At 69.7% G+C, this 57,550-nt stretch carries 48 protein-coding genes and 2 pseudogenes; 43 read left to right on the top strand and 7 right to left on the bottom strand.

The window, feature by feature from the left end; genetic code table 11:
* Positions 1-343: 343 nt before the first annotated feature.
* The 3 genes and pseudogenes from NFW30_RS08175 to NFW30_RS08165 form a co-directional block, all read right to left on the bottom strand.
* Positions 344-982, bottom strand: a complete 639-nt coding sequence (locus tag NFW30_RS08175; RefSeq protein WP_295355053.1) for a sn-glycerol-3-phosphate transporter — start codon at positions 980-982, stop codon at positions 344-346.
* Positions 983-1,067: 85 nt separating this feature from the next.
* A pseudogene (locus NFW30_RS08170) lies at positions 1,068-1,802 on the bottom strand (IS66 family transposase); the annotation flags it as partial.
* 7 nt (positions 1,803-1,809) lie between these two features.
* Positions 1,810-2,671, bottom strand: a pseudogene (locus NFW30_RS08165) (ISAs1 family transposase); the annotation flags it as partial.
* Between the two features lie 914 nt (positions 2,672-3,585).
* Between NFW30_RS08165 and NFW30_RS08160 the strand changes: the two are divergent.
* From NFW30_RS08160 to NFW30_RS08140, 5 genes are all read left to right on the top strand, one after another.
* Positions 3,586-5,106 (top strand): class I adenylate-forming enzyme family protein, encoded by a 1,521-nt coding sequence (locus tag NFW30_RS08160; protein ID WP_295355051.1) that lies wholly within the window; start codon positions 3,586-3,588, stop codon positions 5,104-5,106.
* Complete coding sequence (locus NFW30_RS08155) at positions 5,103-5,363, top strand: phosphopantetheine-binding protein (protein WP_287463987.1); 261 nt, start codon at positions 5,103-5,105, stop codon at positions 5,361-5,363. The genes NFW30_RS08160 and NFW30_RS08155 overlap by 4 nt, the downstream gene beginning before the upstream one ends.
* A gap of 41 nt (positions 5,364-5,404) precedes the next feature.
* Positions 5,405-6,220: an isocitrate lyase/PEP mutase family protein gene (locus NFW30_RS08150; protein ID WP_295355170.1), complete on the top strand. Its 816-nt coding sequence runs from the start codon at positions 5,405-5,407 to the stop codon at positions 6,218-6,220.
* 401 nt (positions 6,221-6,621) lie between these two features.
* Positions 6,622-7,932: a hypothetical protein gene (locus tag NFW30_RS08145; RefSeq protein ID WP_295355045.1), complete on the top strand. Its 1,311-nt coding sequence runs from the start codon at positions 6,622-6,624 to the stop codon at positions 7,930-7,932.
* A gap of 50 nt (positions 7,933-7,982) precedes the next feature.
* On the top strand, positions 7,983-8,372 hold the full coding sequence (locus NFW30_RS08140) for a MarR family winged helix-turn-helix transcriptional regulator (RefSeq protein ID WP_295355042.1): 390 nt from the start codon (positions 7,983-7,985) through the stop codon (positions 8,370-8,372).
* Here NFW30_RS08140 and NFW30_RS08135 read toward each other — a convergent pair.
* Together NFW30_RS08135 and NFW30_RS08130 are read right to left on the bottom strand one after the other, a co-directional pair.
* Positions 8,364-8,870: an AAA family ATPase gene (locus tag NFW30_RS08135; RefSeq protein WP_295355040.1), complete on the bottom strand. Its 507-nt coding sequence runs from the start codon at positions 8,868-8,870 to the stop codon at positions 8,364-8,366. The genes NFW30_RS08140 and NFW30_RS08135 overlap by 9 nt on opposite strands.
* Positions 8,863-9,021: a hypothetical protein gene (locus tag NFW30_RS08130; protein ID WP_295355037.1), complete on the bottom strand. Its 159-nt coding sequence runs from the start codon at positions 9,019-9,021 to the stop codon at positions 8,863-8,865. The genes NFW30_RS08135 and NFW30_RS08130 overlap by 8 nt, the downstream gene beginning before the upstream one ends.
* Before the next feature lie 493 nt (positions 9,022-9,514).
* Between NFW30_RS08130 and NFW30_RS08125 the strand changes: the two genes are divergently transcribed.
* The 13 genes from NFW30_RS08125 to NFW30_RS08065 all read left to right on the top strand — a co-directional run bounded on the left by NFW30_RS08125 (position 9,515) and on the right by NFW30_RS08065 (position 19,613).
* Positions 9,515-10,417 carry a 4Fe-4S dicluster domain-containing protein gene (locus tag NFW30_RS08125; RefSeq protein ID WP_295355034.1) on the top strand — a complete coding sequence of 301 codons (903 nt, stop codon included), beginning with the start codon at positions 9,515-9,517 and terminating at the stop codon, positions 10,415-10,417.
* Positions 10,417-11,379, top strand: coding sequence for a NapH/MauN family ferredoxin-type protein (locus NFW30_RS08120; protein ID WP_295355031.1), 963 nt, complete (start codon positions 10,417-10,419; stop codon positions 11,377-11,379). Before NFW30_RS08125 ends, NFW30_RS08120 begins: the two co-directional genes overlap by 1 nt.
* A gap of 12 nt (positions 11,380-11,391) precedes the next feature.
* Positions 11,392-12,264 (top strand): ABC transporter ATP-binding protein, encoded by an 873-nt coding sequence (locus NFW30_RS08115; protein ID WP_295355030.1) that lies wholly within the window; start codon positions 11,392-11,394, stop codon positions 12,262-12,264.
* Positions 12,261-12,734, top strand: coding sequence for a nitrous oxide reductase accessory protein NosL (locus NFW30_RS08110; protein ID WP_295355028.1), 474 nt, complete (start codon positions 12,261-12,263; stop codon positions 12,732-12,734). The genes NFW30_RS08115 and NFW30_RS08110 overlap by 4 nt, the downstream gene beginning before the upstream one ends.
* Before the next feature lie 10 nt (positions 12,735-12,744).
* Positions 12,745-13,572 (top strand): ABC transporter permease subunit, encoded by an 828-nt coding sequence (locus NFW30_RS08105; RefSeq protein WP_295355026.1) that lies wholly within the window; start codon positions 12,745-12,747, stop codon positions 13,570-13,572.
* Positions 13,559-14,101 carry a TlpA disulfide reductase family protein gene (locus tag NFW30_RS08100; RefSeq protein WP_295355025.1) on the top strand — a complete coding sequence of 181 codons (543 nt, stop codon included), beginning with the start codon at positions 13,559-13,561 and terminating at the stop codon, positions 14,099-14,101. The genes NFW30_RS08105 and NFW30_RS08100 overlap by 14 nt, the downstream gene beginning before the upstream one ends.
* 140 nt (positions 14,102-14,241) lie before the next feature.
* Complete coding sequence (locus NFW30_RS08095; RefSeq protein ID WP_295355023.1) at positions 14,242-15,405, top strand: cytochrome D1 domain-containing protein; 1,164 nt, start codon at positions 14,242-14,244, stop codon at positions 15,403-15,405.
* A gap of 5 nt (positions 15,406-15,410) precedes the next feature.
* Positions 15,411-16,394, top strand: coding sequence for an Lrp/AsnC family transcriptional regulator (locus NFW30_RS08090; protein WP_295355020.1), 984 nt, complete (start codon positions 15,411-15,413; stop codon positions 16,392-16,394).
* A complete protein-coding gene (locus tag NFW30_RS08085; protein WP_295355017.1) occupies positions 16,387-16,866 on the top strand; it encodes an Lrp/AsnC family transcriptional regulator in 480 nt (159 codons plus the stop codon). The genes NFW30_RS08090 and NFW30_RS08085 overlap by 8 nt, the downstream gene beginning before the upstream one ends.
* Positions 16,863-17,348 carry an AsnC family transcriptional regulator gene (locus tag NFW30_RS08080; protein WP_295355014.1) on the top strand — a complete coding sequence of 162 codons (486 nt, stop codon included), beginning with the start codon at positions 16,863-16,865 and terminating at the stop codon, positions 17,346-17,348. Before NFW30_RS08085 ends, NFW30_RS08080 begins: the two co-directional genes overlap by 4 nt.
* Positions 17,349-17,398: 50 nt before the next feature.
* Positions 17,399-17,848, top strand: a complete 450-nt coding sequence (locus NFW30_RS08075) for a PilZ domain-containing protein (RefSeq protein WP_295355012.1) — start codon at positions 17,399-17,401, stop codon at positions 17,846-17,848.
* Between the two features lie 24 nt (positions 17,849-17,872).
* On the top strand, positions 17,873-18,355 hold the full coding sequence (locus tag NFW30_RS08070; protein ID WP_295355009.1) for an aminoacyl-tRNA deacylase: 483 nt from the start codon (positions 17,873-17,875) through the stop codon (positions 18,353-18,355).
* A gap of 445 nt (positions 18,356-18,800) precedes the next feature.
* Positions 18,801-19,613, top strand: a complete 813-nt coding sequence (locus NFW30_RS08065) for a fibro-slime domain-containing protein (RefSeq protein ID WP_295355006.1) — start codon at positions 18,801-18,803, stop codon at positions 19,611-19,613.
* A 232-nt stretch (positions 19,614-19,845) separates the two neighbouring features.
* On the opposite strand, the gene NFW30_RS08060 is transcribed toward NFW30_RS08065, so the two are convergent.
* Positions 19,846-22,185, bottom strand: coding sequence for a mechanosensitive ion channel domain-containing protein (locus tag NFW30_RS08060; protein ID WP_295355003.1), 2,340 nt, complete (start codon positions 22,183-22,185; stop codon positions 19,846-19,848).
* 344 nt (positions 22,186-22,529) lie between these two features.
* Between NFW30_RS08060 and NFW30_RS08055 the strand changes: the two genes are divergently transcribed.
* The 3 genes from NFW30_RS08055 to NFW30_RS08045 all read left to right on the top strand — a co-directional run bounded on the left by NFW30_RS08055 (position 22,530) and on the right by NFW30_RS08045 (position 25,519).
* Positions 22,530-22,754 carry an AbrB/MazE/SpoVT family DNA-binding domain-containing protein gene (locus NFW30_RS08055; RefSeq protein WP_295355000.1) on the top strand — a complete coding sequence of 75 codons (225 nt, stop codon included), beginning with the start codon at positions 22,530-22,532 and terminating at the stop codon, positions 22,752-22,754.
* Entirely contained in the window at positions 22,751-23,158 is a 408-nt protein-coding gene (locus NFW30_RS08050; RefSeq protein ID WP_295354997.1) for a PIN domain-containing protein, read from the top strand. The genes NFW30_RS08055 and NFW30_RS08050 overlap by 4 nt, the downstream gene beginning before the upstream one ends.
* 429 nt (positions 23,159-23,587) lie before the next feature.
* On the top strand, positions 23,588-25,519 hold the full coding sequence (locus tag NFW30_RS08045) for a methyl-accepting chemotaxis protein (protein WP_295354994.1): 1,932 nt from the start codon (positions 23,588-23,590) through the stop codon (positions 25,517-25,519).
* A 39-nt stretch (positions 25,520-25,558) separates the two neighbouring features.
* Here the strand turns inward: NFW30_RS08045 and NFW30_RS08040 are convergent, their stop codons facing one another.
* Positions 25,559-26,650: a hypothetical protein gene (locus NFW30_RS08040; protein ID WP_295354992.1), complete on the bottom strand. Its 1,092-nt coding sequence runs from the start codon at positions 26,648-26,650 to the stop codon at positions 25,559-25,561.
* Between the two features lie 838 nt (positions 26,651-27,488).
* Here NFW30_RS08040 and NFW30_RS08035 point away from each other — a divergent pair.
* From NFW30_RS08035 to NFW30_RS07930, 22 genes are all read left to right on the top strand, one after another.
* On the top strand, positions 27,489-28,076 hold the full coding sequence (locus NFW30_RS08035; RefSeq protein WP_295354989.1) for a DUF4255 domain-containing protein: 588 nt from the start codon (positions 27,489-27,491) through the stop codon (positions 28,074-28,076).
* A complete protein-coding gene (locus NFW30_RS08030) occupies positions 28,073-28,876 on the top strand; it encodes a hypothetical protein (protein WP_295354986.1) in 804 nt (267 codons plus the stop codon). Before NFW30_RS08035 ends, NFW30_RS08030 begins: the two co-directional genes overlap by 4 nt.
* Positions 28,877-28,937: 61 nt before the next feature.
* The gene (locus tag NFW30_RS08025; RefSeq protein WP_295354983.1) at positions 28,938-30,695 is read left to right on the top strand and encodes a phage tail sheath subtilisin-like domain-containing protein; all 1,758 of its coding nucleotides are present in this window, start codon (positions 28,938-28,940) and stop codon (positions 30,693-30,695) included.
* 17 nt (positions 30,696-30,712) lie between these two features.
* Positions 30,713-31,156 (top strand): phage tail protein, encoded by a 444-nt coding sequence (locus NFW30_RS08020; protein WP_295354980.1) that lies wholly within the window; start codon positions 30,713-30,715, stop codon positions 31,154-31,156.
* Positions 31,157-31,179: 23 nt separating this feature from the next.
* Entirely contained in the window at positions 31,180-32,742 is a 1,563-nt protein-coding gene (locus NFW30_RS08015; protein ID WP_295354977.1) for a phage tail protein, read from the top strand.
* Positions 32,742-33,206 (top strand): phage tail protein, encoded by a 465-nt coding sequence (locus tag NFW30_RS08010; protein ID WP_295354974.1) that lies wholly within the window; start codon positions 32,742-32,744, stop codon positions 33,204-33,206. The genes NFW30_RS08015 and NFW30_RS08010 overlap by 1 nt, the downstream gene beginning before the upstream one ends.
* A gap of 8 nt (positions 33,207-33,214) precedes the next feature.
* On the top strand, positions 33,215-34,366 hold the full coding sequence (locus NFW30_RS08005; RefSeq protein WP_295354971.1) for a hypothetical protein: 1,152 nt from the start codon (positions 33,215-33,217) through the stop codon (positions 34,364-34,366).
* A 14-nt stretch (positions 34,367-34,380) separates the two neighbouring features.
* On the top strand, positions 34,381-34,554 hold the full coding sequence (locus tag NFW30_RS08000) for a hypothetical protein (protein ID WP_295354968.1): 174 nt from the start codon (positions 34,381-34,383) through the stop codon (positions 34,552-34,554).
* Between the two features lie 12 nt (positions 34,555-34,566).
* A complete protein-coding gene (locus NFW30_RS07995; protein WP_295354965.1) occupies positions 34,567-35,658 on the top strand; it encodes a contractile injection system protein, VgrG/Pvc8 family in 1,092 nt (363 codons plus the stop codon).
* Positions 35,658-36,344, top strand: coding sequence for a phage baseplate assembly protein V (locus tag NFW30_RS07990; RefSeq protein ID WP_295354962.1), 687 nt, complete (start codon positions 35,658-35,660; stop codon positions 36,342-36,344). Before NFW30_RS07995 ends, NFW30_RS07990 begins: the two co-directional genes overlap by 1 nt.
* Positions 36,338-38,119: a hypothetical protein gene (locus NFW30_RS07985; protein WP_295371983.1), complete on the top strand. Its 1,782-nt coding sequence runs from the start codon at positions 36,338-36,340 to the stop codon at positions 38,117-38,119. The genes NFW30_RS07990 and NFW30_RS07985 overlap by 7 nt, the downstream gene beginning before the upstream one ends.
* The gene (locus tag NFW30_RS07980) at positions 38,119-38,520 is read left to right on the top strand and encodes a GPW/gp25 family protein (RefSeq protein WP_295354956.1); all 402 of its coding nucleotides are present in this window, start codon (positions 38,119-38,121) and stop codon (positions 38,518-38,520) included. Before NFW30_RS07985 ends, NFW30_RS07980 begins: the two co-directional genes overlap by 1 nt.
* Positions 38,520-40,826, top strand: a complete 2,307-nt coding sequence (locus NFW30_RS07975; RefSeq protein ID WP_295354953.1) for a putative baseplate assembly protein — start codon at positions 38,520-38,522, stop codon at positions 40,824-40,826. Before NFW30_RS07980 ends, NFW30_RS07975 begins: the two co-directional genes overlap by 1 nt.
* A complete protein-coding gene (locus NFW30_RS07970) occupies positions 40,826-43,522 on the top strand; it encodes a phage tail protein (protein WP_295354950.1) in 2,697 nt (898 codons plus the stop codon). The genes NFW30_RS07975 and NFW30_RS07970 overlap by 1 nt, the downstream gene beginning before the upstream one ends.
* A 43-nt stretch (positions 43,523-43,565) precedes the next feature.
* Positions 43,566-43,877, top strand: coding sequence for a hypothetical protein (locus tag NFW30_RS07965; protein WP_295354947.1), 312 nt, complete (start codon positions 43,566-43,568; stop codon positions 43,875-43,877).
* A 22-nt stretch (positions 43,878-43,899) separates the two neighbouring features.
* Complete coding sequence (locus NFW30_RS07960; RefSeq protein WP_295354944.1) at positions 43,900-44,208, top strand: hypothetical protein; 309 nt, start codon at positions 43,900-43,902, stop codon at positions 44,206-44,208.
* Complete coding sequence (locus NFW30_RS07955; RefSeq protein ID WP_295354942.1) at positions 44,205-45,182, top strand: hypothetical protein; 978 nt, start codon at positions 44,205-44,207, stop codon at positions 45,180-45,182. Before NFW30_RS07960 ends, NFW30_RS07955 begins: the two co-directional genes overlap by 4 nt.
* Positions 45,183-45,228: 46 nt before the next feature.
* Positions 45,229-47,157 (top strand): hypothetical protein, encoded by a 1,929-nt coding sequence (locus tag NFW30_RS07950; protein ID WP_295371978.1) that lies wholly within the window; start codon positions 45,229-45,231, stop codon positions 47,155-47,157.
* Positions 47,158-47,173: 16 nt separating this feature from the next.
* Positions 47,174-52,231 carry a hypothetical protein gene (locus tag NFW30_RS07945; protein ID WP_295353066.1) on the top strand — a complete coding sequence of 1,686 codons (5,058 nt, stop codon included), beginning with the start codon at positions 47,174-47,176 and terminating at the stop codon, positions 52,229-52,231.
* A 4-nt stretch (positions 52,232-52,235) separates the two neighbouring features.
* Positions 52,236-53,891 carry a hypothetical protein gene (locus NFW30_RS07940; protein WP_295353062.1) on the top strand — a complete coding sequence of 552 codons (1,656 nt, stop codon included), beginning with the start codon at positions 52,236-52,238 and terminating at the stop codon, positions 53,889-53,891.
* Complete coding sequence (locus tag NFW30_RS07935) at positions 53,888-55,846, top strand: ATP-binding protein (RefSeq protein WP_295353059.1); 1,959 nt, start codon at positions 53,888-53,890, stop codon at positions 55,844-55,846. The genes NFW30_RS07940 and NFW30_RS07935 overlap by 4 nt, the downstream gene beginning before the upstream one ends.
* The coding region (locus tag NFW30_RS07930) for a DUF4157 domain-containing protein (RefSeq protein ID WP_295371975.1) at positions 55,843-57,550 on the top strand (1,708 nt) is incomplete at its 3' end. The genes NFW30_RS07935 and NFW30_RS07930, both read left to right, overlap by 4 nt.

The raw sequence follows: 57,550 nt of genomic DNA, 5'->3' as shown, positions 1-57,550 counted from the left end.
CCGGTCACCTACCGGTCGCCGAAAACGCCGCTGGCCGGTGCCATGCCGACGCTTCTCTGCCGGCCCCGAACGGCAGAGGGCGAATTGGCTCTCCCGGTGCGCGCGGTCACGACGTGGCTCTTCCCCGAGGACGCGCAGCGACCGCGCCGAGCGGCTTCAGCTCGGGGACGAGATCAGCGGGTGGTGATCCTGCGCTGCGAACTCCCGGGTACCGCCTGCGCATCATCGCCGGTACCTGCTCCAATTGGCACACCCACGGGTCGCTCACCCGCATCGCAGCCGATCGCAGAACTCGTCGGGCCAGCGCCACAACCAGAAGCCAAAGCAGACGGCAGCTTCGCCGTCATGGCAGGGTCACCCCGAGCGTCAACATGGCTCCCGCGGCGCCGATCAGCACGAGCTCGCTGCACAGCCGCTGGTAGCAATAGCCAACCGCCGGAATGATGGCCGGCGCGTAGCCGGAACCGTTGAAGGGAATCTTGTCCTGATACTCCCCTTTGTAGCCGTGCACGACACCCGCGGCAACCTTGAGGTAAAGTTGCTGCAGCGAGTCGATGGGTCGCCAGAGCAGGCCGGCAAAGACGAACTGGGATGACTGATTGAAAGAATTGTCGAAGTATGACCCGCCGACAAAGATTTGCCCCTCCAGCCACCTCTGCGGCAACCGCCATTCCGCATAGAGCAGCTTCTGCGAGTCGTTGTGCTCGTCGTCGGGATGAAAATGCGCCGTGTATAGACTCGTCTGGAAATAGAAGCGATCACTCGCCCTAGATTCCGGCGCGCCCCCGCCGGGAGTGTCAGTGACGCCAGCGGCGGCAACTGGCGCATCGGCAGCATCCGCCGCCAGTGCCGGCATCGCCAGCAGAAGACACGCGCCGGCGAGTAGCCCGCGAGCCACCTCCTGCCTGTGGTTTCTTTGCCAGCGGCGGCCAGCGTCGCCGAACTTCGCCGGCATGTGTACAACGACTGCGGTGAGCACCATGACCCCTCCGGTGGGACGACGAGGTGACATCTCCTCGGAAGGCGCATTATAGGTGTAACCGGTAGCCCTGCGGCGTTCGCCGCGCCTATGGAGCCTGGCGGTACAAGGGAGAGCGCAGCGGGTTGGCGGCGAAGAGTACCTTCCAGCAGCGGGGCGTGCGTTCGTGGACGCGGTCGGCCGGGTGCTGTCCGACGCGTTGCAGGACATCGACCAGATAGTCATACGGGTTGATGTCGTGCAGCCGACAGGTGACGATCAGGCTTTGCAGGATGCCGACGTGCCGGGCACCGAGTTCGGTCCAGCAGAACATCCAGTTGCGGCGACCCATCGGAATCACGCGCAGGGCCCGCTCGAGATGATTCGTATCGATCGGCACGTCCGGGTCGGTAAGAAACACTTCCAGTCCAAAGCGGCGGTCGCGGGCATAGGCCAGCGCCTTGGTCAGCGGATTGCTCGACAGCAGACCCTGCGCCGCGAACCGTTCATCGATCCAGGCGAAGAAGCGCTCGACGACCGGCTTGGCATGCGCCAGCCGATGATCCTTCCTGCACTCGCCACCCAGCCCGGCCTGGCGGATGTCTTCCTCGACCTGATACAACTCGCCGATCAGCGCCAGCGCCTCGGCTCCGGCTGCCGGTTCGGCGGCCTGCGCCTCGAAGAAGCCACGACGGGTATCCGCCCAGCATTGGGCATGGGTGATCCCGGTCTTCGCCGCGTAGTGGGCATAGGCGTGGTAGCCATCCGACAGCAGCACCGCTCGCTCGGCCGGCGTCAGCCCCAGCGCCGCCTCGACGTGCTTGATCTCGCGACTCTCGAAGAAGGGGGCAGTGGCTTCGGACGGACGCAGCCTGTTGCTCGGCGGTCAGTTCGCCAGAGCTGATGCAGTGGCGCCGCTCGAAGCTGGATTCGTTGTTGCCGACCTGGCGCAGGGAGTCGACCAAGCCGATCGTCCGGCACTTGGGCCAATCAGTCAGATCAACGATACCGTGCGCCGGCAGAACCGAGGCAACGTGTCCGACGATTCGACCACGGGACTTGCAGGCGAGCCCGTGATGTTCCACTGTGTCGCAACCAGACTGGTCAATGAAATCGGTATCGAGTCCTCATGCAGCGTCGGCTGGTTGCCTTTGACCGGCAGCAGGTAGTCCCCCCTTGATCCGTGGTCTGGCGGGCAATGCTCTTCGGGCGTCCCATGGCATCGATGGAGACCAGCAACCCGTTGAGATACAGCGCCTTGAGCAGTTCCGGGATCGCCGTGATCTGATTGCTCTTGCTGGCCACCTTTTCCTGCCCCAGCACGATGCCCAACTCGGTCGCGAAGGCACTGACCATGTAAATCGCCGTCTCACCGCCGCTGCCCGAACCGCGCACCGTCTTGCCGTCGACCGCAACACCGCCTCTCAGAGCGCCAACGACCCCGACCACCCAGCGGCGGAATGCGACCGCGAACTGCTTTGGGTTCAGCGCTCGGAAGATCCGCAGAAGCGTCTCCTCGGAGGGGATGCCGTTGTTCAGCACCAGGGACTTGCGCAACCTCGGCTCCTTCGTTCGTCCCCAGTCCGCGATGTCTTCAATGGTGTCACAATCGGACGGCGCCGTTGCCATCGCGTTCACCAGCATCTCTGCGAAGTCATTCAGCGTTCGGTGGCTCGGTTTGCGTGGATCCTCCACTTCCTTCAAGCAGCACATCAGGCTTGCCCCCTTCGTCACCATCATTTCGGTCGCCCACGAGACGAGAGTAGACGGATTCGACAAGGGTTTACAAGCCATCTGCATTCCGCGTCAGCGTCGGCTTGCGGACGACTCCTCGCCGTGTGGGATGGCGGACGCCCTCGACGGCGGCGGCGAACGTCGCGGCAAGGCGCGGCGCAAAGCGGGCCAGCAGTTGTTTCAGTTCCCGGAACCGGGAACGGATCGCTACCATGGACGCTTCACTCCACGAACGAATGGGCTCCTGCCAGCCTGGCTGGCGGTACGGCGATGGGTCACTCCGTCGTGGCCTGCGAAGGGAAAGGCAGGCGCGGACAAGCCGGCATTATGGAAGCAACCGCGCCAATTCTCCAGCGGGCCGCACGCTGCCGGCGCCCCTTGTTCCTGGCAGGCTCACTCGGTGGAGGCAGGAGACGACGACCTCCGCTCCGCATGTCGATCATGCCCGGAAGAACTGCCCATCAAAAGCAACTGGCCAGACGGAAAGCCAGGCGGCTTGACGCAGCGCCATGACCCCGTGACCGCGGAGGTCCTCTCGTCCAGCGGCCGAATCACGGCATTGGCCTGGTGCGTGGCGAGCCGGCGAGATCAGCGGGCCTCCTGCTGACGATTGCGGCAAGACCGTGGAAACGCTACCATACGCCATGCGCATCAAGGGAACGACACTGAATGGAGGGGCACCGAGACGTTGCACGTCGCCGCCGGTCATCCCTCTGGAGTGCCTTGTACGGCCCGGCCAGCTGCCTGTCGCGGATGGCCTGGCATCTGCTGCCATCCTTGCCTCGCTTTGTCCGCAGACAGTGGTGGCGCACCGCAGTCCCGACGCAGGCGGGACGACTCTCCGTTTGTCCTGACGGTAACGATCGCCGCATTGGCGCGAAGGAGCGAGCGAAATGTTCTTGGATCTGGGTGTGGGAAACCTGGCGGAGCCAGTCAGTGGGCGGGCATGGAGCCAGTCCGAGATTGCTCGCCAAGTGGCGCGACGGGTTGCCCGCTTCACACGCTGTGGATTGTCCCGAGGAGACCGGGTCTTCCTGCCATTCGGGAATAGCCTCGAGTTTTTTGCCGAGTTGCTGGCAATCTGGAAGTTGGGGGCCTGCGCGGTACCGATCGACTCGCGCCTGACGGCATTCGAGATCCGGACCCTGGTTTCGGCGGCACTTCCCAGATTGGCTGTCGTCGATCACCTGACCGAAGCGGCTGTCGCCGAGGCGCTGGCTGACGCGGGCGTGCCTGTTGTGGAGACGACACAGGCAGGTGACGAGGAGGCGACCGCCGGCTTCAGCCAGCTCGACGATGACGCGCTGATTCTGTTCACCTCCGGCTCGACGGGAGCACCGAAGGGGGTCGTCCACACCCATCGCTCGTTGCGCGCGCGCTGGATGGGGCTGCGCGACCACCTCGGCGTTGCCCCTTTCGCCCGCACGCTCTGCCTGCTGCCGACGCACTTTGGCCACGGCCTGATCTGCAATTGCCTGTTCCCGTGGCTTTCCGGCATGGATCTGTTCGTCACCCCGCCCTTCCGCCCGGAGATCATCATCCGGCTCGGTCAGATGATCGATGACCACCGGATCACCTTTCTGTCGTCGGTGCCTGCGGTCTGGAAGCTGGCGACCAGACTGTCCAAGCCGCCGCAGGCAGGGACCCTGCAACGTGTCCATTGTGGCTCGGCCCCGCTGTCGGCACACGCATGGGAGGAAATCCGTGCCTGGACGGGTACGCGCCAGGTCTGCAATTCCTACGGGATCACCGAGACCGGCAGTTGGGTCGCGGGCCTTGGCAATGCCGATTGCGCTGCCGAAGACGGTCTGATCGGCGCAGGTTGGGGCGCGATCATCAAGGTGCTGCACACCGCCGACACGACGCGGCCGCTCGTTCCGGAAGACGAATGCCTGCCCGGGGAATCGGGTTTTGTCTGGCTCAATACTCCGGCACTGATGAAAGGCTACTTCCAGCGTGACGACCTGACAGCCCTGGCCGTTCGCGACGGCTGGTTCCTGACTGGCGACATCGGCTTTCTCGATGAACACGGCAGGCTGGTGTTGCGAGGCCGTGAGCGGGACGAGATCAACAGGGGCGGAATGAAGATCTACCCCTCTGACGTGGATACGGTCGTCGAACGTTTCGAAGGGGCGAGCGATGTCTGCACCTTCGCACTGGATGACGAGGTCTACGGGCAGGCAGTCGGGATGGCGGTCGTCCTGACCAATTCGGAAAGCGCGACGATCCAGGCCCTGCACAGTTGGATGAGGTCGCAACTCGCCGAGCACAAGATGCCGATGCGCTGGTGGCTTGTGGACGAAATCCCCCGCACCTCCCGCGGCAAGATCAATCGCGACGCCGTCAAGGCGGCCTGCGCCGGGCTGACGCCGCTCGATCTGGCGCATGTCCTTGCCGGGGAGATGAGCGGATGAGCGGCGATAGCGAGCAGCGTCTGCAGGATCTCATCGTTTACCTGCGCACGATCCAGAAGCCCAACAAACCGATCGAGAGCGTCGGCGTCCATGACAACCTGTTCGCCTCCGGCCTGCTCGATTCGCTGGCAATCGTGCAGATCGTCCTCTATCTCGAGAAGACATACGGAATCGACATTTCCGCCGGCGGTTTCGACCCTGAACGGCTCTCGACGATGGCCAGCATCGTTGACCTGATCGACAAGGCCAACCCGTGAATACACAAGCATTGCGCACGACCTCTTCGCCGGGAGTTCGTCTGCGGGAGTCGATCGCGAACAGCCACATCCTACCCTTCATCGGGGTTTACGATGTCTTCTCCGCCGCCCTGGCCGGCCGCCACTTCGACAGCCTGTTCGTCAGCGGATTTGGCTTTGCGGCCAGCAACTACGGACTGCCCGACATCGGCTTCATCACTTGGACCGACATCGTCGCCTACGTGCAGCGCTTGCGTACCGTGCTGCCGACGCACAACCTGCTGGTCGACATCGATGACGGCTACTGCGACCCCGAGGTGGCCTGCCACGTCGTGTCGGTACTCGAAGCTGTTGGCGCCTCGGGGGTCGTGCTCGAAGACCAGAAGAGGCCTCGCCGCTGTGGGCATTTCGAGGGCAAGCAGATCATGCCTCTCGATGAATACCTGGCCAAGCTGCGCGCCGTCCTGGCGACAAGACGCGACATGCTGGTCATCGCGCGTACGGATGTGGGAGAGCTGGATGAGATTCGGCAGCGCGTCGAAGCCTTTGCCGCGGCCGGCGCGGATGCCGTGCTGGTTGATGGGCTGACCAGCCTCGAGGTTGTTCGCGAACTATCACGAGTGGTCGACCGGCCTTTCTGCTTCAATCAGATCGCTGGCGGGAAGTCGCCACCCTGCACCCAGGACGAACTTCACGATGCCGGGGTTTCGCTGGTGATTTACAGCACACCCTGCCTGTTCGCGGCCCAGGCAGCCATCGAAGATGCCATGCTCGATCTCAAGGCGCGTGACGGCACCCTCGCCGGCAGCCGGATCGGGGTCAAGGACTGCACGCAGATCCTGACGGAGAATCTGGCGAGACGGGATGCACGTCCGTAGGATTGGCTCCTGCCCGGGTATCGGCCGCTGGCGTGCTCCGCAATCGCCACCACGTACCGGCGCGCGCTTCCCTCCGCAGGCTGGCTCTGACAGCCACGCGACCGCCGGCGGTCCATCCTCGGCTTCTTCCCGTGCAGTGCCCTGCATTCTGCCACCCGCCCAACAGGCTCCGACCGCTGGCTGCCGCTACCGGGGATGTCGCCGGAGCGAACCGATCACCCGGATGACCGCTTGCCAACCGTCCATCTTCTTCTGAGCATCCCAAGGCCGCCGATCGCGCCGACGGCGTTCCATAAAAGGCAAATGCTTGCGATCTTGTTTCTTGAGAGTTCCTGATGCAGATCAGCCAGCTGCGGCAGTTCCACGAGAACGAGAAGGTCCTGGCCTGGTGGGAGGAGCACATGGGCGGCTCGCTGCGATGGCTGACACCTCGCAGACGTCGGACAATCCTCTCTCTCGGCGCACTCTGGGTGTTCTTCAGGAAGCCTCTGCAGCAGTTCAGGCTGGAGGAATACCCCGTTGCGGGCGATGGAATCGCTTTGGCGGCTGCGCTCGTCGCGCTGCTTGCGGTCGTCTGGCTTTGTCATCGCGCCGCCACCGCGTTCGCATCCCTGCCGCTGCTCGTGAGACGGCATCCACAGCTCACCCTGCATTCGTCCTATTGGGTTGGTCTGCTGATCCTGTGGGCCACCACCCCGACGAGTGGCCTGTGGCGCGAGGTACTCGCTGCCGTACTCCTGATGTTCCCCTTCCTGATCTGGCGTTTGGGCTACCTGCTGTTCGCCGGGCAGTACGGACGGATGACCGGCACGCGGTTCGCCGATCACTTTCTGACCATCTGGCCCATCTACGGCGGCTCCAACACGCCCTACGGGAAGGGTTTTACCTATCTCTCGCGGTGCGAGGCGATGAACGAGAAGGACCTCGCCCGTTCGCAGCTCGCCGGCATCAAACTCCTCGTTCTCGCCGTTCTTTGGACCATCACGCTCGCTGCTCTCGAGGGTCTGTTCTACGGGCCGGGAAATGCCCTGACGGCACGGCTCGGAGGTCACATCGTGGAGATTCCCCGTTTGTCGCAGCTGATCGAACAGGACTCGACGGGCGGCGCTGTCTGGATATCCTGGCTCAGCGTCTACCTCGAACTGATCTACCAGGTGCTGCGGCATGCGATCAGTGGCCTCAAGGTGATCGCCATCCTTCGGCTGTTCGGCTTCAACGTCTTCCGCAATACCTACAAGCCGCTGCTGGCGGAATCGGTGGTCGAGTTCTGGAATCGCTATTACTACTATTTCAAGGAAGTAATGGCCAATTTCTTCTTCCTGCCCACCTTCGCCCAACTGGGAAGCCGTTTACGCAACTGGCCCACTCTGCGTCTGTTGGCTGCCGTCTTCGCAGCGGCGTTCGTTGGCAACATGTACTATCACATCATCAAGATGAACGAGATGATGGTCCAGGGCCAGATCGTCGCCGTAGTTCATGGGCATCGCTCCCGGTTCTTCTACTGCTTCCTTCTGGCTCTGGGCATCTTTGTCTCGATGTGGCGCGAGCAGCGCCGAGGCGGGCGACCGGCAGCGGCCGGCAGACTGAGACGCGTGCTGAGGATTGCCGGCGTGTGGACGTTTTTCGGCCTGATTTACATCTGGAACGTGCAGAGCACGGCAGGATTCGGCGCCCGGGCGAACTTCTTCCTGGCTCTCTTTGGCCTTGCCTGATCTGCAGCCGCGGCAATCGAGGGATCCGTCGCGCTGCGGCGTCCGCGAACGTGTTTCCATGGCCGAAGACGGCCGATGCGCGGCGCACCATCGGCTTCGCGTCATTGCAGACCAGCACCAATCGATCGCAGACTGTGAACCCGGCGCGGAGGAGTGCCGCTGCTTGTCACAAAGATCCCTGGAATCGACAGAACGTCCAACGCATCGTCAACGATCTGGAGATGAAGGGCTTGGTTCGCCTCGCGTCCAATCCGCATCATTGGCGAGCCTCGCTGGTCATGCTGACTGATAAGGGGAGACAGGCCTTCGACGCGGCCATCCGCCTCGCGGCGCCTTGGATCAACAAGCTCGCGGTAGGACTTTCGGTTGACGCGATCGCAGGCTGCACACTGCAGCAGGTCCATCCCCGCGAGCGCGGGGGAAGCAGCAAATCAGGGTGACGTGGAACCGGTGTCTTGGAAGTGATACAGACGCCAGCGATCAAGGTGGTCGCGCACGTAACCCGCCACCCGGGTGCCTTTCGGCGCCCCGATGCCGGCCTCCTTGCCGGCCCGCGCGATCACCTCGCTATAGGGCTGCGACTGCTTCGCCCTGTCCCAAAAGTGAACTACCTCAAGGCTCGGAACGAGTTCGTCGCCATCGGTCGGTTCAAGGTCGATGGCGCACTGGTTGCGCTCGTTCCGGAAGACGATCCTGATCCCGATCTTCCGAGTCTGCATGGCGCCGAAATGCAGCACTCTGTCGGCACCGCCCGCCTTGATGATGTAATCCTGCAGTCGGGCAGCGCGAATGGCATTGAGGAACGAAAACACGCCGATGAAATTGGACTTGCCCGAGCCGTTCGGACCGACAACGACATTGATTGCCCCGAGCTTCAGGCTTTCGACCGAAGCGATGCTCTTGAAGCCTTTGACGGTAATGCTTTCGAGTTCAGGCATGGGTCGATTCCTGCTGGGCAACGCCGCTGGATCCGGCCATCCGGTTGACCGAGCGCTCGTTGGCGACAGACAAGATGCCGCCGGTCCCGCAGGCCGGGTCGTAGATGGAACTGTGCCTGACCGGGGCCGGGATGGCGAGCCGTTCGATCATCGGTCGGATGGCTTCGGCGCCAGGTCGGCCTTGCCGCTCCTGGGGAGGTTTCGCCAGCACCGCGGCGGTCGCGGCCTGACGCCAAGCCACCAGTATACGTTCGTCCGGGAATGTACCTTAAAGGTCGGCGGATGCCAAACGAACCGGGGCGCCCCGGGCGCCCCCGGTATTTCACCAGGCTGCTGCAGCGGCAAACATGTTGCGCCGCAGCACGATCGCCGGAATTTAATCCAGCTCAAAACATCGTTCTGCGCATGTGCCGACAATGTGCGACAGGTTGCCGCAGTGCTCCTCGGGAACGAAGGCGCCGGCGTGGAACCCGGTTCAACGAGATTCGGGACGAACGGATGGGGATGGTGTTGCAACTGCCGGGTTGTGGTCGCGCATTGCCGGCCGAGCTGCGGGCGGCGGCGTCGGCGCTGAACGGGCGGTCTTGCGGCCTGCGGCCGCGTGCCGGCGGGTCGCGCGGCATCGCGGGCAGGGAGCCTGCCGGATGAGCGGCAAGACCGGCGAAGAGCGCCCTGCGGCAATCCAGCAGCCGCCGGCCGACGCCGCCCTGCCGGCGGCCGCCGGCAGCCGGCGGCCAAAGGCGCCGGTGCGCCGGCAGTCGAGCCGGCGCCGCTTCCTGCGCTCGGCGTTCCTCGTCGGCGGCGTCCTTGGGCTGGCGATGCTCGGCTACGTGCCGGTCGCCGGCGCCCGGCGGACGCGCCTGCGGCCGCCCGGTGCGCTCGAGGAGAGCGATTTCCTCGCTTCGTGCATCAAGTGCGGCCAGTGCGTGCAGGTCTGCCCGGTGGCGGCGATCCGGCTCGACGACATCGACAGCGGCTTCGGTATCGGTGTGCCGTGGATCGACGCGCGCGCGCAGGCCTGCGATTTCTCCTGCGATGCGGTGCAGTGTGTCCTTGCCTGCCCGACCGGCTCGCTGACCTACCGCAAGCCGGCCTCGCTGGCGACCCGCCCGGGGATGCCGCTGGCGCGGGCGCCGCTGCTGAAGGCGAAGGAGAAGGACGCCGAGCCGACGCTCAATCTCCCGGAGCGCATGGGGATCGCCCGGCTGGCGCGCCCCGACTCATGCCTGGCGGTGCTCGGCAAGGGTTTTCGCGGCCAGGCGCGCGGCGCCGATTTCCGCGGCAGGCTGCGCTACGTCGAACGCGACCGCTGGCGCCCGGTCGCCGTGCGCGACCACCCCTACGAGCGCGATCCGTGCAACCTGTGCGTCAGCGAGTGCCCGATCGGCGACGCGATCACCATGCAGGTGAGGGTGGCTGCCGACGGCAGCCGGCAGTACCGGCCGCAGCCGCTCGAGCAGTGCGTCGGTTGCGGCGTCTGCGAGATGATCTGTCCGGTCGATCCGGCAGCGATCGTCATCGACGCGCGCCAGCCGTGGGCGAGCTGATGAGCGCCAGCGAACGCCTGCGCGTCATGTTCGGCGCCGCGCCGCAGAAGCCGCAGCGGATCACTCCGGCAGCGCAGCAGGTGCACCAGCTGAAGCGGATGACCAAGGCCGACTTCGCTGCGCTGAAGCAGCATGCGCACGATCACAAACTGGTCAACCACAGGTGGCGCAACCGCCGCTGGGCGGTGCTGGTCGTCGTCAACCTCCTGTTCACCTTCTCCTTCTGGCTCGACATCCAGATGCTCGAGGGGTCGCTGACCGCGTCGCGCTTCGTCGGCTTCCACCTGATCGACCTCAACTCGGCGCTGCAGGTGATGCTGGCGCACCGGCACGTCATCGTCAATCTGTTCATCGGTACGGCGACGGTCTTCGTCCTCTGGGTGGTGCTCGGCGGCCGCTCCTTCTGTTCCTGGGTCTGCCCGTACCACCTCGTCGCCGAATGGTTCGAGTGGCTGCACCTGAAGCTGGTGGCGAAGAAGCTGGTCAGCGACCACGAGTTCCATCGTGGCGCACGCAGCATCTTCTGGCTCGCCTTCACACTGCTCGCCCTGCTCAGCGGCTACACCGTCTTCGAGACCATCTCGCCGACCGGCATCCTGTCGCGGGCGCTGATCTACGGCCCCTCGCTGGCGCTCGCCTGGGTGCTGCTGCTGCTCGTCTTCGAGGTGCTCTACTCGCGCCGCGCCTGGTGTCGCTATGTCTGCCCGATCGGCCTGACCTATGGTATGGTCGGCGCCATTTCGCCGCTGCGCGTCGAGTACCGGCTCGAGCACTGCTTCCACGAAGGCGATTGCCGCAAGGTCTGCCTGGTGCCGCACGTCCTCGACGTCGTCATCAAGGGACGCGCCGCCGACCTCAGGACGCCGATCGGACCGGATTGCACCCGCTGCGGGCTGTGTGTCGATGTCTGCCCGAGCGGCGCGCTGGTCTTCGACGTCAAGGGCCTCAACAGGCTGCTCTGAACAGGATTGCGCATGATCCGTCTGACCAACGTCGGCAAGGATTTCCGGAAGCAGCGTGTGCTCGACGGGGTCAACCTCGAGATCGCCGCGGGCGAGCGGATCGCGCTGATCGGATCGAACGGCGCCGGCAAGACGACGCTGATCCGCTGCCTGCTCGGCGAATACACGCATCAGGGCGAGGTGACGATCGGTGGACTGGCACCGCGTGGCGAGCGGACGCAGGTGCTCGGCAAGGTCGGTTTCGTGCCGCAACTGCCGCCGCCGCTGAAGATGCCGGTCGGTCAGTTGCTCGCCTTCGCCGCCGCCGTCTGCGCCACCGACGCCGAGCGCATGCACGCGCTGGCGCGCCGTCTCGGCCTCGACGTCGGTGGCATCCTGGCGCGCCCGTTCAATCGCCTGTCCGGCGGCATGAAGCAGAAGCTGCTGATCGCCATCGCGCTGGGCCGCGATAGCGAGCTGCTGGTGATGGACGAGCCGGCGGCCAACCTCGACCCCGAGGCGCGCCACATCTTCTTCAGCCTGCTCGCCGAGCGCCTCGGCAGCACGACGATGATCATCTCCAGCCACCGCCTCGACGAAGTCGCGCCGCTGGTGAACCGGGTGATCGAGATGGACACCGGGCGCATCGTCCTCGACGACCGCGTCGCCGAAGAGTCGCGCCTGTCGACCCTGTTCGAGGTGCACCTGACGCTCGCGCGCGCCGACGCGGCGATCGCCCGCACCCTCGGCAGCTGGCAGTTTGCCGACCGGCGGGCGGGCGTCGAGTGGCACGGGACGGTGTCCGGAGCCGATCGCCTGCGCTTCTTCGGCATGGTTGCGCGCTATGTCGGCCTGCTGTCGCGCATCGAGATGCACGAAGTGGACGCGGCGGTGGCCCTGCAATGAAGCGACGCTGCTTCCTCGAGATCGTTCCGGCCGCCGTTGCTGGTCCTTGCTGCCGCGGGATGCTCGGCGGCGGCATGGCGGCGGCGCTCGGCGGCTGCATCGGCGAGCCGGCGAGCGGCCCGGTCGACATCAAATGGGACCGCGACCTCGACCCGCGCTGCGGCATGGTGATCAGCGACCGGCGCTTCGCGGTGCAGATCCGCGCGCCGGGTGGCAAGGTGGCGAAGTTCGACGACATCGGTTGCGCCATCTTCTGGCTCGCGCGGCAGCCGTTCGACGAGCAGACGCCGCAGCTCGAGTACTGGGTCGCCGACTACCGCAGCGGCGCCTGGATCGATGCCCGACGGGCGCACTACCTGGCGGGCAGGAAGAGTCCGATGGGCTACCACTTCGCCGCGCTCGCCGTCGCCGAGGACGGAACGATCGCCTACCCCGAGATGAAGGCGCGCATCGTCGCGCGCGGCAAGTGAGGCGCCGGCGATGAACGCGCTCCTCCTCACCGCGCGCCTGGACATCGTCGAGTCGTTGCGCGCCCGCTGGTTCCTGATCTACAGCCTGGTCTTCGGCGGCATCGTCGCGCTGCTCTTCGCCTTCGGCCTGACCGAGTCGCGCGTGCTGGGTTTCATCGGTCTGTCGCGGCTGCTGGTGACCTACATCCAGCTGACGATGGCGATCCTGCCGGTCTTCGTCCTCATCACCACCGTCCGCTCGGTGGCCGGCGACCGCGAGGCGGGCGTCTTCGAATACCTGCTGTCGCTGCCGGTGTCGCTGTCGGCCTGGTTCTGGGGCAGGATCCTCGGCCGTTACGTGATCATCTTCCTGCCGGTCTTCGTCGCCATGCTCGCCGCTGTGCTCTGGTCGCTGATCCGCTCGATCGAGGTGCCGTGGGCGATGTTCTTCTACTACACCGGCCTGCTGGCGGCGATGGCGTGCTGCTTCCTTGGCATCGGCATGCTGATATCGACGCTGGCGCGCGGCACCGACGTCGCCCAGGGGGCGGCCTTCATGGTCTGGCTGACGATGCTGCTGTTCCTCGACCTGATCCTCCTCGGCGTCATGATCCAGGGGCGGGTGACCCCCGAGGTGGCGGTCGGCATCGCCCTGCTCAACCCGCTGCAGGTCTTCCGCACCGCGGCGTTGGCGATGTTCGACCCGCAACTGATCGTCCTCGGTCCGTCGGCCTACGTCATCCTCGATCTCTTCGGCAGCAGCGGCTTCCGCGTCTATGCGCTGCTTTATCCGACCGCCGTCGGCACGCTCGCTGCCGTTGCCGGTTACCTGAGCTTCCGTCGCAGTGACCTGCCTTAGCCGACCGTCGCACCGACCGTGGCGGCGACTGCTGCGCCTGCTCGCGGCGGCCCTCTGCGTGCTGCCGCTGACGACCGCGAGCGCCGCCGAGCCGCCGTCGACGGCGCCGTTCTTCGCGCTGACGCTCGCCGATGCCGACAACCGGCCACTGCCGCTGGCTTCGTTGCGCGGCCGACCGCTGCTGGTCAATTTCTGGGCCCGCTGGTGCGCCCCCTGCCGCAAGGAGATTCCCGAGCTCGCCGAGCTGCAGAGGCGCTACGCCGACCGCGGGCTGCTCGTCGTCGGCATCGCCGTCGAGGAAGCCGACAAGCGCGCGGCGCTGGTTGATTTCGCGCGGGCGCATGAGCTCGACTATCGCTGGCTGATCGGTGGCACCGAGCGCAGCATCGAGCTGATGCGGGCACTCGGCAACACGAAGTCCGGACTGCCGTTCACCGTCTTCATCGGCCGTGACGGGCAACTGCAACAGGCGCGGCTGGGCGCCATGAGCGGAGCCGAGATGGACGCCGCCGTGCGTTCGCTGTTCTGAGCAGTGGACCGGGCGGCAATGCGGACCGGCACTGTTGATGCTCGTTGCCAGCCGGGGCCGGCTGTGGCGATAATTGGCCTCCGTGATTGCGCATCGGCGTTGCCGGAACCCGGTCCGGCAGCACCGCGTGAAGGATCAAGATGAAGAGAATGCTGTTCCTGCTGTCGTTCATGCTGCTCGCCGGCTGTGCCGCGCCGACCCTGCGCGGTACCGGCGACCTCGGTGTCGTCATCGAACGCGGCAGCGGCCACGTGACGCTCGTCGACACCACGCAGCGGCAGCCGTACGCCCGCATCGGCGGCCTCGGCGACCTGTCGCACGCGTCGGTGGTGTTCTCGCGCGACGGGCGCCATGCCTACGTCTTCGGCCGTGACGGCGGGCTGACCCAGATCGACCTGCTGCAGGCGAAGGTCGTCCGCCGCGTGCTGCAGTCGGGCAACGCAATCGGAGGCTCGATCTCGCAGGACGGACGCATCGTCGTCGCACAGAACTACACCCCGGGCGGCATCAAGGCCTTCGATGCCGGCACGCTCGAGCTGCTGTCCGAGGTCCCCGCCGAGTACGCGCCGGGAAGCTTCTCGAAGGTCGTCGGCCTCGTCGATCTCAGCGGCAACCGCTTCGCCTATGCGCTGTTCGAGGGCGGCGAGATCTGGGTCAGCGATCTCTCCGACCCGCGCAGGCCGCAGACGCAGCGCTTTTCCGCCGGCCTGCAACCGTACGACGGGCTGGTGACGCCCGACGGCCGCTTCTACCTCGCCGGACTGTTCGGCGAGGACGGCGTCGCGCTGCTCGACACCTGGCTGCCGGAGCAGGGCAGTCGCCGCATCCTGCAGGGCTACGGTCGCGGCCAGGAAAAGCTGCCGGTGTTCAAGATGCCGCACCTGCGCGGCTGGTCGATGGCGCAGGGGCGTGCCTACCTGCCGGCGATCGGCCGGCACGAGGTGCTGGTGGTCGATGGCGGCAACTGGCAGGAGGTCGGTCGCATCCCGGTCAAGGGGCAGCCGGTGTTCGTCATGGCACGCCCCGACGGGCGCCAGGTCTGGGTCAACTACGCCTTCCCCGACAACGGCTGGGTGGAGGTGATCGATACGCTGAGCGGCAAGGTGGTGCGGACCCTCGAGCCCGGGCGGGCGATCCTGCACATGGAGTTCACCCCGCGCGGCGAGCACGTGTGGCTCTCCGCGCGTGACGACAACAAGGTGGTGATCTACGACACCGCGCGCTTCGAGAAGATCGGCGAGTTCCCGGCACAGGCGCCGAGTGGCATCTTCTTCACCAGCCGTGCCGCGCGTACCGGATTCTGACGGCGATGATCGACACCTGCGCCCTCGACTTCCGCCTGCTCAACGATTTCCAGCGCGATTTCCCGCTCTGCCCGGCGCCCTTTGCCGAACTGGCGTCGCGTCTCGGCGTCGCCGAGGCCAAGGTGCTGCAGGGGCTCGAAGCGCTGCGCCGCGAGGGCAAGGTCGCCCGCGTCGGCGCGGTCTTCGCGCCGAAGCGGATCGGTGCCAGCACGCTGGCGGCACTGGCGGTGCCGCCGCAGCAGCTGTCGGCGGTGGCCGAGGCGGTCAACCGTTTTCCCGAGGTCAACCACAACTACGAGCGCGAGCACCGCTACAACCTCTGGTTCGTCGTCACCGCCGGCTCGGAGGGGCGGCTGCAGGCGGCGCTTGGCGCCATCGAGCAACTCGCCGGCCAGCCGCTGCTGCGCCTGCCGATGCTGCAGGAATACCACATCGACCTGGGCTTCGCGCTGGGCGGCAACAGCGGGGCTGCGGGCCGGAGCGTGCCGCCGCGGCAGCCTCTGGTGCCGCCGCAGGCGCTCGACGAGCGGGAGCGGCGCCTGGTCAGCGCCCTGCAGGAAGGCTTGCCGCTGTTCATCCGGCCGTTCTCGGTCCTTGCCAGCCGCATCGGCTGCGACGAGGGCGAAGTCCTCGAGCGCATCCGCCGCTGGTGCGCCGATGGGATCATCAAGCGCTTCGGCGTCATCGTCCGGCATCACGAACTCGGCTACACGGCGAACGCGATGCTGGTGCACGACGTCCCCGATGACGAGGTCGACGAGGTCGGCGAGCGGCTGGCGCGGGCGGAAGGCGTCAATCTCTGCTACCGGCGGCCGCGGGTCCTGCCGCAGTGGCCCTACAACCTGTTCTGCATGATCCACGGCCAGGCGCGGAGCGAGGTGACGGCGACCATCGCCAACTTGCGCCAGCGGCTCGGGCTGGGGAATTACGCGCACGAAATCCTCTTCTCGCTGACCCGCTTCAAGCAGAGCGGAGCCCGCTATGCCTGAGCCGGCGCTCATCGACGAGGTCGACCGCGCCCTCATCGACCACCTGCAGGGCGGCTTTCCGATCTGCGAGGAACCCTACGCCGCGGTCGCCGGCTGGCTGGGAATCGGCGAGGCGGAGTTGCTCGAGCGCCTCGAACGCCTGCTCGCGACGCGCGTCCTGACCCGCTTCGGGCCGATGTTCCAGGTCGAGCAGATGGGTGGCGCCTTCGTCCTGGCGGCAATGGCGGTGCCCGCTGCCGACTGGCAACGGGTACGGGCATTGGTCGATTCGCTGCCCGAGGTCGCCCACAACTATCGCCGCGAGAGCGAGCGCCAGTCGCCCTTCAACATGTGGTTCGTCCTCGCCACCGAGAGCGAAGAAGGAATCGCCGCCGCGCTGCGGCGGATCGAGGAGGGCAGCGGCCTGCCGGTCTTCGCTTTCCCGAAGCGGCGCGAGTACTTCGTCGAGATGAAACTCGCGGTGCGGCAATGAGCCGGCGACTCGACGACATCGACCGCCGCCTCGTGCTGGCGACGCAGGACGGCCTGCCGCTCGTGCCGCGCCCGTATCACCAGCTTGCGGCGCAGATCGGCATCGCGCCGTCCGAAGTGATGGAACGGCTGCTGCGCATGCTTGCGCGCGGCGTCATCCGGCGCATCGGCGCCGTCCCCAACCACTACGCGATCGGCTACACTGCCAACGGCATGAGTGTCTGGGACGTTCCGGACGAGGCGATCGACGAACTCGGCGCGCGCGTCGGCGAACTCGACTTCGTCACCCACTGCTACCACCGTCCGCGCCGGCTGCCGGAGTGGCCGTACAACCTCTTCGCCATGGTGCATGGCGGTTCGCGCGACGAGGTGCTGCGCAAGGTGGGCGAGATCGCCCGCCTGCTCGGCCCGGCGTGTCGCGCGCACGACGTGCTGTTCTCGACCGAGATCCTGAAGAAGACCGGCCTGCGCATCGGCGGCTGAGGCGGCGGGCGTCGCCAGCGGCCGCCGGCAGTTGGCAGAAGGAGTGGAAGATGGCTTCGATGCAGGCGCACAGGCGCAGCTTCATCCGCCATCCGGCGGACGTTCCGCTCGATATCGCCGTAGACGGCGCGCACCGCCGTTCGGCGCCGCGGCTGAAGGACATCAGCGAGGGCGGCCTGGCGTGCCTCAGCCGCAGGCCGTTGAGCGTCGGTTCGCCGGTGGTGCTCTCGATCCCGCTCGTGCAGCCGCCGTTTCGCGCTGCCGGGGTGGTCGTCTGGTGCCAGCGGCAGGGTGGCGCCTACGAGGTCGGCATCCGTTTCGCCGACGCCGACGACCTCTTCGCCGCGCGCATGGTCGAGCAGGTGTGCCAGATCGAGCACTATCGGCAGCAGGTGCGGCGCGAAGAGGGGCGGCTGCTCGACGCCGAGGCTGCGGCACGCGAATGGATCGAGCGTCATGCCGCTAGTTTTCCCGCGTTCGGCAGCGGCCGTCCGCACTGACCGGCCATTGGGTGAGCGGGACGGATGGCCAATCAGCGACTGCCGGTGACGCCGGCGATCCGACTGCTGCGCGCCGCCGGCGTCGCCTTTTCGGATCATCCCTACGCTTACGAGGAGCACGGCGGAACGGCGGTCAGCAGCCGCGAACTCGGCGTCGACGAGCACGCCGTGATCAAGACGCTGATCATGGAGGACGAGCGCCGGCAGCCGCTGATCGTCCTCATGCACGGTGACCGCGAGGTGTCGACGCAGAAGCTCGCCCGCCATCTGGCGGTGAAGTCGATCGTTCCCTGCCGGCCCGAGGTTGCCCACCGCCACTCGGGCTATCTCGTCGGCGGCACCAGCCCCTTCGCCACGCGCCGGCCGATGCCCGTGTACCTCGAGCGCAGCGTTCTCGACCTCGAGCGCATCTACATCAACGCCGGCAGGCGGGGTTACCTGGTCCGCATCGCCCCGTCGGTCCTCGTCGAACTGCTGCAGCCCGAAGTGGTCGACGTCGCGGTCTGAAAGCCGTTGGCCCGCTGCCGGTGGGCGGTAGGGCCTTCGCTCAGTTGGCCGGAGTCGCCTGGCTTTTCCCGCGGCGTGATGCCGACGGCGAGCGGCTGCGATGTATCGAGATGCAGGTCAGTCCGGACGAGCGCAAATGTGATCCCCTGCCTGCTGCGCCTCCGTCTGCGCGGCCAAAGCGCCGGCGGCGCAGTCGTCGCGGGATGTCGCAAAACTTTACATCGGGCGTAGCAGGTTCTGGCTGACGCGTCGGGAGGCGGTACTCGGTTGCCTCAAGTATCTGTATTTCAAACATGAATCTGCCGGTCTTCGTCGATGGCAAGAATCTTGCTTGTTCCCATCGAGAAGCCCGGCACTGGTGCTTCTGGCCGATGAGCAGTCATTCAGCGGTCGCCGAAGGAATGTTTTCTTTCCCCCGTTTTTTCCCTTGTCCTGGAGAACGAGCATGACACTGAAGAACAATCGCCTCAAACGGACGGCTCTGACGACTTTCGCCCTGATCGGCCTGGGTGTGACGTCGGCGAGCTTCGCCGCCTCCGTGACTCTCAGCGGAACCATCCGCGATTTCTGTGCGCCGTCGATCGCCGGATCCTGCACCCAGCTTTCGGACTTCGAGGGTGCGATTCCCGGTGTGGTGACCGGCATGGTCGCGCCGACCCTGACGGCCGGATTGCCGACCCCTGGTCCCAGCATCGGCGCCGGCGCGTCGTCGTCGGCGAATTTCGCCAAATGGTTCGTCGATTCACCCGGCTTCAACCTGTCGACCCCGACGTCGCTGACGCTCACGGAGGGGCCTCCCGGTACCTACAAGTACAGCAACAGCTCATTCTTCCCGATCGACGGGCTGCTGTATGGCAACCAGGGTCGGACGCACAATTATCACTTCACCATGCACCTCGAAGGGCAGGTTGCCTTCAGTGATCCTACACCGGGTGCCGATCGCAGCTTCAGCTTCACCGGTGATGACGATCTCTGGATCTTCGTGGACGGCAAGTTGATGATGGACCTCGGAGGCGTCCATGGCGCGGCCAGCAGCAGTTTCACCGAGGAAGACCTGAAAGCCAAGGGCCTCGTCGCCGGAACGCTCTACGACCTCGACATTTTCTTCGCCGAGCGCCACACCAGCGAGTCCAACTTTGCCATCACGACGACTCTCGAAGTTGCCGCACCGCCATCGGAAGTGCCGGAGCCGGCAACATCGCTCCTCTCGCTGGCCGCCCTCGGTGCCTTGGCGGCGCGTCGTCGCCAAAGGGGCTAGACGGTCAGTGCTACAGCCCGAAGTGGTCGAGGTCGCGGTATGAAAGCCGTCGGCTCCTGCCGGCGGGCTGTTGGCGCGGCCTTCGCTCGGAGGATGTGCATCGATCTGCTGCGCGACCGATCTGCCGGGTTGCCCAGTCGTTCACTCCTCGCCTTTGCCTCTGACATGTGTCGTCGTTTGCTCGCCCGCGCCGGGCATCCTGGCCTGCTCGCGACGATTCCTTGACAGCTTCTCAGTCGCCGCAGGAGTCGCCTGGCACTTCCCGCGGCGGCGTGATGCGAACGGCGATCGGCCGCGAGGTGTCGAGGTGCAGGTCGCGCTGCGGGAACGGGATGGCGATGCCGGCGGTTCCGAGCCTCTTCTCGATCGCGTAACGCAGGTCGCTGTCCACCCGGCGTCCCGGCGGGCGCTGCGGCCCGAGTTCGACCCAGAAGACCAGGACGAGCAGCAGCGCGCTGTCGGCGAAGTCCTCGAAGAAGACCTCCGGTGGTGGATCCCTGAGCACCTCGCCATGGTCCGCGGCGCAGCCGGCGATGATCTCGGCGGCACGGTGGATCGGCGAGCCGTAGGCGATGCCGATGCGGATTTCGCGCCGGATGCGCGGATTGGAGTAGGTCCAGTTGACCACCTGGTTCTCGAGAAAACTCGAATTAGGAATCAGTGCCTCGACACCGTCGAAGCCGCGCACCGTCGACGCGCGCAGGTCGACGGCGACGACGTGGCCGGTCGTTCCGCCGAGCTGGATGATGTCGCCGACGCGGATCTTGCGCTCGAAGAGGACGATGATGCCGCTGATGACGTTCTTGATGATCGTCTGCGTGCCGAAGCCGACGCCGATCGCCAGCGCGCCGCCGAGAAAGGCGAAGACGGTCAGGGGGATGCGCGCGACGTTGAGGATGAAGACCACCAGCAGCACGCCGAGCGCGATCATCGCCCAGCGGCGAATGACGCTGGCGAGTTGCTGATCGACGCCGAAGCGCTGCACCATCAGCCGTTGCAGGCGCCGCGACAGCGCCGCGAACAGCCAGTAGCCGAGCAGGAAGAGGAGCAGCGCGCCGATACTCTTGCCGACGGTGACGCCGTAGCTGACGGTGACGCTCTTGCCATCGATGATCGTCGACTCGTCGACGGCGAACATCTCGAAGTTCCAGATCCCCTTCAGCGTCTCGCTGACCTGTGCGGCGGCCAGTTTCCAGTCCCCGTGCTGCGCCGCGTCGCCGCGGAAGCCGAAATCCGCCAGCCAGCGTTCGAGCTGCCGCAGCAGCGTGGTGCCCATCCGTTCGACGCGCTCGAAAGCCACGCTGCGCTCGCGCAGGGCGGCCAGCAGTTCTGCCTGTTGCGCCGCCGTCGCCGGGCCGGCAGTCCCCGCGTCGATGCGGGCCTCCTGCTCGCGGAGGTCGGCGCGCGCCTCCTGCGCCAGCTGCTGCACGAGCTGGCGGCGGTTCTCGAGTTCATCGCGGTTGCGGCTCAGCCAGGCGACGACGGTCTGCCGGGTCGCCGCGTCCTGCGCCTGAAAGCCGACGTAGCGCTGCGCCCAGGCGTCGATGCTCGCCTGCGCCAGCGTCTGGGCCCAATTCAGCGCCAGCAGGCGGATGCGGTCGCTCTCCAGTCGCGCGTCGAGCAACTGCAGGCGTTGCGCCGATTGCGCGCTGCCGCGGCCGGCGTCGGTGCCGGCGACCAGGCGTTCGCGCTCGGCGGTTCGGCGGCTGTTCTCGGCCAGCAGCCTTTCGGCTTCCGAGTTGAGCTGTTTCAGCTCCCTGCGCAACAGCGCCTGCTGCTGCTCGAGATCGTCCCTGGTCAGTTCCTGCGCCGGCAGCACCCGCGCCAGAAGCCGCTCAATCTCGCTGTCGCGTGCCTGCAGCGTCTTCCTTTCGCTGGCGATCTTTTCCTTCGCCAGACCGATGCTGAGGAGCTGGGTTTCCGCCAGCTTGCGGCGCAGCAGGTTCGTGTCCCGGTTGTCGCGCTCGCGGTCCTTCTCCTCGTTGCCGCGCGCGCGGCTCAGCCGGTCCTCGGCCAGGCGAACCGCTTCAGCCGCCTTGCGCTGCTCATCGAGCTGCCCCGTCTGCAGCGTGTCGAGGGCGCGGTCGGCGGCCGCCAGTCGCTGCATCAGGTGGCGCACGGCGTGCTGCGCGTCGCGCAACGCATCGACGCGCACCGCCGGGTACGGTCCCGGGCCGCCGAAGGCGGCGAGCAGTTCCTGCTGCTGCAGGTCGGGCGGTCGCGGCCGGGCGAGGTTGTCGATGTCGTCGAGCAGCTTGATCTGCTCGCCGTACGCGGCGACGAGGCGGTCGAGCAAGCGACGCCGCTCGCTGACCAGCGGATCCTCGGTCGGCCGCGGCACCCCTTCCTCCAGGCGGAACGCCTCCTGCTGCCGGCGCGCTTCGGCCAGGTTGCGCGCCGCCTTCTCGCGCGGCTTCTCCGCCGGCTCGGCGCTCGCCGCCGGCGGCTCGCTCTTCGCCTTCGGCCAGGGGAACTGCGCCTCTGCCGGCACGGCGAGCAGCGACAGGAGGAGGGCGAGCAGCGGCTGCCAGGCGAACCACTGGCGCCAGCAGGCAGCAGCTGCGTCAGGCACGAAGCGGCGGCAAGGGAGGCAGAAGCCGGGGGTGCGGGTCAGGGGGGCGCGGCAACCGTCTGCGGGTGTCTTCATCATGTTGCGGTCGATGGTAGCGCAAAGCGGTCGTTCCGTGCTGGCCCGCTGCGCTGGCCGGGAAGTTCGGCGCCCGGCGAGAGGGGCCGCGCCCGCTCGCCGACGCCCCGCGGCGTTCGCATCGATGGCACACCGGCGCTGCTCGCTGCAGCCTGCAGCGAGCAGCGCCGATCATCGGGCCGAGCGTCTGGCGAAGGAATGTCGGGATGGGGTGAATTAACAATGCTAAGATTCGGCAATTCATCAGATGAGCTTGCCGGGAGCAGAGCATGAGAAGCACGATTACCGCACGTGGACAGACGGTCGTCCCTGCCGAGATTCGGCGGCAGTTCCACTTGAGTCCTGCAGACCGTCTCGAGTGGGTGGTGGATTCCCAGGGAATTCGCGTCGTGCCGGTGCGGGCGAACCCCATCGCGGCGTTTCGCGGTCAGGGCAAGGGGGGGAGCACGCAGCGCCTGGTGCAGGACCGCAACGCGGAGCTGGCCGGAGAGTGAGCGTCTATGTGCTGGACACCTCGGCGCTTCTGACCCTGCGCGATGACGAACCCGGTGCGGAGCGTGTCAGCGAGTTGCTGCAACAGGCCCAACTCGGAACAGTGCGCTGTTGCGGTTGCTTCATGTCGCTGATGGAGGTGTTGTATCGTGTCTGGCGTGACGAAGGAGAGGCAGCCGGTCGTCTGGCGCATGAACAGTGCCTGGCGCTTCCCATCGTCTGGCTGCATGAAACACCTGCGTTGCTGCAGAGAGCCGCGGCGATCAAGGCCACTCACCCGCTGTCGGTAGCCGATGCCTGGATCGCGGCGTGCGCGATCGAGCGGGGAGCGATCCTGATCCACAAGGACCCGGAGTTCAAGGTCGTGCCGGTGCTCCAGGAAATGCTGCCAATTGACGACCGGTAGTTGCGGGAGCAGCGGTCACTGGGTTGGGGGCGGCCGCCGACTGGCAGCGGCAGCCTTGTCGGGGAAAGGGGAGCGGTCTGCCCGTATCGTCATCATCGTGCTGCCGATGACAGCCCAAAGCGGCCGTTTCATGCGCAGTTGTGGCAGCCGGAGAACCCGCCCGACCGTCCTTGTCCGCCCAGGCCTCCCGCCACGCCTGCGAAAACGCACCTGTCCGGACGGAAGGGCTTGCTTTTCCGAGAATCCTTGTTGCGGATGATGCGAAGGACTGTATGATGCTTCCAGAAGCAACAAGAAACAAGACGTTCGCAGGGTCCGGTCCGCGGCGTGGAGCAACGATCCCAAGGCAGCGGTCACCCGCCGCGGCGGAGGCGGGCGCAAGGATTGTCCTTCCATATTGGCTCAACGATTTTGCCAGGGGAAAGAGTCATGACGCTTTCGTTCAGGAAGAAGATCGTTCTCTCGCTTGTCGTCACGTTCGTCGCCATGTTGGTGACGGCGGCCGCGCTGATCTACGTGACGCACATCAACCAGTTGCGGGACGCGCTGGAAGCACGCATGCGCGGTAATGAGCGGGTCTTTCTGACCCAGATCGCCAGTGACGCCGAGGGCCTGGGGCGCGCGTTGACGGCAACGATACGCATCGACGGTCTGCTCGATGCATTCGAGCGTGGCAATCGCGATGAGCTCCTGCAGCGTGCGAAGCCACTGTTCGAGGAACTCAAGGCGCAGTCCAGAATCACCCATTTCTACTTCTTCTCGCCGGACGGGACGACGTTCCTGCGTGTCCACAAGCCGCAACAGCACGGCGACCGGAACACGCGCAACAGCTTCCGCATGGCGGCGAGCGCGGACAAACTGGCGACCAGCCTGGACATGGGCAAGAACTTCTTCTCCTTGCGCGCGGTGCGCCCGGTTCTTCGTGAGGGCAGGAAGCTCGGTTACTGGGAGCTTGCCCAGGAGATCGACCACGTCTTGCCGGCGACGAAAGAAATCACCGGCGACGATGTCGCCGTGTTGCTCAACGACGAGTACATGCAGAAGAAAGGCACCGAGATCAAGGGCGACCACTTCCGGGGGCTGACACTGCTCGATGCAACGAACCGCGAAGTGGTACTCGAGCGGCTGCGTGAGTTCGGCGTCGGCGCAGACACTGCCGGTGCCGGACTGCGCATGGGTGAGAGCCACGCGCTGATGGTTTTCCCGTTCAGGGATGGTGCCGGCGAGAGCGCCGGAGTCCTCGTGTTCAGCCGCGACATCCAGACGGAGCGGCGCGCAGTGTATCTGGGAATCGTTCGCAGCCTGGTGCTCATCGGCGTCATCATGTTGCTCGGTGGGGCGGTCGTCATCACCGTGGTCGGCCGTGCGGTGGCGCAACTGGGTGGTGACCCGGCCTACGCCGTTGCCGTAACGCGGGAAATCGCAGCCGGCAACCTCGGCCTCGAGGTCCGTTGCGAAGCGTCGCGCGACGATACGCTGCTTGCCGCCGTCAGGGGGATGCAGACGGCGCTGCGCGACATGGTCGGCGAGATGCAGCGCAGTGCGTCGCTGCTCGCCGAAGAGGCGTCGACCCTGGCGCGGTCGGTCGGCGAGGCAGCCGGTGCCTTGTTGAGTGAAGCGGGTTCGGCCCGCGCGATCGCGGCAACGGTTGCTGATGTGACCGGCCGTATCGGCCACTTGAGCACCAGTGCGGGTGCGGCGCGGGCGACGGCCCTGGAGTCTGGTGAGCTTTCGCGACAGGGCGGGCAGGTCATCGACAGCTCGGCGGCCGAGGTGTCGCGGATCGCCGAGACGGTTCGGCAATCCTCGGCAATGGTCGACGAGCTCGTGCGCCAGTCTGACCGCATCTCTGCGGTCACCGCGGTGATCAAGGAGATCGCCGACCAGACCAACCTTCTGGCACTGAACGCTGCGATCGAGGCGGCACGGGCGGGCGAGGCCGGTCGTGGCTTCGCGGTCGTCGCCGACGAGGTGCGCAAGCTCGCCGAGCGCACCGGCAAATCGACCCAGGAGATCAGCAGCATCATCTCTCGGGTGCAGCAGAGCACGCACGCAGCGCTCGAGTCGATGAACAGGGAGGTTCAACAGGTCGACGAGGGCGTTGCGCTGGCCCACCGGGCGAGCGCCTCGATCCGCCAGATCGAGACGGGTACGGCGCGGGTCGCGGAGGCCATCGCCAGCATTTCCGACCTGCTCCGCGAACAGGCCGCAGCCAGCGAGGAAGTCGCCGCCGGAGTGCAGGAGATGGCGGGGGTGAGCGAACGCAACGGCGAGTCCCTGCGCAGGGTCTCGAGCGCTGCCACCGAGGTCGCCGCGGTAGCCGGCCGGTTGCAGGAAGCGGCCAGACGCTTCAGGACCTGATCGGTGCGAGGCGGTGCGCCGGGTTGTCGGTCGCCCTGCCTACTGCGCCGGCTGTTGCAGCCGATCGCCGAACAGGCCGGCGATGCTTTCGTGGTGGCTGAGCACCGTCTTCTCGAAGTGTTCCGGCCGGACCCGGCACTCGTACTCGCTGGTCGCTGAAAAACCGCCGGTGTAGCCGGTATTCAGCCCGCCGAGGCGCGCCGCCAGGCTGGCGACGTTGAGCGCGACGAGGGCGACGTTCTTCGCCGTATCGGTCGCCTTGCTGCCGTCGCTGGTAGTGTTGACCAGTTCGCCGATCTCGTCGGTGGCGACGGTTTCCTGCAGCGAGATGCGCGCCTTGTTGCCGTCCGGGGTGATGAACGCGTAGCGGGTGACGGTATCGACGAAGCTCGCCGCGGCGCGCGTGCTGACCTTGCCGCTGCCCCAGAAGCTGCTGTCCGGCGTCAGTTGGCCGCCGAGAATGGTCAGGCGGACCTTGAGGATCGTCGCGCCGAGGCTGGTCGCGATCCGGCTCTCGATCTGCTGCGTCTGCGCGGCGGCAAAACCGCCCGCGAAACGCGTGCCGAAGGTGAGGAAATCGTCCTGTTTCTTCCTGCCGAACGAGAAGCTCGGCATGAACTGCGTCTCGTCGATCAGGTGCAGCGGCAGTCCCTGCGCCGTGAAGAACAACCCCTTGCCGGCCTTCGCGTCCTGCTCGCTCGGCAGTGGCTTGATTCCGGATGCGGCAAGCTCGGCGAACTCGGGCAGCGCAGCGAGTTCCGCGTGCTCGACCACCTCGATGCCGCGCGCGCGCAACTGCGCGACCGTCTGCTCGTAGAAGGCTTCGGTCATCGCCTGGAACTGCTCGTTGCTGCTGCCGACGAGCCGGATCGAGACGTCCGAGTCGGCGCCGATCATCGCCTCGAGGCCGCTGAGCGACTTGCTGTACTTCAGTTCGCTGACGAAATCCGCCATGAAGCTGGTGATCACGACGCGCTTCACCGAGGGCAGCACATCCGGATTCTCGACGCGGACGAGTTTCGCCGCCTGCGCCTTGAGGCCGTCCGTGGCGCCGGGTTCTGCGGCGCCAACGGGCGCCAGGGCGATGAAGAGGGCGGTGGCGACGAACAGATGCTGGCGCAGGCTTTTCACGACGGGACTCCCGGCTGATGGTCAAGGGGCGGCATTCTAGCGCTTCTGCAGCCGCCTGGGCGACCGTCGGCGGCCGGGCGATGTCGCGCCGCTGCCCGTCCCGGCGTCGCCGCCCGCAGCGGCTGGCGCTGTCGTCCGGTGCGAGGCGGGAGAGCAGGCGTGCCTGCCCCCCGCACGCACGGTTCCACACGGTTCCACATTGCGCTCTCCGCCCGCGTTCGGCGCCGGTCCCTCGATGGCGACGAGCCCGTAGAGTCGCTGGGACCCTCGGGGCTCGGCATCGCTGCGCAATGAATAGACGAAATTGTATGATAAACAATGATATAAGTGGCAAACAAGATAAACGACTTGAACTATGGTGCATCAGGACTTCTGATTAAGGATCCTCGCCAGCAGCCGGATTGATCCTCGAAAGAACACGAAATAATGACAGCAACCATCTGTTAGAAAGTAGATTTTGTTCCGTGATTTGGGGCCCGGTCGAGGTCCATGTGATCCATTGGATAAACAATGCCAATGATGCACGATGAGACTTTTCCCTGCCCGCCCGGCGCCGCATGCGAAATCGTCCTGTCAATCAGTCAGTTGCCGGCCATCGTCGCGATCACCGCTGCCGCCGGCGCCGCCGCGCAGAGCCCGGCGGCGCTGCAGCGCGCTGCTTTATAAAAAGATTTGGGTTGCGATCGTCTGGCGCAGGAAATAGAGTGGATTCATCGCTTCCGGTCGGCGCAGTCTCGTGGCAGTCACGCGGCGCGGCAGGAGGCCTTGGCGATGTCTGCAGTGCGTGCCCCCTTTGGTGTTGACGCGGGCGCAGCGGCTGCTTTCCCGGAGGAGCTGGATGGCAAACGTGTTCGCGGTGCACGCGGTCGGCAGTTCGATCGTGACCTTCCTGCGCAACACCTATCCGATCGAGATCGGCGGCCGCCCGCTGCCCGAATGCGACTTCGAGCTCGTCAGCGGCGGCCAGATGGCCAGCGAGGGCGAGGAGCGCAACCGCATCACGCTGTTCCTCTATCGCCTGACGGTCAACGAGCACTCGCGGCAGAGCGCGCACCTGCGCGGCTCGGGCAACGGCGTCGGGCCGCTCGGCCTCGACCTGCACTACCTGATGAGCAGTTGGGGGATGGCGGCGCAGGACGAGCAGGTGGCGCTGACCTGGGCGCTGCGCCAGTTGCACGAATATCCGGTGCTCGACGCCTCGTCGCTGACTCCCGATGCCGGCTGGGCGAGCGACGAGGTGATCCAGATCATCCCGGCCGAGCTGGCGACCGAGGACGTGATGCGCATCTGGGATGCGCTGACGCCTTCGTACCGGCTGTCGGTCTCCTACGTCGCGCGGCTCGTTCGCATCGATCCGGACAGCGACGCCGCTCAGTTCCGCCCGGTGGTCAGCGGGCGCTTCGCCTATGGCAGCGGGGCAGCGTGAGCAACCGGGCGCTGCACGAGCTCGAACGCGTCGAATGGCGCGTACTGGGGGCGCTGCGACCGGTCGACGGCACGACGGGCATCGTCGTGCGCGGCGCGCTCGAGGTCTCCGCCGCCGGTGCACGCATCGTCCGCAACCGCAGCGGCCTCTACGTCATCCACGAGTGGACGCGGCTCGCCAGCCATGCCGCCGCCTTCGATGCCCCGCCGGCGCAGCCGGCAGCCGGCAGCGAGCGGCTCGACATCGCGCTGCGCGACCCGAGCGGGCGCTACCTGCCGCGGCTGGTGTCGATCGCGCTGCCGCGCGATCCGCAGGCGGCGGGCGCCGATTCACTGTTCGCGGCGGTCGATGTGCCGCTCTACCCGAGCGCCATCGCCGGGCTCGGCACCAACTGGACCGAGTTGCGCGCGCGCATCAGCGCCAATGCCGACGGCGCCGCGCTCGGCGGCGCGCTGCTGCGCGTCGTCGCGGGCGGGCTGGTGCTCGCCCGCGGCATGAGCGACTGGCGCGGCGAGGCACTGGTGCCGGTGGTCGGCGTGCCGGTCACGACCTGGTCGGAAGACGAGAACGCGGTGGTGGTGAGCAGCATCGCCGCCACCGTCGAGATCCATTTCGATCCGGCGCTCGGCAGCCGCACGCCGTCTGCCGAGGTGCGTGCCGGCCGCCAGCCGGCGGTGCTGCGGCTGGTCGATCCGGCCGACATCGAAGCACGTCGCGCGGCGCTGCCGACGACGCAGCAGAACGTCAGCCTCGCTGCGCGGGGCGCCCTGAATCTCAACCTGGGGCTCGATCTGCCATAGGCAGCGAGTCCGTCATCCGGGCAGCACAGCGCCCGGAACGCTCGATCGAAGGAGACCTGCCATGCCCGAGTACCTAGCTCCCGGCGTCTATGTCGAGGAAACCAGCTTCCGCGCCAAGTCAATCGAGGGCGTCGGTACCAGCACCACCGCGTTCGTCGGGCCGACCCGCAAGGGCCCGTTCCGCGCCACGACGGATGACCAGGAAGTGCCCGAAATGCTCACCAGCTTCGGTGACTTCGAACGCATCTATGGTGGCATCTCGGACCTGGCGCTGACCGGCGCCTCGCCGGCCACCAACTATCTGGCGCACGCGGTGCGTGCCTTCTTCAACGAGGGCGGCTCGCGCCTCTATGTCTCGCGCGTCGTCGGCGCCGGTGCGGCCGCCGCCAGCGGCGCGATCACCCCCGGCGGCACGGCGGCGGCCGAGGCGGCGGCCTTCGTCGCGCGCTTCCCGGGCAGTCTCGGCAACGGTGTCGTCGTCGTGCGCGAGGTGCTGACGCCGGTCGCCGCGACGGCGATGGCCAACGCCCCGACCGGCACGCTGCTGGTCACCGGTGCCGGCGGCACGACCGCCTTCCACCTGAAGGTCGGCAACGACTGGCATCCGGCGACCGATCCCGCTGCCGCCGCCGAGGTGGCGGCAACGCTCGCCGCCGACACGCCGCGCATCGTCAGCCTGCTGGTGGTGGCGATCGACGCCGACGGCGAGGATCTGAGCTTCGAGGGGCTCGGCTTCGACCGCAGCCATCCGGCCTGGGTCGGGCACGTGATGTCGGCGACGCCGGCGCGCCGCGCCGATCACCTGCAGAACATGTTCGCCATCACCATCGGCGGCAACGTCAGCGCACTCGAACTGCACACCGCGCTGTTCACCGGTGCGGTGACCAACGCTGCCGGCCAGCTCGAGCGCAGCATCGCGCTGGCCGGCGGTCTCGACGGCGCGGCACCGGTGGCGGCGAACTACTCGCTGGCGCTCGGCGAACTGTCGGGTCTGGAGGACATCTCGATCGTCGCCGCGCCGGGTTCGTCGGCCTACGCCGAGACGCAGGCGATCAACAACCTGCTGATCGCGCACGCCGAGTCGCGCCGTGCCTACCGCATCGCCGTCCTCGACCTGCCGCGCGACCAGACGCCAGGCCAGGCGCGCACGCTGCGCGGCCTCATCGACTCACGCTACGCGGCGGTGTATTACCCATGGGTGGTGGTGCCGAACCCGCTGGCGCGGCCTGGTCGCGAGGACATCCCGCGCGAACTGGCGCTGCCGCCGTCGGGCTTCGTCACCGGCATCTACGCCCGCAATGACGTCGAGCGCGGCGTCTGGAAGGCGCCGGCGAACGAGGTCGTGCGCGGTGCGCTGCGCTTCGAGATCGACGTCAACTTCGCGCAGCAGGAGATGCTCAATCCGCTCGGCGTGAACTGCCTGCGCTATCTCTCCGGCCGCGGCTTCCGCGTCTGGGGCGCGCGCCTGGCCTCGTCCGATCCGGAGTGGAAGTACGTCAATGTGCGCCGCTACTTCAACTATCTCGAGTCCTCGATCGACCGCGGCACGCAGTGGGCGGTGTTCGAACCGAACGGCGAGCGGCTGTGGGCGAACGTGCGGCAGACGATCTCCGACTTCCTCTACAACGAGTGGCGCAACGGCGCACTGCTCGGCGGCAAGACCGAGGAGGCCTATTTCGTCCGCTGCGACCGCAGCACCATGACCCAGAACGACCTCGACAACGGTCGTCTGGTCTGCCTGATCGGCGTGGCGGTGATCAAGCCGGCCGAATTCGTCATCTTCCGCATCGGCCAGAAGACCGCCGATGCCCGTGCCTGAGCGAGAGGGAATGAACCATGGCTGAGCGAATCACACCCTACGGCGCCTTCAACTTCGTCGTCAGCTTCGACGGCGGCGAGGAGTTCGGCGGCTTCTCCGACGTCTCGGGAATCGGCACCGAGGTCACCATCGCCGAGTACCGTGCCGGCAACGACAAGGAAAACCACGTGCGCAAGGTGGCCGGGGTGCACAAGGTCAGCGACGTGACGCTGAAGCGCGGCATCGTCAATTTCGACAGCCTCTGGGCGTGGATCGACGAGACCCGCACCGCCGGTCCGGCGGCGCAGAAGACCGTCGCCATCAACCTCCTCGATGAGGCGCACAACCCGGTGCGGACGTGGCTGCTGCGCGGCTGCATCCCGATGAAGTACACCGGCCCGACGCTGGCCGGCAAGGGCGGCGGCGACGTCGCGCTCGAGGAGATCGTGCTCGCCGCCGAAGGCTTCGAGATCCAGGCCTGATGCCGGGCGGCGCAGCGTAGGCGATGAACGGGCTCTTCTTCGAAATCGCGCCGCCGGCGGCGGCGGCCGACCCGAACCGGGTCGATGTCGCCTGCTTCATCGGCTTCGTCGGCCGGCGATCGTCGCCGCTGCCGGCTGGCGTGCGCACGGCGCTGGCGGCCGGCGGCTGGCTCGCCGGTCCGTGGGCGCGGCCGGCGGAGGAGATCGAGGCGTTGTTGCAGGTGCCGGTGGTGGTCGAGAGCTGGAACGCCTTCGCCGCCCTCTATGCCTGGGAGACACGGCCGGTCGGCGGCGGGCCTCGCCGCTGCGCGAGCTATCTCGGCGCCGCCGTGCGCAGTTTCTTCGCCAGCGGCGGGCGGCGGGCGGTGATCGTCCGCTGCGGCGATCCCTGGCCCTACCTCGAGGCGGCCGGCGAGCGCGGCGCGCAGCGCGCGGCGAGGCTGGCGGCACTGCTGGCGCCGGCGGCGACGCCGCTCGACCCGACGACCTGGCGCGGCATCGGCCATCTCGCCGGGGTGCCCGAGGTGTGCTTCGTCTGCCTGCCGGATCTCGCCGACATCTGCGCCGCCGAACCGGCGGTCGTCGATGTCGCCGTCGAGGCGCCGGACTCGCCGGAAGTCTTCGTCGAGTGCTCGGTCGATGTGGCGCCGGCGGTCGAGGAGGACGTCGGGTTGCGCGACCTGTCGCCGCCACGCGCCGACGACGCCGGTTTCGTCGCCTGGCGCGACGCCCTCGGCAGCGCCCGCGAGCGGCTGGCGCGCGGGCATCGCGAGATGCTCCTGCTGGCGGCGCTGCCCTTGCCGCGGCGCGATGCGCGCAATGCCGCCGCCTGGGCGCAGGCGGACTTTCTCGCCTACCTCGACGAGGCCGGCATCCTTGCCGCGCCCGACAGCAGCAACGGTGGTCGCGCGCTCGGCAGCGCCTTCGTCCAGCTCGCCTGGCCGTGGCTGCGAACGCGCTTCAGCGCCGACCTGCCGGGGACGCTGGAAGCGCCCGAGGGGCTCCTCGCCGGCCTGCTGGCGGCGAACGCGCTCGCCCGCGGCACCTTCCGCTCGCTTGCCGGCAGCCGCCTGGCGGCGGTGTCCGGCAGCGAGCCGGTGCTCTCGTGCAGCGGCCTGGCGGCAACGCCGGCCGACCGCCTGGCGCAGCGCGTCTGCCTGGTCGCTCCGTCGCCCGATGGCTGGGTGCTGCATTCCGACGTCAGCGCCAGCGCCGATCCCGCCTGGCGGGCCGGCGGCGTCACCCGCCTGCTCGGCGCGCTGCTGCGCGCCGCGCGGCGCAGCGGCGAGGCGGCGCTCTTCGAGGCCAGCGGGCCAGCGCTGTGGCGGCGCGTCGAGCAGGGACTCGGGCAGTTGCTGACCGCTTTCTGGCGTGCAGGCGGACTCGGTGGCGCGTCGCCGCAGGAGGCGTTCAGCGTCCGCTGCGACCGCAGCACGATGAGCCAGAACGATCTCGACAACGGCCGCCTGCGCGCCGAGGTCAGCATCCTGCCGCTGGCGGCGGTCGAGCGCATCACCGTCGTCCTCGATCTCACCGGCGGCGGCATCGGCGAAGCGCTGGCCGAGCCGCTGCGCGAGGTGGCGTGATGAACGACCTGCCGCTGCACGTCTTCCGCTTCCATGTCAGCTTCAGCCAGCAGTCGCTGGCAAACCCGAGCGGCGCCGCGGTCCCTCTCTGCCGCGGCGCATTCTCGGAGTGCACCGGGCTGGAGGCGACGATGGAGCCGAAGGTGATCAAGGTCGGCGGCAGCAACTACGGCGCCGTGCAGCGCGCCGGCCCGGTGAGCTTTGCCACCGTCGTCCTCAAGCGCGGCATCAGCGACACGCGCGACCTCTGGAACTGGTTTGCCAAGGTCGGCGCGGGTGCCTACGCCTATCGCCTGCAGGTCGAGATCGAGATGCGCGACAGTGCTGACGAAGCGGTGCTGCGCTGGGCGCTGCGCCGCGCGATCCCGGTCAAGTTCAAGGCCGCCGACCTCAATGCCAAGGGCAACGAGATCGGCATCGAGGAACTGCACCTGGCCCACGAGGGCCTGGTGCTCGTGAGCTGAGGCCGGCGATGCCCGAGTTTCCCAACGACATCAGCGACACGCCCGCGACCTTCGAGACGATGACCGGCCCGAAGGTGACGGTGCCGGTTCATTTCAATCCGGCGAGCCTGCAGCACACGGTGTCGAACACGCTGAAGGAAGAAGGCCAGGGGGCGAAGAAGAAGCAGTACGTCAGCCAGACGACCGCCAAGCTGACGATGGACGTCGTCTTCGACACCACCGACACCGGCGAGGACGTGCGCATCACGACCAACAAGATGGCGCAGTTGCTGCAGCCGGTACCGGAGGGGCAGAGCAAGAAGGTGCCGCCGCTGGTGAAGTTCAGCTGGGGTGCCTATTCCTTCACCGGCATGGTCGAGCAGTACAAGGAGACGATCGACTTCTTCGCCGTCGGCGGCCTGCCGCTGCGCTCGTCGATCAACCTGACGCTGTCGAGCCAGGAGGTCAGCTTCGAAGGCGGAACGAGCGGCGACCAGGCTTCGGTCGACGCCGACCTCGCCGCCGAGCCGGTCGTCGTGCCGGACGAAGAGGGCCCGCTCGGCGGGCCGCAGGGTGCAGCGAACAAGGCCGGCGATCCGCGTGCGGCACGCGGCATCGCCGCCGCCAACGGCGCCTCGAGCCTGCGCTTCGGCGGCGGTGGCGGGCTCGCCGTCGGCGCTTCGGCCAGCGTCGGCTTCGCTGCCGGGGCATCGGTCGGTGTCGGCTTTTCCGCCGGTATCGGTGCCTCGGCGGGTGCTGGCTTTGCCGTGGCGGCGGCTGCCGGCGGCGGCGTCAGCCTGCTGCCGGCGGCAGCCTTCGCCGCCGGTGGCGGCGCCGGTGGTGTCGGGCTGGGAGTCGGTGCCGGGGTTGGCGTGGGGGTCGGTGGCGGCATGGCGATCGGTGCGGGCGCCGGCGCCAGTCTGGGAATCGGCGCCGGCGCGGGCATCGGCGGCGGCGCCAGTCTGACGCTTGGCGCTGCCGGCGGCTCCTTCGCCGGGCTGCGGGTCGACAGCAAGCCGACTTCGCGCGCCCTGTCGCCGAGCCGCCTGCTGCAGGAATCGGCGGGCATCTCGAGCGCCGGCAAGGTGGCCGTCGGCGGGCGCCTGCTCGACGGTGGCGGTAGCGGCCTGAAGGCCGATGTCAGCGGCGAGGCCGAGTTCGTCATCGGCGCGCGCGCCTGAGGGAGAGTGAAAGGATGCCGATCAGGATCGAAGAGATGCAGGCCGAGGTCAGCCCGGAGCGGCAGGAAGAGCCGGCTGAGGGCGGTGCGCCGGCGGCCGCTGCGGGACGCGAGCGCGAGCTGCTGCCCGGCGTGCTGCGCGAACTGGCGCTGCGCGACGAGCGCCGGCGGCGCTGGCTGGCGGACTAGGGGCAGGGCGCCATGCCGGTCGAGACCTCGGTCAGTCGCGCTGCCGTCTATCGTGCCCGGCCGACGCTGCGGCTGGCCGGGCGGGAGGATCTGCGCGTCTCCGAACTGCTCATCGGTATGCGCATCGAGGAGTCCGAGGGCGGCATGACGACGGCCGAACTGCGCTTCTCGAACTGGGCGAGCACCACCGATGGCAACGCCGAGTATGCCTTCGAGGATGGCTCACGGATGACGCTGGGAACGGCGATCGAGGTATACAGCGGCGACGAGGGCCAGCCGCGCGAGCTCTTCCGTGGTGTGGTCAGCGGCCTCGAGGCCGACTTCGCGCCGGGGGCGCCACCGGAACTCGTGGTGCTCGCCGAAGACGCGCTCGGGCGGGCGCGAATGGCCCGCCGCAGCAAGGTCTACAGCGACATGCCGCCGGCCGACGTGGTCAGCGCGGTCGCCGGCGAACTCGGGCTGCGGCCGTCGGTGCAGGGACTGAGCACACCGGTCGGCACCTGGGCGCAGCTCAACGAGAGCGATCTCGCCTTCCTGCGGCGGCTGCTCGGCCGTTTCGACGCCGACCTGCAGATCGTCGGCGACGAGTTGCAGGTCGCACCCCGCGGCGACGTGCGGCGCGGCGAGCTGCAGCTCGAGCTGCACGGACAGCTGGCGCGCGCGCGCGTCGTGGCCGACCTGGCGCAGCAGGTGACGAGCGTCAGCACCGCCGGCTGGGACCCGGTCGGCGGCAGCGAGGTCAGCGGCGAGGCCAGCAGTCTGGCGCATGGCGGTCCGGGCAGCGGCAGCAGCGGCGCCGACTGGCTCGCGCGGGCGCTCGCGCCGCGCCACGAGCACATCGCCAACCTGGCGCTGGCGAGCGCTGCCGAGGCGCAGGCAGTGGCCGAGGCAGCCTTCGACCAGCGCGCGCGGCGCTTCGTCCGCCTCGAGGGCGTCGCCGAGGGCAACGCCCAGTTGCGCGTCGGCACGACGGTCAGCGTCAGTGGCCTCTCGCGTCGCTGGGACAACAGTTACTACGTCGTCGCGGCGCGCCACCTCTACGACGTGCGCGCCGGCTATCGCACCGAGTTCGTCGGCGAGTGCGCCTGGCTGGGAGACGGGTGATGGACCGCGCCTGCCATTTCCAGCCCGCAGCCGGCTGGCTCAACGGCGCGCAGCTGGCACGCGTCGTCGATCTCTCCGATCCCGAGCGGCGCAACCGGGTGCAGGTGCGACTGCTCGCCTTCGACGGCGTCGACGGGCAGGACGCGCCGCTCTGGGCGCGCGTCGTCTGTCCGTTCGCCGGTGCCGACCGCGGCGCCTTCCTGATGCCGGACGTCGATGACGAGGTGCTGGTGGTCTTCGTGCAGGGCGATGTACGTCATCCGCTGGTGCTCGGCGGGCTGTGGAACGGCAGCAGCGCATCGCCGGCCGATCTCGGCGACGAGGGCAACCGCTTCAAGCGCATCCGCTCGAAGAACGGCGTCACCATCACCCTCGACGACCAGCAGGGGCAGGAGAAGCTGCAGCTCGAGACCCCCGGCGGGCAGAAATTCACCCTTTCGGACGGACCCGGCAAGGTCACGCTCGAGGACTCGAACGGCAACAGGGTGGTGATGGAGGCGGCGCGGATCAGCGTCACCGCCAGCGCCGAGGTCAAGGTCGACGCGCCACAGGTCAAGGTCAGCGCCGGCATGGTGACGGTCGATGCCGCGCTCGCCAAGTTCTCGGGCATCGTCAAGTGCGAGGTGCTGCAGGCGACCTCGGTCATCTCCACCAGCTACACACCGGGAGCGGGGAACATATGGTGAAGCATCACGAGGTGATCCTGTCGGCGCCGCGCGACCTCGCCACTGGCGGCGCGCCGGCGATCCTGCAGCGCAGCGACGAGGACTTCATCGAAGCGGTGCTGGCCGGCCTGCGCGATGCCGGCGGTCGCGTCGCACTGCGCGCCAGCCTGGCGCGGCCCGCCAGCGTCGCCAGCGGCAGCGATTCGCGACCGCGCGGCGGCAAGGCGAGCGGTCGCGAGCTGTTCAACAACCTGCGCCGCGCCAGCCGCAAGCTGGGTCTCGCCGGCGGGCGGGTGGCGGCCGTGCCGACGGCGGGGAGCGCGCAGGACGCGACGGCGCGGATCGAGGAGATCCGCCGCGCGGCGACTGGCGAGTCGCTGCTGAAGCTCTTCCAGCCGATCCAGCGGCAGTTCCACATGGCGCTGATGGAAGCGCGCTGCGATACGCCGGGCGAGCCGCGCATCGATCCGCAACGCGTCGATGGCGCCGGCCTGGTGATCCGTCGCCTGGTGCGCGACGCCAGCGGTCGCGAGCTGAAGCAGGGCTGGATGCGTTCCGGCGACAGCCTGCGCGGCTGGGTGCGCGTCAGCACCGCCGCCGACGGCGCGGCCAGCGGCAATCGGCACGATCCCGACGCGCTGCGCCGCCTGGACCGCCCGAGCACCGGCCAGCCGGTGCTCGACGACGAAGTGCGGCTGCTGCTTGCCGCCCAGGAGGATGCGCTGCTCGACGAAGCGGTGGTGCCGATGTTCCTCGCGCCACCCGACGTCTGCGCGGCTGCCGGCGCGACGCTGTTCTACGGCCTGGTGCCGACGACGAGCAGCGAGAAAGCCGAGGGCGGTGCGCCGCGTTTCGACGAGCAGGCCTTCGGTCCGGCGAGCAGCGACTTCATGGCGCATCTGGTCGGCCCGCTGCGCGGCCTCGCCGACAGTCTGCCACGGCCGGGGCGGTCGCTGACGCCGGACCTGGCGGCGATCGCCGGCAATCCGGCGGACAGCGACCAGGGCAGCATGAAGCGCCTGCTCCTGCTCCTGCGCCAGCTGGCGGTGGAGTTCGACGCCTTCGGCGACCACGCCGAGGGCGACGCGCTGCAGACGCTGCTCGACGGCATCGCGCTGCCGCTCGCCGATGCCGCCGGCAAGCCGATCGCGGGCAGCAGGCCGGCGGGCGTCTTCCTGGCGGAGGCGAGCCGCATCCTGCTCGATGGCGAGGCGATTTCGCCGCCGCCGGCGATCCCGGCCGCCTGGCCAGCGCTCGACGGCGCGCGCAGCACGGCGCTGGCGAGCGCGCTGTCGGCCTGCCTGCAGCGCCGCTTCGACGCCGTCAGCGGCGTCGCCGGCCGCTTCGACGACCCCGCCGCGCGCTACGTCCTGCGCGCCTTCGTCCGCCTGAAGCCCGAGGGACACTGCCCGCAACGCACGGTGTGGAGCGACTACAGCCCACCGTTCGTCATCGCGCCGTGGTACGAGGGCGGTGGCGCGCCGCCGGTGCAGGTGCCGCTGCCCGACCCGAGCGATCGCGAGATGCTGAAGAAGCTGGTGCCGAACGTCGCCTTCACGGTGCCGGCGTCGCTGCAGAACCTGCTGGCGGGCGATCCGCTCGACCTCATGGAGGGCAAGAAACCGGCCGACAGCGGCCTCAAGCTGGGCTGGATCTGCAGCTTCAACATCCCGATCATCACCATCTGCGCCTTCATCGTGCTCAACATCTTCCTGTCGCTGTTCGACCTGTTCTTCCGCTGGATGATGTTCATCAAGATCTGCATCCCGTTCCCGAAGAAGGGAGGAGGTGAGTGATGAACAGCAGCCCGTTGCCGCGTCCGCTACTCGGCTGGCCGCTCTTCGCGCTGCCGGACGAGCATGGACGGCTCGACTGGCCCGATCTGGAAGCCAGCGTGCGCCAGTCGATCCGCGTCATCCTGAGTACCCGTCCGGGCGAGCAGCTGATGCGCCCGGAGTTCGGTGCCGGCCTCGATCGCCTGCTGCACGCACCGAACAACCTGGCGACGCGGCGCCAGATCCGCGACTGGGTGATGGACTCGCTCGCTCGCTGGGAGCGCCGCATCCTGCTCGACCGGGTCGAGGTCTTCGAGGTTCCTGAGCAGCCCTCCGACCTGCGGCTCGAGATCGCCTACCGACTCGCCCGCTCCGGCACACCCGGCGCGCTGGCCGTCACCGTTCGCCTGGAGGAGGGCTGATGCCGATCCTGCCACCCCGTCTTGACGACCGCAGCTTCGACGATCTGCTCGAGGATCTGCTGGCACGCATCCCGGCGCATACGCCGGAATGGACCAACCCGCGCCTCGGCGACCCCGGCCGGACGCTGCTGGAGCTCTTCGCCTGGCTCGGCGATGCGCTGCTCTATCGCGTCAACCTGATTCCCGAACGGCAGCGGCTGGTCTTCCTCAAGCTGCTCGGCCAGGGCCTGCGGCCGGCGCGGCCGGCGGCGACGATCGTCAGCCTGGCGTTTGCCCAGCCGACCGAGCTGACCGGACTGACTCTCGCCGCCGGCGCCCGCATCAAGGCGCCGCTGCCTTTCGAGACGCTGGCCGAGACGACGCTGCTGCCAGTGGCTGGCGAGGCGTGGAGCAAGCAGCCTCTGGCCGACGGCGAGGCGGCGCGTCTCGAGGCGGTGCTCGCCGGCCTGCAGAAGCTGCACCGCATCGATACCGCCGCCAGGGGCTACCTGGCGACGCCGCTCTTCGTCGGCGGCCAGGCGGCGAGCGGCGATGGCGTCGATGTCTTCGCCGACAGCGTCGACCGGGCGCTCTGGCTGGCGCTGCTGGCGCCGGTCGCGCAGCGGCCCGAGCAGCAGGCGGCGACCAACGCGGCCGCGCGTGCGGCGCTCGGCGGCGGCGACAGCGGCGCGACGGCGCTGTTGTCGATCGGCGTCGTGCCGGCGATCGCGGCGCCGGCGCTGTTCGAGGAAGTCGGGCCGCGCGCCCGCGTGGCGGTGCTGTGGGAAGTGGTGACACGCGCCGCCGACGGCATCAACGCCGATTACCTGAGCGTCGAGCCGCTGCCAGGCGAGGCCAACGACACGACCGCGGGACTGACCCGGCCGGGTGTGCTGCGCCTGCCGATGCCCGACGAGTCGCTGCTCTGGGCACCGGTCAACGACGTCGGCGAGAACCCGCGCGCCGGTGTCGGCGACAATCCGCCGCGCATCGACGATCCGGAGAAGGCGGTGCGTCTGGTCGGCTGGCTGCGCCTGCGGCCGCGGCCGGGCAGCGGCGTCGCCAGTCTCAGGCTCGCCTGGGTGGGCATCAACGCCGTCGCGGTCGATCAGCGCAGCACGGTCGGCGGCCGCGTGCTCGGCGTGTCGACCGGTGCCGCCGACCAGGTCTTCCGCCTGCCGGCCGGTTCGGTCGATGTCGACACGCTGCAGATCCAGGTCGAGGAGCCGGGCCGTGGATACCAGCCGTGGCAGCGGGTCGACGACCTCGCCGCGATCGCCGCCGACCCGCTGCTGGCGCGCGAGGCGGCGGTGTTCGAGATCGATGCCGAGGCCGGCAGCCTGCGCTTCGGCGACGGGGTGCGCGGCCGCGTCCCCGAGCGGCAGATGCGGGTCCGCCTCGCGCATGGGCGCTTCGGTGGCGGTCGCGCCGGCAACCTGCCGCCGGCGAGCCTGAGCGAGGTGACGACGGCCAGCATCGTCGGCGCGCAGCGGCCGCTGCCGGCGATCAAGGTTCTGCAGCCGCTCGCCAGCGAGGGCGGTGAGGACGCCGAGACGCTGGCGCGGGCGGAACAGCGGATCCCGTCGCTGTTGCGGCATGGCGAGCGGGCGGTGACCGCCGACGACTACCGGCGCCTGGCGCAGGAGGTGCCGGGGACCGACGTCGCGCGTGTCGAGGTGATGCCGCGTTTCAAGCCGCGCGAGCGCCGCTTCGGGGTTCCCGGCGTGGTCAGCGTCATGGTCCTGCCGGCGCGGGCCTTCGGCAAGGCGCCGAACCCGCGCCCCGACCGTCCGTTCATCGAGCGCGTGCATGCCCACCTGGAGCAGCGCACGCCGCTCGCCAGCGAGCTCTACGTCATCGGCTGCGAGTACGTGCCGCTGGGGGTCGCCGTCGGCGTGCGGATGCGCGACGGCTTCGGCCGCGAGGCGGTGCTGTTCGAAGTCCGCGAGGCCCTGCGCCGGCTGCTCTGGCCGCTGCCACCGTACGGTGCCGGCGGCAGCGGCTGGCCGCTCGGGCGGACGGTGCGCGAGCGCGAGCTGGAGGTCGAGGTGTCGCGGGTGGCCGGCGTCGCCGAGGTCGGCGGCATCAACCTCTTCGAACGTGTCGACATCGACGGTCGCGGCCAGTGGCGGCTGCTGACGCGCAATACCGCCGACGGCAGCCAGTCGCTCGAACTGACGGCATGGCAGCTGCCCGAGCTGCTGAGCGTCGTCGCGGTCGACGACAGCGCGGCCGGGGGCGGCGCACCGGTAGACCTGTCGGCGACGGCGAATCCCTTCGCCGACGAGGCCGCAGTGGCGGTACCGGTCGTTCCCGAGGTGTGCTGATGGATGCCAACGGCCAGCGCTTCTGGTTGCTTGCCGAACACCGGCACTGGCCGGGGCGCAGTCACGTCGATTTCCGCCCCGGCTGCCGCGCCTTGCGGCTGGCGAGCGAGCGCCGCCTCGGCGCGCCCGTCGCCGATGCGGCAACGATCGCCGCCGCGGCGCTCGAGCGCTTGCCGCGCGCCGTCGACCGGCACGGCGCCAGCGCGCACTGGGACGAGACGGCGATGGCGATCGTCGCCCGCAGCCACCTGCCGGCTGCCGCGAATGTGCTGGCGCTCGGCGAGCGGCCGCAGGACTTTGCCGTCGGCTTCGACGACGTGCTCTACGTCGCGCTCGGCGAGCGCGTGCTGCTGCACGACCTGCGCGGCCGCTGGCGCGATGTCGTCCTGCCGACGCCGGGCTTCCAGCCGTGGCGGATCGCCGCTGCGCCAGCCGGCGGCGTCTGGCTGCTCGAGCGCGCGAGCGGTCGCATCGGCCGCCTCAGTGGCTGCGTGCTGGCCGAGCGACCGGCCGCCGAGTACGCTGCGACGACCTTCCGGCCGGTGGCCGAAAACCCGACGCCGCCGACGCTGAGCCTGTTGGCCGGGGTGCTGTGGCCGGCCGGCGAGCGGCCGCAGGCGATCGCCGCCGCCGGCGACCTGCTCCTCATCCTCTCCTGGGTCGGCGATGGCGAGAGTCGCCTGCGCCTGCTCGAGCCGCGGCGCGGCACCCTCGGCGCGGCGCAGACGCTCGCCGGAGCGGCCTTCGCCTATGCCATCGACTGGCTCGCCGAGGGCCGCGTGGCGGTGCGGCTGCCGGGCCGGCGCGACGTGCCGGTGTGGCTGCCGGCAGTGGCGGCGAGCAGCGACAGCGTCCTCGAGGCGGGCGGCGACATCTACCCGCTGGCCGCCGATGCCGAGGAGGCGCCTTTTGCCCACCGCCTCGACGAGCCGCCGCGCTACCCGCTGCGCGGCGGCGGCGTCGAGCCGCTGCACCGGCTGTCGGTGGCGAACCTGGCGCGGCGCGGCGAGGCGGCGAACTTCTCTGCTGCCGACGTCCACCCGCTCGACAGCGGCGATCAGCAGACGGTCTGGCACCGGCTCTTCGCCGAGGCACGGCTGCCGGCGGGCTGCGGCCTCGTCGTCTGGCTGGCGGCGACCGCCGAGCCAAGTCCGGCGACGGCGGCCGAGTGGCATGCGCACGTCTTCGGCGAGGTGGCGGCAGAGGCGCTGCCCGGCGGGCCGCTGCCGCGTGCCGTCTGGGAGCGGCAGCCCTCCGAATTGCCCGGCCACCCGGGACTCGGCGCCTGGGGCGCGCCGCAGGCGGGCCGCGCCGGGCTCTGGTCGGTGCTGATCCAGCGGGCGCAGCGGCGGGTGCGCGCGCTCTCCGGGCGCTACCTCTGGGTGCGGGTCGAGCTGCATGGCGATGGCCGCGATTCGCCCGAGCTGGCGGCGCTGCGCGCCTACGCGGCACGCTTCTCCTACCGCGATCGTTACCTGCCGCGGCTCTACCGCGAGAGCGAGTTCGGTGCTGCCGCCGAGCTGCCCGGGTCGTCGGTGGCGAGCGTGGACCCGCTGCTCGCCGCCGATCTCGATGCCGCGGTCGTCCCCGCCGCGCTGCGCGCTTCGCTCGCGCTGGGTGAGGCGGCGCGGGTCGAGGTGATCGGCGCCGGCAGCCTGTGGCAGCTGCGCGACGGTGCGGCGAGTTGGACGCTGCGTCGCGAGGCGGCAGCGATCGTCGCCTATCGGCCGCAGGCGACGCCGGCGGATTTCCTCGAACGCCTGCTCGGCAACGTCGAGGGTGTCCTGACGCCGATCGAGGATCGCGTCGCCGCGGCGCACCTGTGCAGCGATCCGGCGGTCGCGCCGGCAGGCGCGCTCGACTGGCTCGCTGGCTGGATCGGTGTCGCCTTCGATGCGGCGTTGCCGGAGGCGCGGCGACGCGAGTGGCTGGCGCGTGCGAGTGACTTGGCGCGTCATCACGGCACCCGCCGTGGGCTGCGCCTCGCCCTCGACATCGCCAGCGATGGCGGCGTGCGTGGCGGCGAGATCATCGTCGTCGAGGGTTTCCGCATGCGCCGACTGATGAGCACGCTGCTCGGCGTCAACCTCGAGGTGGCGGACGACCCGCTGCTGCCCGGCCTGGTGATCAGTGGCAATTCGGTGGTTGGCGACACGCTGGTTCTCGGCGAGGCCGAGCGCCTCGAGCTGCTGGCGCTGTTCCGTGCCGAAGTCGGCTCGCCGGCCGAGCAGGAAGCGCTTCTCGCCTTCTACGACCAGCTCGCGCACCGGGTGCTGGTGCTGGTGCACCAGGCGGTCGCGGCGCAGGATCTCGGACTGATCCGCCGCATCGTCGAGCTCGAGTCGCCGGCGCACGTCGAAGTGCAGGTGGCGACCGCCACCTGGCCGCTCCTCGTCGGCATCGCCAGCTTGGTCGGCGTCGACACCTACCTCGGCCCGCCGCGGCAGCGCTTGCCGGCGCGGGCAGAGGTGAGCAGCCTGGGCAACGGCGATCGCGTACTCGGCGTCGGCAGCCTCGACCCGCGCCTCTCCGGTGCCAGCGGCGAGGTTGCCGGACCCGCCGCCGCGCGCCCGTTGGCGGTCGCCGGACCGGACAGGAGCGTCGCGCACGGGCGTTCCTTCGTTCTCGACGGCGGCGGCTCGACGGCGGCGGCTGGCCGCCGCATCACCGAATATCGCTGGCGTCTCACCGAATAGACGCCGGCACCGCAGTACCTCAACCCGACCCAAGGAGCCCGACATGGCCGATTTCATCATCAACAACGACGTCCGGACCGACACCCCGACGGTCGAGGTCACCATCTCGCCGAACAACCCGCTGCCGCTCGGCCGCCACACTTTCCGCCTGGTGGTGGTCGATGACTCGGGCAACAGCTCGATTCCGGACGAGGTCACGGTCATCGTCGCCGATTCGCAGAATCCCACCGCCGTCCTCGCGGCGCCGCGCAGCGTCGGGTTCGGCAGCAGCTTCAACCTCGACGGCACTCGTTCCTTCGACGCCGGTGGCGGGCGCGTGGTGAGCTACCTGTGGACCTACCTCGGGCAGCCGTGAGCAGGGTGCCGGAGTCGATGCCATGACCACCTTCGTCCGCGGCCGCACGCTCAGGACCAGCGATGCGACGGTGGTGGTCGACGCCGGTCTGGCGGTCGGCACCCACCGCTTCCAGCTCGAGGTGCTGACCAGCGATGGCCGCCGCAGCGCGCCCGATGTCTTGGACATCGTCGTCGCGCGCGTCCCGCTCGGCCCCGTACGCCCGCAGCTCACGGCTGGCGGCGGCGGGCTCGTGACGCCGGTCGTGACGCCGGTCCGGCCGAACCGTGTGCCCGCTCGACCACGTGCCAGCAAGCGACGCGAGTCGGCCCAAGACAGGAGCGAAACATGAACAGCCCTCGGCGCCCGCCCTCGGACGATCCACTCTACGCGCTGCCCGACGCGGCGCGGCCGCACTACGCCACCGGCATGCTGCTCGACGCGACCGATTTCGCCGACGAGCAGACCTACCATCGTAACCGTCTCGCCCGCGCGCTGGCCTTTGCCAGTGGGGCGGGGGCACGCCGCCTGCCGCCCGGCAGCGACCCGGCGACCGCCGGCGCCACCGGCCTCTTCGCCGGCGGCACGCTCGCCGGCCTGCGCGTGCGGCAGGTGCCGGCGACGGCAACCAGCGTCGAGGAAATCCGCATTGCCCCCGGACTCGCCGTGGACCGCCTCGGTCGTCTGGTGGAGCTGCCGCGCGCGGTGTGCCTGCGCGTCGAACGCTGGTTCGATGGCGAGTTGCAGCGCGACGGCGGCGACGGACTGCGCCTGGCGGCACTCGACGACCCGGGCCGCTTCGCCAGCGCGCGCCTGCTCGCGGACGGGCCGGCACTGGCGCCGCGGGCGGTGATCGCCGATGTCTTCATCCGCTTCGTCACCTGCCGCCAGGCGCTGACGCCGGCCTTTGCCAGCGGCCCCTTCGATGCGCTCGACGCGGTGCAGACGGCGCGTCTGCGGGATGCCTGGGAGGTCCATCTGGTGCTGCGCGGCGATGGCCTGGACGACGCTTTCAGCGGCTTGCCGCAGCAGGATCGGGATCTCTCGGCGCTGACTGCCGGCGAACGGCGTGCCGCGCTGCACGACGCGGTCCTCGACGGCTGGCCGGATCTCGGCGCGAGCAGTGCCGGCGCCGGCGAACTGGCGCCGCCGCCCGGACATCCGCCCGGCCTCGATCCGACCGCGGTCTTCCTGGCGCGTGTCTTCCTTGCCGTCGCTGCCGGCGATCCGCCGCAGCGCGACGGTGACGCCGTCGTCGACAACGGCGGCCGGCGCGTGCTGCCGCATCTCGGGCTGCTCGCCGGCGCCGTCGGGCTTGGCGGATGAACAGCAACCACACTGGCGCGGCAAGTGGCGCCCTGGAGGACGAGTCATGAACCTGAGCACTGGCGAAAGCCGCGTCAAACTGGCACCCGATCAGGTGGCATCCCTGCGGACTGCCGGCGTGCTGATCGAGGACGCGCGCCGCGAAAGGCCGCGCTATTTCGACGGTCGTTTTCTCGCTGCGCGCGACCTCACCCGCGACCAGGAATACATCCTGACGCGCGAGGCCGATCTCGGCCAGGCGGCGGGCAGTGGCGTCGCGCGCGGCCTCGACGTCGAGCGCGGCAGCGCCGGCGACCGCGTCACCATCACGGCCGGTCATGGAGTCACGCCGGCCGGCGAACTGGTCCTGTTGCCGCGCCCGCTCGAGCTGCGTCTGGCCGATGTGCCGCGGGCACAGCAATTGACGGCGCGCTTCGGCCTCGGCAGGTGGCCGCAGCCGCCGCTGCGCAGCCGCAACGGACTCTTCGTGCTGGCGCTGCGGCCGGTCGAGTTCACCGCCAACCCGGTCGGCGCCTATCCGACGTCGATCACCGGCCAGCGCACCGTCGAGGATGGCGATGTCGTCGAAGCGACCGCGATCGTCCTCGTGCCGTGGCAGGACGACGGCGCCGCCGATGCCCTGGCCGCCCGTCGCGGGCGCGCGGCCGCGGCGATCTTCGGCGGCGATGGCGTCCGCGGCGTCTCGGCCGACGTCCTGCCGCTGGCCATGCTGGCGCTGATGAACAATGTCGTCGTCTGGCTCGACGAGGCGCTGGTGCGGCGCGAACTCGGTGCCGACCGTGCCGACCTGCCGGGCCTCGGCCATTCCCCGCGGGCACTGCGCCTGGCGCATCTGGTACAGCACCAGGTGCACCTGGCCGACATCCTGGCGGCGAGCGGTGGCCGCGGCTTCGCGGCGCGCGAGAACTTTCCGCTGCTGCCGCCGGCGGGCCCGCTCCCGGCCGGCATGATCGACAGCCGCGATTTCACGCAGCGCTACTTCCCGCCCGAAATGGCGGTCGATTTCTCGATCATTCCGGAGGACGAACTGCCGGCGCTGGTCGAGGAGTCGCTGAGCCTGCCGCCGATCGACCTCGAGGCCTCGTCGGCGACGCTCGAAGCGACCGCCGTGCTGATCCTGGCGCCGGTTGCGCGGCATGAATGGCGCGCCGTGAACAGCCGCTTGACCAGTCGCATCCTGCCGCTGCGGCCGGCGGCGATCAATCTCGTCGCGACCCGCAAGCCGCTCGAAATCCTGCAGCAGCTGCGCATCCCGCGGCTGCCGCCGGTGATCTCGCCGGTCGACCCGGCGCAGGCCGAGTGGGCGCGGCTGGCGGCGCTGCCGAGCCTCTGGTTCGTTCGCCGGCGCAATCTCGCCTACCGTGACGACCTGGCCGGCGAGGCCATCCGGGTCGCCGGCCGTGATCTCGTCGACCGGGCGGCACCGCGGCTCGCCGGGCTCGGGCTCGAGGCGGCGCTCGGGCGTCTGCTCGAGCGCGCGACGCCGCGCGCCGCGCTGGAGATCGAGAGCCTGCTCGCGAGTCCGCGCTTCGCCGAATCGCCGGCGCTGACCGCCGCGGCCCTCGGCGAACTCGGCCAGGCGCCGGCGCTCGACCAGGCAGCCGTACTGCGGGTGGCGGCCGACCTGTCGGCGCCGGGCGTCGGCGACGGCCTCAGCCGCCTCGAGCGCGCGCGCCCGGACACGGTGCCGAGCAAGGCGGCGTTGAAGGAGTTGGCGGAAGGCGGCGACTGGCGCGCCGCCGACGCCGCAGCCGCGGGCGCGCGCAGCGCGCAACTGCCAGCGCTGGCACGCAGCGTGCTGCGGCCGCAGCCGCTGCGCGCCGCCGAAGAAGACGCGGCGCCGCCGCCCGCGCGCGCCACCGCGCGCCCGACGGCAGCGACGACGGCGGCCGGCGAGAAGGCGGCGACGACGCCTGCCGGCAAGCGCCGCAGGACCACCGCCGCGGCCGGCAAGAGCGAAGGCGGCAGGCAATGACTGAAGGAGGTGGACCGTGAGCATCACACCGATTGCCAGGCCCCTGTCGGGCGAACACCTCGTTGGCCTCGCGCCCGAGGATGGCGCTGACGCCAGTCGCTGGTGGCTGCGTCGGCCGAACCTGTTTGCCGGTCGCACCCTCACTGGTCCGACGCTCTCGGCTCGCCAGGACTGGGCGGCGCGCCATGTCGCGCTGCGCGGACAGGCGTTCACCCCCGGCGTCGTGCGCGGGCTGGAATGTTCGCTGTTCGACGACGCCGGCGGTCTCGCCGGCACCCGCCTGGCGGTGCTGCAGGGGCAGGGGCTGGCGGTAGACGGCGAGGACGTGCGCGTGCCGCAGGCGGTCGAGGTGGCGCTCGCCGACCTGCCGGTGGTCGCCGATCCGTCGGCCTTCGCCGGCATGGGCGGGGCTGGCGGCGGCGCCGGCAGCGTCGCCAGCAAGCTCGTCGGTCCGGCGCTCGGTGCCGTCGTCGGCGCCTCGCCGGCAGCCCTGCCGCGGGTCGGCATCCTCCTGCTGCAGCCGGTTTCGGCGGACCGCATCGGCGAGTTCGATGCCACCGATCCCTGCGCACTCGACGGTTGCGGCAGCGGCAGCGTCATCGCCTTCGAGGACTGGCGCATCGGCGATGCGGCGCGGCTCCTGTGGTACGCCTGGCCGGAGGAGTTCCTCAGCCTGCCGGCGATGCCGCCGGGTCTGCCCGGGCGTTGGCGCAACGATCTCGCCTGGCGCATCTTCGACGCGGAGGCGGCGCTGGCGCCCGATGAGTCGCTGCCCTGGGAGCTGTTCGGCGTGCCGCTCGGCCTCGTCGCCTGCGCGGACGACTGGACGCCCCTGTTCCTCGACCGGGCGAGCGTCGTCCGCAGCGGCGGGCACGCGCGCCATGGACGGATCGGCGGCATCGCCGGCGGGCTGGACATCCACTGGCGGCTGCCGGCTCTCTGGCAGGCGCGCCTCGAACAGCTCGCCGAGCAGATCGCCGCCGCGGGCGACACGGCGCCGGATGCGGCGACGCTGGCGGCGGATTACGCGCGGCTGCCGCCCTTCGGCCTGTTGCCGGCGAACGTCGTCGACCTGGGCAACCTGTCGAGCGACTTCTTTCCCGGCAGTTTCACGCTCGATGCGGCGCCGCTGCCGAGCGAGCAGCTCGATGCCGCAGTCGCTGAAGCGGTCTCGCTGGCACCACTCGACCTCGCGCTCGGCGAGCGCGTCCGCCTGCTGGTGCCGGTGCCGCAGGCGGTGTTCGAGCCGCGCCTGCTGATCCGCGAAGTGATCGACCCGGAGTTCGCCGCCACCCTCGCCGAGTTCGTCCTGCGGCGCGCACGGGCGCTCGGCAGCCGGCAGGGGCTGCGCAACCGCGCCGCCGTGCTGGCGCGGGCGATCAGCGGCAGTGCGCTGCCGGTGCCGGCGATCGCCGAGGATGCCGAAGCACTCGAGACCGAGTCGCTCGCGCCATGGGGTCCGCCTCCGGCCGGCGGCGGCCACCGCTCGTCGCTGCGCGGCGGCACGCACCAGCATTTCTTCGAGGCGGCGAGCGAGACCCTGGCGGTGGCGGCCGGCGAACAGCTTTTCGCCTGGGTCTATCTCGATCCGGACAACCCGCCACGGACGCTGATGCTGCAGTGGCATGCGGGCAACTGGGAGCATCGCGCCTATTGGGGCGAGAACCTGATCGCCTGGGGTGCCGATGGCAGCGCCGGCCGCATGCGCGCCGGCGATCTGCCGCCAGCCGGCGAATGGACCCGGCTGCTCCTGCCGGCCTCTCTGGTCGCGCTCGAGGGGCGAGTCGTCGACGGCATGGCGTTCACGCTGCAGGACGGTCGCGCCGCGTTCGCGATGACCGGTGCCCTTGCCGCCAGCGGCAGCGAGCGGAAGTGGTTCTGCAGCGTCCTGCCGACGGGAGCGATCCAGAATGGCGACGAGCGTTGGGAGTTCATGACGCACAACGACCTCTGGGCGCCCTTCGAAGCCTCGACGACGGTGCTGCCGGTCGACGGCAGCGGCGCACCGGCGGGCGGCGGGCATGTCGAGCCGCCGTTGGCGGGTCTGCACCAGCACTTCTTCGAGAATGCCGGTGCAGCGTTTACCGCTGCGGCCGGCGAGCGGCTCTACGCCTGGGTGTATCTGGATGCGAACAATCCGCCGACGCAACTGATGCTGCAGTGGCGCAGCGGCTCGAGCTGGGAACACCGCGCGTACTGGGGTGTGGACCGCATTGCCTGGGGCAGCGCCGGGACGCCGTCGCGGCGGCGGATCGGTGCGCTGCCGCGGCCGGGGCGCTGGGTGCGGCTGGAGGTCCCGGTCGATGGCGACAGCGGTGTCGGCGTCGCCGGCACGGCGCTCAACGGCATGGCGTTCAGCTTCTTCGACGGCAGCGCCGCCTTCGGCGCTGCGGGTGCGCTCGGCACGACCGGTGGCGAGCGGCCCTGGTTCTCCGGCGCCCTGCCGGCGGGCGCCACGCCGCGCGGCGTCTGGAGCTTCCTGCAGCCGCGCGAGCTGCGCGCGCCGACGACGGCGGCGGTGAACGGGCAGGTCGCGGCAGCGATCGCGCTCTACGACGACCCGGCGCTCGCGCACCTGTCGGCGCAGGAACGCTACCAGATCTTCGCGCGCGGCCTCGAGGGCTTCATCGCCTACCTGAAGAGTCGCGCGGATCGCGCCGACGACCTCGTCGACTACAGCTTCGTCAAGGTGCAGACGGACATCTACCGCGTCCGCCAACTGGTTCTCGGCACCACCGCGGCGACCCGGCTGGCGATCTCGCCGGCACTCGCCAGCATTTCCCGCGCCGAGACGGCGGTCGCCTCGAGCGAGCGCATCGCCGGTTTCTTCGAGGAGCTGAAGGGGGCCTCGCTGCAGGCCCGGGGGGATTTCGCCGGCTCTGCTGGTGGCGCGGCGCCGGCTGTCGCAGCCGGCGTCGAGGGCGCCTTCGGCTCGACCGGCAGCATCTCGCCGGCGAGCGCGCCGGGCGGCGCCGACGCCAGGGGCCCGGTTGGCCGCGCTTTCAGTTTCGCCGCCGGCAATGCGCAGGAAGTGCGCCTCGGTGGCGGCATCAGGCAGGAGTCTCTACTTGCCGGCGGCAGCCAGGAAGTGCGCATCGGCGCCGGCGACAGGGAGAAGCTGCAGCTGGCCGAATCGGCCAACCTTGGCCTGGGCGACACGGTGCAGGTGGACGACAACCGGATCACGCGCGCCGCGACGCAGGCCGAGCTCTTCTCCAGCGGCAGCAGTTACCTGCCGTACGACATCACGCACGCCGCGCCGCTGATCGGCAAGGCCGAGGTGCGCACGCTGAGCATCGCCGACCGCCTCGAGGCACCGAAGGCGAACGAGGCCAAGGACTACACGACCTCGACCCGCTACGAGGCGGTGCGCAGCCTGATCGCGTTCGCCGATGCGCTCGCGGCCGAGGACGGCGGCGACAGTGCCGGGCTTTTCGACGGCATCCAGTTCAACGGCGTGCGGGGTGACCCGGCGCTGTTCTTCGACGACGAAAACCAGGTCAGTGGTCCGGACGCCCGCCCGCTGCCGGTGGTCGACAGTGGCGACCTGCAGGAGCAGGCGACGATCAACGGCCTGCGCCGCAGCCTGCCGCTCGCCACCGTGCTGCGCGAGCGCTGGCGGCTGCCGCTGATGCTGCAGGCGCCGCGGCGGAGCAAGATCGATGAAGCGGCCTACTTTGCCGATGGCGCCGATCTCTCCGACAATACCGTGGCGCTGATGCGGCAGCTCGAAGGACGCATCAAGCTCTACCGCGACGCGATCAGGCGCAGCCAGGCCGTCCTCGACGGCCTGCGCGGCCAGGCGGTGGCTCTCGAGCAGCGGCTGCAGGTGGTCGGCGAGACGCTTGCCGAGGCCCGCCACGACGTTTCGGTGACGCGCGCGCTGATCGCCGAGGAGGAGGAACGGCTGGCGGCGATCAACGAGCGCCGGGCGCAGATCCTGCGCGACCATGTCCGCTTCATCGCCTACCAGCGGCCGCGCGAGGCCGAGCTGATCGCCCCGGCGCCGCTGCGCCAGCTGGACCCCGGGCTGCTCGAAGCGCCGGTGCCGGCCTGCCTGAAGGCGCACCAGGAGGCGCCCGACGAACTCGCCGAGCTGCTCGCCGTGGTGCGCGAGGCACCGGCACGCTGGTTCGCGGCGGTGCCGGCGCTGCTCGACCGCCTCGACCGCGTCGACCTGTTGCTGAAGACCATGCAGGCGGCGCAGTTGCGCAGCCAGATCATGCAGCTGCGTGCCCCCGCGCAGCCGCTTGCCGCCAGCCCGGCGCGTGGCGTCGCCGCCGCCATCGCGGCGCTGCAGCAGCGGCAATTCGCCTCGGTGCGGCAGTTGCGCGAAGTGGCCACACGCATCGACCCGGCACTGATCGGTCGCATGGGCTGGCAGGGTGCGCGCGTCGAGGCCGAGAAGGTGATCTCGCTCGGCGACCTGATCGACGGCGAGCATGGCAGCGGCGCGGTGGCGAGCCAGGCAGCGAGCGTCTTCGAGCAGATTTCGCGCATCGCCGCCTGCCTGCACGAGTCCTTCTCCGAGGTACTGCCATCGATCCGTCTCGACTGGGCCGAACGGCTGTCGCAGTTCGACGCCGCGCCGCGCCTGCGCAACCTCGCCGGCCTGCCGCGCTGGGGTGAGCTGGAGTACGCAACGCGGCGGCAGCTGCAGGCTTACGCCGACTGGCTGTTCGGCCAGATGAAGGTGGCCGAGGCGGATGGCGAGCGGCTGATCAACGATCTCGTGCACATGTGCCTGCTGCTGGCCAGTCACGCGCCGATCAACCGCATCATCGCCGGTCGCCTGCCGGCGCCGGTGACGGCCGTTCCCGGAGTGCGCCTGCCGGTGCGTGTCAGCGATGGCGTCAAGCTGCGCGTCGGCATGCAGGCGCTGGTCTACCAGGCCGAGCGCGTGGTGGCGCGGGCGCGCGTGGACGACCTCGCCAGCGGCGAGGTGCAGACGACGATCCTGCAGGTCGACGGCAACCGGCTCGAACTGGCGGCCGAGACGCGGGTGCAGTTCGTCGCTGCCGACAGTCCGGTGGCGATGGGCGCGGGCCGTCTCGACCGTGTCAAGATGAGGTAGGTCGATGCTCGCCGAGCGCAGCGTCCGTCGCCTGTCGATCCGTGCGCCCGACGCTGCACTGGCACGGCGGGGTGCCTTCCTCATCGAGGATGCGCTGCGCACTGCGAGTCTGCCCGGTGATGGCGGCGAGCTGGTACTGCTTCGCCGGCTGCAGCTGCCACCGTTTGCCGCTGCGGCATCGCCGCAGCAGGTGGCGGCGCAACTGGCGCGCGCCTGTCGCGCGGCGGCAGCGATCGATGGCGCGCAGGCCAGCGATGCCGCGCTGGCCGCCGCAACGGCCGTACGTTTCGCCGATGCGCTGACGGCGCATCTGGCGCTGACCCGCCTGATCCTGGCGCGGGCTGCACGTGCGGCCTGGTGCTGGCCGCTGCTCGTCACCGGCTACCATCCGGCGCTGGACGGCGGTTCGGCGTTGCGCAGCGTGGCGCTGTCGCTGGCGGCGCTGCCGGAAGCGCCGGCCGCCTTGCCACGCTGGCTGGCGCTGCTGCTGGCGCACGGCGAGGACGCCTGCGCGCGGCTGCTGCTGGCGCTGGCGCCGGCTGATCCCGGCCTTCTCGACGCGGCCTGTGGTGCTGCCGTGGTGCCTTCGTCCGCAGCGCCGCCACAGGCCTGGCGGGCGGCGCTCGACTGGTCCTGGCGGCGACTCGGGGGCGACGACCCACGTCACCTCTGGCTCGCGCGCATGGCGCGGCGCAGCGGCCTGGAGAGCGATCGGTTGCCAGTGGAGCCGACGCTGGCGGGCGCCGCGGCAGCGATCGAGCCGGTCGCGGCGAGCCGTCCAGCCGGCGAAGCGGTCACCGCGACGACGCGGCCGGCAGAGGATGCCACGGTTCCTCCTGCCGCAGCCACCAGTGCTGCGGCAGCACCGGTCGGCCCTGATCGCCGGGCCGTTGCAGCTGGCGTCGCCGGCAGTGGGCAGCCGCGCCGGCCGCTGCCACCGGTGGCGACCGGCAGGGCGGCCAGCGTGTCAGCGGCCGCCGGCGACACCGGCGATGAGCCGGATTTCGCTGCCGCTGCGCACCGCCAGCAGCCGTCGGCGGACGCGGCCGGTTGCGCTGCGCTTGCCGGGAGCGCACCGGCGACCGGCACGCTGCGGCGGCGGCCGGCGGTGACCGGACAGCGGGCGCTCGCGCCGCCGCCGGCGACCGCTTCGCCGACCGCCGGCCAGACATTCGCCGGCAACGTCGCCGGCGGCGAAGGAGTCGTCCAGAGAGAGCCGACGACCGCCGGCGGCCTGCTCTTCCTGGTGCCACTGCTGTGCCGTCTCGCATTCGCCGACTGGCTGGCCGGCGACGCCGGGCGTCGCGACATGCCGCAACGGATACTCGTCATGCTGCTGCGGCGGTTGCCGGTCGACGGCGATGACCCGATCTGGTGCCTGTTCGCGCCAGCGCCAGCTGCGGACGTCAGCGCCGACCGCGAGGCGGCGCGCTGGCTGGGCGATTGCCGCCGCCATCTGCGCCGGCGCGTCGGCATCGGCCTGCACAGCCTGGTGTGCCGGCCGGCACGGCTGTCGCTGACGCCGACGCACGTCGATGTCTGGCAGGATCTGGAGGCGGTCGACCTGCGCCTGCGGCGCGCCGGTCTCGACCTCGATCCCGGCTGGGTGCCGTGGCTCGGGAGGGTGCTCTGCTTCCACTACGGGCGGGGGGATCGATGAACCGGCCGGAGACACCAGCCGGCGAGACGCAGCTCTCGCCGACGCTGGCGGCGATCGCCTTCGCGCTCCTCGCCGACGGCAGCGGCGGCGACGATTCGGCGGAGGCCGCCTGGCTCGGCAGCCACGCGGCGGCGCTGGCGATGTGGCCGGATGTTGCCGATCCGCAGGACGCGGTGGCGGCATGGACCCGGTCGCCGCCCGCCGTCGACCGCCGGCTGCATGCCCTGGCGGCCCAGCAGCGACTGGCACTGGCCGAGATCCTGGCGCTGGCCCTGGCGCGCGAGGCGGAACTGCTGCCGATGGCGGCACGCGCCCTGATCTGGCTGCAGCATCCGGTCGGCGAGGCGCGCCCGACGGTCGGACTGATCGCCAGCCTGTGCCAGCGACTGGGTGTGGCGGATGCCTTGCCGGCGCTGGCCGACGGGCCGGCACGGCGGCACGGGCTGCTGCAGCTGCAGCCCGACGAGCGCCCGCTTTGCGAGCGCAGCGTGCGCGTCGGGCTGCCGTTGCTCTTTGCGCTCGACGGTCGTGACGGACATTTCGACGGCGTCGATACCGATACCGCAGCGCTGCCGCCGCTGCCGCCGTCCACCGTCGCCGAGGCGCGGCGGCACGGTGCCGGACTGTTCGGCGATGGGGTGCGGACGCTGCTGATCCGCAGCGGGCAGCCGCTCGAGGCGCGCGCTGCAGCGGCGCAGGTGGTCGCCGCCATGGGCGCACGCGTCGCCTTTTTCGAGGGCGACGCGGCGCCGGGATTCGCCGCCTGGCTCTGGCTGAACGGCCGCCTGCCGGTGTGGTGCGTCTCGCTGGCGCCGGGCGAGCGGCGGCGGGCGCCACGCATGCCGGGGCACGACGGGCCGCTGCTCGTCGCCTGTGGCGCCGACGGCAGCATCGACTGCGGCGCTGCCGTCGCGCAGTGGCGACTGCCGGTGCCGGCGGCGGTCGAGCGCAGCCAGCTCTGGCGAGCCGCGCTCGGCACCGGACCGGCAGCGGAGACGATCGTCGCGCTCGCCACGCAGCATCGTCACGCTGCCGGGCGCATCGCCGAACTCGGACAGGCTGCGCGTTCGGCAGCAGCGCGCGTCGACGAAGAGGTGGCGATCAGCCATGTCACGCAGGTGGCGCGCAGCGGTGTCGGTGCCGATCTCGGCGCACTCGCCGAGCTTCTCGCCGACGACATTCCCGACGAAGCACTGATCCTGACGCCGCTGCTGCGCAACGCGCTCGAGGCGCTGCTGGCGCGCTGCCGGCAGCGCGACACGCTCGCCGAGGGCCTCGGTGCGGCGGCACGGACGCGCTACCGGCCGGGTGTGCGGGCGCTGCTGGTCGGCCCCTCGGGGACCGGCAAGACGCTTGCCGCGAGCTGGGTGGCGACCCGCCTCGGCCTGCCGCTGTATCGCGTCGATCTGGCTTCGGTGACGAGCAAGTACATCGGCGAGACGGAGAAGAACCTCTCCGACCTGTTCGCCCGCGCCGAGCACGCCGAGGTCGTGCTGCTCTTCGACGAGGCGGATTCGCTGTTCGGCAAGCGCACCGATGTCAAGGACGCCAACGACCGCTTCGCCAACCAGCAGACCAACTATCTGCTGCAGCGGATCGAGAGCTTCGAGGGAATCGTCCTGCTCACCAGCAACAGCCGTGCGCGCTTCGATTCGGCCTTCACGCGACGGCTCGACGCGATCATCGAGTTCCCGGCGCCGGGGCCCGAGGAGCGGCGGGCGCTGTGGCTGGCGCACCTCGGCGAACGGCACGGGCTCGACGCCGCGACACTGAATCGCCTCGCCGCCGCCTGTGACCTTGCCGGCGGCCACATCCGCAATGTCGTCCTCGCCGCCGCCGCGCTTGCCCGCCAGCGTGGCACGGCGCTCGACGAGGCGGCGTTGCTGGTGGCGGTGGCGGCGGAGTATCGCAAGCTCGGCAAGTCGCTGCCGAGCGCGATGTCGGTGGCGGGATGAACGGCCTGCAGACAGTGTTGCGCAAGGCCGGCAACGAGCCCGCGGCGGCGATGCTCCGCGGCGGCAGCGAGCGCTCGCCGGAGCAGCGTGAGCCGGCAGGGATGCCCAGATTTCTCGCCCCGCCGGCGCTGCAGGCGAAGATCGAGGTCGGGCGCGAGGATGATCCGCTCGAGCGCGAGGCGGATGCGGTCGCCGAGGCCGTCACGCACGACCAGTCGACCCTGCCCCGCTTTCTCTCGCCGGCGGGCGGCGGCCGCGGCGACGCGGCAGCGCCGGCACCGGCGGGTGCTGCCGCGCGCACGCCCGCGCAGCCCGGCGTCCGGCGCAAGAGCCTGCGCGCCGACCCGCCGGACGATGGGCCGGGGGAGCCGACTGCCGACCGGGGCGACAGCGTGCAGCCGCTGCTGCCGTCGCTGCGCGGCCGCATCGAGTCAACGCTCGGCGCCGACCTGTCCGATGTCCGCGTCCACCAGGGAGCGACGGCGGCGAACGCCAGTGCCCGGCTCGGTGCGCGTGCCTTCACGCACGGCCGCGACGTCTGGCTCGGCGAGCGGCAGCGTCCGGATGACACCGCCCTGATCGCGCACGAGGCGGCGCACGTCGTGCAGCAGCGGCGAGGCGATGCGGCGATCCGGCGCACGCCGGACCCGGCTGCCGGCGCCGGCACCGCTTCGCCGGAGGCGGCCGCTGCGGGGCAGTCGTTCGCCTTCTCGGAGGACGAGATGGCGTCGCGGCTGGCGGCAACACCGGCGGCAGGTGCCGATGCGGCGGCAACGAGCGTCGAGTTGAACCCGGGCACCCGCTCGACGCTGGGCGAGGTGGCCGACGCGGGTCAGCCCGGCGAAGGCGAACCGGCGCCGGAGGAGGCGACAGAGGCGGAGGCGGCCGGAACCGGCGACGGCGAAGGGGGCGCCGCCAGTGCCGGCGGCGATGACGCGAGCGCTGCGGGAGACGGCGACGGGGCGCTGCACGCGGGCGGCTCGGCGCCGGACGCGGCGCCGAGCCGGCCGGTCGAGCGGCCCGGTCCGGCGGCCGAATTCGAGAGCCTCGTCGGCGAAGAGGTCGCTGCGTATCTCGAGGGGAATCTTTCCGACGAGCGCATTGCGACGCTCGACCCGCAGACGCGCGCCCTGCTCGATGCGGCCGACGCACTCGGCGACCGCCGGCTCACCGACCCCGAGGCCAGTGCCCTGCAGGGGCTGGCCGGCGAGGGGCTGCAGCCGGGTGCTCCGCGCTCGGGCTACGAGGGCGAGCCGCTGTGGTTGCGCACGCTGGCGACGATTCGCGACGTCACCGGCCAGCTCGGCGGCATCGTCGGCATCATCGGGCTGGTCGCCACCGTCAGCGGCTTCATCCTCAGCCTGCTGCTGCCGCCGGTCGGCGCCTTCCTGCTCACCGTCGGTCGCTTCTGCGACATCGCGGCACTGATCCTCGACGGCATCAGCCTGGTGCTGGGGATCATCCTGACCGGCTACAACTACTATCGCCTGAAGAACGAGACCGACCCCGAGGAGCGCCGGCGCCTGCTCGGCATGGTCCGCCAGGACGCGATGGGAACCGTGATGAGCGCCGTCGCCGTGGCCACTGCGGTGGCGCCGGGAGCGGCGCGGCTGCTCGGCCGCAGCCGCGTCGGGCGGGTCGTCGGTCGCGCCGCGCGTGGGGCAGGCAGCCGGGTCGCCGGTGCCGCCGGCCGGCTGGCGGCGC

Origin of the sequence: Accumulibacter sp. (assembly GCF_023806635.1) — a bacterium.
Taxonomy (GTDB): domain Bacteria; phylum Pseudomonadota; class Gammaproteobacteria; order Burkholderiales; family Rhodocyclaceae; genus Accumulibacter.
Note: the sequence above shows the minus strand (reverse complement) of the source record. Positions and strands in the feature narration are given on the sequence as shown.

Bases quoted from the DNA above. Each gene is read 5' to 3' on its own strand.
- NFW30_RS08175 (WP_295355053.1), bottom strand. From the start codon at position 982: ATGGTGCTCACCGCAGTCGTTGTACACATGCCGGCGAAGTTCGGCGAC.
- NFW30_RS08160 (WP_295355051.1), top strand. From the start codon at position 3,586: ATGTTCTTGGATCTGGGTGTGGGAAACCTGGCGGAGCCAGTCAGTGGG.
- NFW30_RS08155 (WP_287463987.1), top strand. From the start codon at position 5,103: ATGAGCGGCGATAGCGAGCAGCGTCTGCAGGATCTCATCGTTTACCTG.
- NFW30_RS08145 (WP_295355045.1), top strand. From the start codon at position 6,622: ATGGGCGGCTCGCTGCGATGGCTGACACCTCGCAGACGTCGGACAATC.
- NFW30_RS08135 (WP_295355040.1), bottom strand. From the start codon at position 8,870: ATGCCTGAACTCGAAAGCATTACCGTCAAAGGCTTCAAGAGCATCGCT.
- NFW30_RS08130 (WP_295355037.1), bottom strand. From the start codon at position 9,021: ATGATCGAACGGCTCGCCATCCCGGCCCCGGTCAGGCACAGTTCCATC.
- NFW30_RS08125 (WP_295355034.1), top strand. From the start codon at position 9,515: ATGAGCGGCAAGACCGGCGAAGAGCGCCCTGCGGCAATCCAGCAGCCG.
- NFW30_RS08120 (WP_295355031.1), top strand. From the start codon at position 10,417: ATGAGCGCCAGCGAACGCCTGCGCGTCATGTTCGGCGCCGCGCCGCAG.
- NFW30_RS08115 (WP_295355030.1), top strand. From the start codon at position 11,392: ATGATCCGTCTGACCAACGTCGGCAAGGATTTCCGGAAGCAGCGTGTG.
- NFW30_RS08110 (WP_295355028.1), top strand. From the start codon at position 12,261: ATGAAGCGACGCTGCTTCCTCGAGATCGTTCCGGCCGCCGTTGCTGGT.
- NFW30_RS08105 (WP_295355026.1), top strand. From the start codon at position 12,745: ATGAACGCGCTCCTCCTCACCGCGCGCCTGGACATCGTCGAGTCGTTG.
- NFW30_RS08095 (WP_295355023.1), top strand. From the start codon at position 14,242: ATGAAGAGAATGCTGTTCCTGCTGTCGTTCATGCTGCTCGCCGGCTGT.
- NFW30_RS08090 (WP_295355020.1), top strand. From the start codon at position 15,411: ATGATCGACACCTGCGCCCTCGACTTCCGCCTGCTCAACGATTTCCAG.
- NFW30_RS08085 (WP_295355017.1), top strand. From the start codon at position 16,387: ATGCCTGAGCCGGCGCTCATCGACGAGGTCGACCGCGCCCTCATCGAC.
- NFW30_RS08080 (WP_295355014.1), top strand. From the start codon at position 16,863: ATGAGCCGGCGACTCGACGACATCGACCGCCGCCTCGTGCTGGCGACG.
- NFW30_RS08075 (WP_295355012.1), top strand. From the start codon at position 17,399: ATGGCTTCGATGCAGGCGCACAGGCGCAGCTTCATCCGCCATCCGGCG.
- NFW30_RS08070 (WP_295355009.1), top strand. From the start codon at position 17,873: ATGGCCAATCAGCGACTGCCGGTGACGCCGGCGATCCGACTGCTGCGC.
- NFW30_RS08065 (WP_295355006.1), top strand. From the start codon at position 18,801: ATGACACTGAAGAACAATCGCCTCAAACGGACGGCTCTGACGACTTTC.
- NFW30_RS08055 (WP_295355000.1), top strand. From the start codon at position 22,530: ATGAGAAGCACGATTACCGCACGTGGACAGACGGTCGTCCCTGCCGAG.
- NFW30_RS08045 (WP_295354994.1), top strand. From the start codon at position 23,588: ATGACGCTTTCGTTCAGGAAGAAGATCGTTCTCTCGCTTGTCGTCACG.
- NFW30_RS08035 (WP_295354989.1), top strand. From the start codon at position 27,489: ATGGCAAACGTGTTCGCGGTGCACGCGGTCGGCAGTTCGATCGTGACC.
- NFW30_RS08025 (WP_295354983.1), top strand. From the start codon at position 28,938: ATGCCCGAGTACCTAGCTCCCGGCGTCTATGTCGAGGAAACCAGCTTC.
- NFW30_RS08020 (WP_295354980.1), top strand. From the start codon at position 30,713: ATGGCTGAGCGAATCACACCCTACGGCGCCTTCAACTTCGTCGTCAGC.
- NFW30_RS08015 (WP_295354977.1), top strand. From the start codon at position 31,180: ATGAACGGGCTCTTCTTCGAAATCGCGCCGCCGGCGGCGGCGGCCGAC.
- NFW30_RS08010 (WP_295354974.1), top strand. From the start codon at position 32,742: ATGAACGACCTGCCGCTGCACGTCTTCCGCTTCCATGTCAGCTTCAGC.
- NFW30_RS08005 (WP_295354971.1), top strand. From the start codon at position 33,215: ATGCCCGAGTTTCCCAACGACATCAGCGACACGCCCGCGACCTTCGAG.
- NFW30_RS08000 (WP_295354968.1), top strand. From the start codon at position 34,381: ATGCCGATCAGGATCGAAGAGATGCAGGCCGAGGTCAGCCCGGAGCGG.
- NFW30_RS07995 (WP_295354965.1), top strand. From the start codon at position 34,567: ATGCCGGTCGAGACCTCGGTCAGTCGCGCTGCCGTCTATCGTGCCCGG.
- NFW30_RS07990 (WP_295354962.1), top strand. From the start codon at position 35,658: ATGGACCGCGCCTGCCATTTCCAGCCCGCAGCCGGCTGGCTCAACGGC.
- NFW30_RS07985 (WP_295371983.1), top strand. From the start codon at position 36,338: ATGGTGAAGCATCACGAGGTGATCCTGTCGGCGCCGCGCGACCTCGCC.
- NFW30_RS07980 (WP_295354956.1), top strand. From the start codon at position 38,119: ATGAACAGCAGCCCGTTGCCGCGTCCGCTACTCGGCTGGCCGCTCTTC.
- NFW30_RS07975 (WP_295354953.1), top strand. From the start codon at position 38,520: ATGCCGATCCTGCCACCCCGTCTTGACGACCGCAGCTTCGACGATCTG.
- NFW30_RS07970 (WP_295354950.1), top strand. From the start codon at position 40,826: ATGGATGCCAACGGCCAGCGCTTCTGGTTGCTTGCCGAACACCGGCAC.
- NFW30_RS07965 (WP_295354947.1), top strand. From the start codon at position 43,566: ATGGCCGATTTCATCATCAACAACGACGTCCGGACCGACACCCCGACG.
- NFW30_RS07960 (WP_295354944.1), top strand. From the start codon at position 43,900: ATGACCACCTTCGTCCGCGGCCGCACGCTCAGGACCAGCGATGCGACG.
- NFW30_RS07955 (WP_295354942.1), top strand. From the start codon at position 44,205: ATGAACAGCCCTCGGCGCCCGCCCTCGGACGATCCACTCTACGCGCTG.
- NFW30_RS07950 (WP_295371978.1), top strand. From the start codon at position 45,229: ATGAACCTGAGCACTGGCGAAAGCCGCGTCAAACTGGCACCCGATCAG.
- NFW30_RS07940 (WP_295353062.1), top strand. From the start codon at position 52,236: ATGCTCGCCGAGCGCAGCGTCCGTCGCCTGTCGATCCGTGCGCCCGAC.
- NFW30_RS07935 (WP_295353059.1), top strand. From the start codon at position 53,888: ATGAACCGGCCGGAGACACCAGCCGGCGAGACGCAGCTCTCGCCGACG.